This is a genomic window from Streptomyces kunmingensis (genome assembly GCF_039533535.1).
In the GTDB taxonomy this organism is placed as follows: Bacteria; Actinomycetota; Actinomycetes; order Streptomycetales; family Streptomycetaceae; genus Streptomyces; species Streptomyces kunmingensis.
Genome location: NZ_BAAATS010000018.1, coordinates 553,136 through 602,554, shown reverse-complemented (window position 1 = coordinate 602,554; position 49,419 = coordinate 553,136). Strand labels below are relative to the sequence as shown.

General features: G+C 69.2%; 47 protein-coding genes, 1 pseudogene and 1 riboswitch. Of the genes and pseudogenes, 26 read left to right on the top strand and 22 right to left on the bottom strand.

Annotated elements, in window-relative coordinates; translation table 11 throughout:
- Window positions 1-253 precede the first annotated feature (253 nt).
- Window positions 254-1,489 carry an ornithine--oxo-acid transaminase gene (rocD, locus tag ABD366_RS24355; protein ID WP_411293905.1) on the bottom strand — a complete coding sequence of 412 codons (1,236 nt, stop codon included), beginning with the start codon at window positions 1,487-1,489 and terminating at the stop codon, window positions 254-256.
- A gap of 139 nt (window positions 1,490-1,628) precedes the next feature.
- Window positions 1,629-1,715, top strand: a riboswitch (ZMP/ZTP riboswitch).
- A gap of 61 nt (window positions 1,716-1,776) precedes the next feature.
- Between rocD and ABD366_RS24350 the strand changes: the two genes are divergently transcribed.
- The 3 genes from ABD366_RS24350 (at window position 1,777) to ABD366_RS24340 (ending at window position 4,985) form a co-directional block, all read left to right on the top strand.
- A complete protein-coding gene (locus ABD366_RS24350; protein ID WP_324776772.1) occupies window positions 1,777-3,240 on the top strand; it encodes a glycine hydroxymethyltransferase in 1,464 nt (487 codons plus the stop codon).
- 89 nt (window positions 3,241-3,329) lie between these two features.
- Window positions 3,330-4,343, top strand: coding sequence for a tryptophan--tRNA ligase (gene trpS / locus ABD366_RS24345; RefSeq protein WP_324776774.1), 1,014 nt, complete (start codon window positions 3,330-3,332; stop codon window positions 4,341-4,343).
- Between the two features lie 57 nt (window positions 4,344-4,400).
- Complete coding sequence (locus tag ABD366_RS24340; RefSeq protein ID WP_324776776.1) at window positions 4,401-4,985, top strand: 2'-5' RNA ligase family protein; 585 nt, start codon at window positions 4,401-4,403, stop codon at window positions 4,983-4,985.
- Window positions 4,986-5,013: 28 nt separating this feature from the next.
- Here the strand turns inward: ABD366_RS24340 and dprE2 are convergent, their stop codons facing one another.
- Both dprE2 and dprE1 read right to left on the bottom strand, forming a co-directional pair.
- Window positions 5,014-5,769 carry a decaprenylphospho-beta-D-erythro-pentofuranosid-2-ulose 2-reductase gene (gene dprE2, locus ABD366_RS24335; protein ID WP_324776778.1) on the bottom strand — a complete coding sequence of 252 codons (756 nt, stop codon included), beginning with the start codon at window positions 5,767-5,769 and terminating at the stop codon, window positions 5,014-5,016.
- 92 nt (window positions 5,770-5,861) lie between these two features.
- On the bottom strand, window positions 5,862-7,253 hold the full coding sequence (gene dprE1, locus ABD366_RS24330; RefSeq protein ID WP_324776780.1) for a decaprenylphosphoryl-beta-D-ribose oxidase: 1,392 nt from the start codon (window positions 7,251-7,253) through the stop codon (window positions 5,862-5,864).
- Between the two features lie 132 nt (window positions 7,254-7,385).
- On the opposite strand from dprE1, the gene ABD366_RS24325 reads away from it, so the two are divergent.
- The 4 genes from ABD366_RS24325 to ABD366_RS24310 all read left to right on the top strand — a co-directional run bounded on the left by ABD366_RS24325 (window position 7,386) and on the right by ABD366_RS24310 (window position 10,394).
- Entirely contained in the window at window positions 7,386-7,904 is a 519-nt protein-coding gene (locus ABD366_RS24325; protein ID WP_324776782.1) for a phosphatase PAP2 family protein, read from the top strand.
- Window positions 7,905-8,014: 110 nt separating this feature from the next.
- Window positions 8,015-8,947 (top strand): decaprenyl-phosphate phosphoribosyltransferase, encoded by a 933-nt coding sequence (locus tag ABD366_RS24320; protein WP_411293906.1) that lies wholly within the window; start codon window positions 8,015-8,017, stop codon window positions 8,945-8,947.
- A 41-nt stretch (window positions 8,948-8,988) separates the two neighbouring features.
- Window positions 8,989-9,495, top strand: a complete 507-nt coding sequence (locus ABD366_RS24315; RefSeq protein ID WP_324776784.1) for a GtrA family protein — start codon at window positions 8,989-8,991, stop codon at window positions 9,493-9,495.
- A complete protein-coding gene (locus tag ABD366_RS24310; RefSeq protein WP_324776786.1) occupies window positions 9,483-10,394 on the top strand; it encodes a YihY/virulence factor BrkB family protein in 912 nt (303 codons plus the stop codon). Before ABD366_RS24315 ends, ABD366_RS24310 begins: the two co-directional genes overlap by 13 nt.
- 31 nt (window positions 10,395-10,425) lie before the next feature.
- Here ABD366_RS24310 and ABD366_RS24305 read toward each other — a convergent pair whose 3' ends face one another.
- Window positions 10,426-11,703, bottom strand: coding sequence for a D-alanyl-D-alanine carboxypeptidase family protein (locus ABD366_RS24305; protein ID WP_324776827.1), 1,278 nt, complete (start codon window positions 11,701-11,703; stop codon window positions 10,426-10,428).
- Window positions 11,704-11,854: 151 nt separating this feature from the next.
- Here ABD366_RS24305 and ABD366_RS24300 point away from each other — a divergent pair, with 151 nt between their 5' ends.
- The 3 genes from ABD366_RS24300 to ABD366_RS24290 all read left to right on the top strand — a co-directional run bounded on the left by ABD366_RS24300 (window position 11,855) and on the right by ABD366_RS24290 (window position 13,980).
- Window positions 11,855-12,097 (top strand): SCO4848 family membrane protein, encoded by a 243-nt coding sequence (locus tag ABD366_RS24300; RefSeq protein WP_324776788.1) that lies wholly within the window; start codon window positions 11,855-11,857, stop codon window positions 12,095-12,097.
- 40 nt (window positions 12,098-12,137) lie between these two features.
- Window positions 12,138-13,397, top strand: coding sequence for a metallophosphoesterase (locus tag ABD366_RS24295; RefSeq protein WP_324776790.1), 1,260 nt, complete (start codon window positions 12,138-12,140; stop codon window positions 13,395-13,397).
- Between the two features lie 184 nt (window positions 13,398-13,581).
- Window positions 13,582-13,980, top strand: a complete 399-nt coding sequence (locus ABD366_RS24290) for an ATP-binding protein (RefSeq protein ID WP_324776792.1) — start codon at window positions 13,582-13,584, stop codon at window positions 13,978-13,980.
- 102 nt (window positions 13,981-14,082) lie between these two features.
- On the opposite strand, the gene ABD366_RS24285 is transcribed toward ABD366_RS24290, so the two are convergent.
- The 6 genes from ABD366_RS24285 to ABD366_RS24260 form a co-directional block, all read right to left on the bottom strand.
- Complete coding sequence (locus ABD366_RS24285) at window positions 14,083-15,258, bottom strand: D-alanyl-D-alanine carboxypeptidase family protein (RefSeq protein ID WP_324776794.1); 1,176 nt, start codon at window positions 15,256-15,258, stop codon at window positions 14,083-14,085.
- An 82-nt stretch (window positions 15,259-15,340) separates the two neighbouring features.
- On the bottom strand, window positions 15,341-15,970 hold the full coding sequence (locus ABD366_RS24280; RefSeq protein ID WP_411293907.1) for a TetR family transcriptional regulator: 630 nt from the start codon (window positions 15,968-15,970) through the stop codon (window positions 15,341-15,343).
- 99 nt (window positions 15,971-16,069) lie between these two features.
- A complete protein-coding gene (locus tag ABD366_RS24275; RefSeq protein ID WP_324776798.1) occupies window positions 16,070-16,621 on the bottom strand; it encodes a thiol-disulfide oxidoreductase DCC family protein in 552 nt (183 codons plus the stop codon).
- Entirely contained in the window at window positions 16,618-17,025 is a 408-nt protein-coding gene (locus ABD366_RS24270; RefSeq protein ID WP_324776800.1) for a hypothetical protein, read from the bottom strand. The genes ABD366_RS24275 and ABD366_RS24270 overlap by 4 nt, the downstream gene beginning before the upstream one ends.
- Window positions 17,026-17,159: 134 nt before the next feature.
- Window positions 17,160-17,561, bottom strand: a complete 402-nt coding sequence (locus ABD366_RS24265; RefSeq protein WP_324776802.1) for a VOC family protein — start codon at window positions 17,559-17,561, stop codon at window positions 17,160-17,162.
- Window positions 17,562-17,605: 44 nt separating this feature from the next.
- Window positions 17,606-18,448: an SMP-30/gluconolactonase/LRE family protein gene (locus ABD366_RS24260; protein WP_324776829.1), complete on the bottom strand. Its 843-nt coding sequence runs from the start codon at window positions 18,446-18,448 to the stop codon at window positions 17,606-17,608.
- A gap of 197 nt (window positions 18,449-18,645) precedes the next feature.
- On the opposite strand from ABD366_RS24260, the gene ABD366_RS24255 reads away from it, so the two are divergent.
- Both ABD366_RS24255 and ABD366_RS24250 read left to right on the top strand, forming a co-directional pair.
- A complete protein-coding gene (locus tag ABD366_RS24255; RefSeq protein ID WP_324776803.1) occupies window positions 18,646-19,041 on the top strand; it encodes a hypothetical protein in 396 nt (131 codons plus the stop codon).
- Window positions 19,034-21,538 (top strand): DUF4132 domain-containing protein, encoded by a 2,505-nt coding sequence (locus tag ABD366_RS24250; protein ID WP_411293901.1) that lies wholly within the window; start codon window positions 19,034-19,036, stop codon window positions 21,536-21,538. The genes ABD366_RS24255 and ABD366_RS24250 overlap by 8 nt, the downstream gene beginning before the upstream one ends.
- A 62-nt stretch (window positions 21,539-21,600) precedes the next feature.
- Here the strand turns inward: ABD366_RS24250 and ABD366_RS24245 are convergent, their stop codons facing one another.
- The 6 genes from ABD366_RS24245 to ABD366_RS43500 all read right to left on the bottom strand — a co-directional run bounded on the left by ABD366_RS24245 (window position 21,601) and on the right by ABD366_RS43500 (window position 26,316).
- Window positions 21,601-22,377, bottom strand: a complete 777-nt coding sequence (locus ABD366_RS24245) for a succinate dehydrogenase iron-sulfur subunit (protein WP_324776807.1) — start codon at window positions 22,375-22,377, stop codon at window positions 21,601-21,603.
- Entirely contained in the window at window positions 22,377-24,131 is a 1,755-nt protein-coding gene (gene sdhA / locus ABD366_RS24240; protein ID WP_324776809.1) for a succinate dehydrogenase flavoprotein subunit, read from the bottom strand. The genes ABD366_RS24245 and sdhA overlap by 1 nt, the downstream gene beginning before the upstream one ends.
- Window positions 24,132-24,150: 19 nt before the next feature.
- On the bottom strand, window positions 24,151-24,636 hold the full coding sequence (locus ABD366_RS24235) for a succinate dehydrogenase hydrophobic membrane anchor subunit (RefSeq protein WP_324776811.1): 486 nt from the start codon (window positions 24,634-24,636) through the stop codon (window positions 24,151-24,153).
- An 8-nt stretch (window positions 24,637-24,644) separates the two neighbouring features.
- Window positions 24,645-25,025 carry a succinate dehydrogenase, cytochrome b556 subunit gene (sdhC, locus tag ABD366_RS24230; protein WP_100594758.1) on the bottom strand — a complete coding sequence of 127 codons (381 nt, stop codon included), beginning with the start codon at window positions 25,023-25,025 and terminating at the stop codon, window positions 24,645-24,647.
- Window positions 25,026-25,174: 149 nt separating this feature from the next.
- The gene (locus tag ABD366_RS24225; RefSeq protein WP_411293902.1) at window positions 25,175-25,948 is read right to left on the bottom strand and encodes a 2-oxo-4-hydroxy-4-carboxy-5-ureidoimidazoline decarboxylase; all 774 of its coding nucleotides are present in this window, start codon (window positions 25,946-25,948) and stop codon (window positions 25,175-25,177) included.
- A 14-nt stretch (window positions 25,949-25,962) separates the two neighbouring features.
- Entirely contained in the window at window positions 25,963-26,316 is a 354-nt protein-coding gene (locus ABD366_RS43500; RefSeq protein WP_411293903.1) for a hypothetical protein, read from the bottom strand.
- Window positions 26,317-26,326: 10 nt separating this feature from the next.
- On the opposite strand from ABD366_RS43500, the gene ABD366_RS24220 reads away from it, so the two are divergent.
- The 3 genes from ABD366_RS24220 to ABD366_RS24210 all read left to right on the top strand — a co-directional run bounded on the left by ABD366_RS24220 (window position 26,327) and on the right by ABD366_RS24210 (window position 29,400).
- Window positions 26,327-27,718, top strand: coding sequence for a beta-N-acetylhexosaminidase (locus ABD366_RS24220; protein WP_411293904.1), 1,392 nt, complete (start codon window positions 26,327-26,329; stop codon window positions 27,716-27,718).
- Window positions 27,719-27,826: 108 nt separating this feature from the next.
- Complete coding sequence (locus ABD366_RS24215; RefSeq protein ID WP_324776815.1) at window positions 27,827-28,804, top strand: DUF4328 domain-containing protein; 978 nt, start codon at window positions 27,827-27,829, stop codon at window positions 28,802-28,804.
- A gap of 83 nt (window positions 28,805-28,887) precedes the next feature.
- Entirely contained in the window at window positions 28,888-29,400 is a 513-nt protein-coding gene (locus tag ABD366_RS24210) for a hypothetical protein (RefSeq protein ID WP_324776817.1), read from the top strand.
- 89 nt (window positions 29,401-29,489) lie between these two features.
- On the opposite strand, the gene ABD366_RS24205 is transcribed toward ABD366_RS24210, so the two are convergent.
- Window positions 29,490-32,099, bottom strand: a complete 2,610-nt coding sequence (locus ABD366_RS24205; protein WP_324776819.1) for an N-acetylmuramoyl-L-alanine amidase — start codon at window positions 32,097-32,099, stop codon at window positions 29,490-29,492.
- Between the two features lie 260 nt (window positions 32,100-32,359).
- Between ABD366_RS24205 and ABD366_RS24200 the strand changes: the two genes are divergently transcribed.
- The 4 genes from ABD366_RS24200 to ABD366_RS24185 all read left to right on the top strand — a co-directional run bounded on the left by ABD366_RS24200 (window position 32,360) and on the right by ABD366_RS24185 (window position 35,414).
- Window positions 32,360-32,989, top strand: coding sequence for an RNA polymerase sigma factor (locus ABD366_RS24200; protein WP_324776835.1), 630 nt, complete (start codon window positions 32,360-32,362; stop codon window positions 32,987-32,989).
- Window positions 32,986-33,222, top strand: a complete 237-nt coding sequence (locus ABD366_RS24195) for a hypothetical protein (protein ID WP_324776821.1) — start codon at window positions 32,986-32,988, stop codon at window positions 33,220-33,222. Before ABD366_RS24200 ends, ABD366_RS24195 begins: the two co-directional genes overlap by 4 nt.
- Before the next feature lie 351 nt (window positions 33,223-33,573).
- Complete coding sequence (locus ABD366_RS24190) at window positions 33,574-34,236, top strand: RNA polymerase sigma factor (protein ID WP_324776823.1); 663 nt, start codon at window positions 33,574-33,576, stop codon at window positions 34,234-34,236.
- Complete coding sequence (locus tag ABD366_RS24185) at window positions 34,236-35,414, top strand: hypothetical protein (protein ID WP_344442421.1); 1,179 nt, start codon at window positions 34,236-34,238, stop codon at window positions 35,412-35,414. Before ABD366_RS24190 ends, ABD366_RS24185 begins: the two co-directional genes overlap by 1 nt.
- A 245-nt stretch (window positions 35,415-35,659) precedes the next feature.
- Here ABD366_RS24185 and ABD366_RS24180 read toward each other — a convergent pair whose 3' ends face one another.
- Window positions 35,660-36,550 (bottom strand): L,D-transpeptidase family protein, encoded by an 891-nt coding sequence (locus tag ABD366_RS24180; protein ID WP_324767210.1) that lies wholly within the window; start codon window positions 36,548-36,550, stop codon window positions 35,660-35,662.
- Window positions 36,551-36,797: 247 nt separating this feature from the next.
- Here ABD366_RS24180 and ABD366_RS24175 point away from each other — a divergent pair, with 247 nt between their 5' ends.
- The 5 genes from ABD366_RS24175 to ABD366_RS24155 all read left to right on the top strand — a co-directional run bounded on the left by ABD366_RS24175 (window position 36,798) and on the right by ABD366_RS24155 (window position 41,231).
- Window positions 36,798-38,378 (top strand): acyl-CoA mutase large subunit family protein, encoded by a 1,581-nt coding sequence (locus ABD366_RS24175; RefSeq protein WP_324767209.1) that lies wholly within the window; start codon window positions 36,798-36,800, stop codon window positions 38,376-38,378.
- A 310-nt stretch (window positions 38,379-38,688) separates the two neighbouring features.
- Window positions 38,689-39,342, top strand: coding sequence for a leucine efflux protein LeuE (gene leuE / locus ABD366_RS24170; protein WP_324767208.1), 654 nt, complete (start codon window positions 38,689-38,691; stop codon window positions 39,340-39,342).
- 342 nt (window positions 39,343-39,684) lie between these two features.
- Entirely contained in the window at window positions 39,685-39,891 is a 207-nt protein-coding gene (locus tag ABD366_RS24165; RefSeq protein WP_324767207.1) for a hypothetical protein, read from the top strand.
- Complete coding sequence (locus ABD366_RS24160) at window positions 39,875-40,399, top strand: DUF6879 family protein (RefSeq protein ID WP_324767206.1); 525 nt, start codon at window positions 39,875-39,877, stop codon at window positions 40,397-40,399. The genes ABD366_RS24165 and ABD366_RS24160 overlap by 17 nt, the downstream gene beginning before the upstream one ends.
- Window positions 40,389-41,231, top strand: a complete 843-nt coding sequence (locus ABD366_RS24155; protein ID WP_324767204.1) for a helix-turn-helix domain-containing protein — start codon at window positions 40,389-40,391, stop codon at window positions 41,229-41,231. The genes ABD366_RS24160 and ABD366_RS24155 overlap by 11 nt, the downstream gene beginning before the upstream one ends.
- 1,154 nt (window positions 41,232-42,385) lie before the next feature.
- Here ABD366_RS24155 and ABD366_RS24150 read toward each other — a convergent pair.
- Window positions 42,386-43,552: a phage major capsid protein gene (locus tag ABD366_RS24150; protein WP_324767203.1), complete on the bottom strand. Its 1,167-nt coding sequence runs from the start codon at window positions 43,550-43,552 to the stop codon at window positions 42,386-42,388.
- A gap of 720 nt (window positions 43,553-44,272) precedes the next feature.
- Here ABD366_RS24150 and ABD366_RS24145 point away from each other — a divergent pair.
- The gene (locus tag ABD366_RS24145; protein ID WP_324767202.1) at window positions 44,273-44,857 is read left to right on the top strand and encodes a hypothetical protein; all 585 of its coding nucleotides are present in this window, start codon (window positions 44,273-44,275) and stop codon (window positions 44,855-44,857) included.
- A gap of 256 nt (window positions 44,858-45,113) precedes the next feature.
- Here the strand turns inward: ABD366_RS24145 and ABD366_RS24140 are convergent, their stop codons facing one another.
- Together ABD366_RS24140 and ABD366_RS24135 are read right to left on the bottom strand one after the other, a co-directional pair.
- Window positions 45,114-45,551 (bottom strand): hypothetical protein, encoded by a 438-nt coding sequence (locus tag ABD366_RS24140; RefSeq protein WP_324767201.1) that lies wholly within the window; start codon window positions 45,549-45,551, stop codon window positions 45,114-45,116.
- Window positions 45,552-45,899: 348 nt separating this feature from the next.
- The gene (locus ABD366_RS24135) at window positions 45,900-47,477 is read right to left on the bottom strand and encodes a recombinase family protein (protein ID WP_324767199.1); all 1,578 of its coding nucleotides are present in this window, start codon (window positions 47,475-47,477) and stop codon (window positions 45,900-45,902) included.
- 26 nt (window positions 47,478-47,503) lie between these two features.
- On the opposite strand from ABD366_RS24135, the pseudogene ABD366_RS24130 reads away from it, so the two are divergent.
- Window positions 47,504-47,743, top strand: a pseudogene (locus ABD366_RS24130) (LysE family transporter); the annotation flags it as partial.
- A 44-nt stretch (window positions 47,744-47,787) separates the two neighbouring features.
- Here ABD366_RS24130 and ABD366_RS24125 read toward each other — a convergent pair.
- On the bottom strand, window positions 47,788-49,248 hold the full coding sequence (locus tag ABD366_RS24125; RefSeq protein WP_324767198.1) for an FAD-dependent monooxygenase: 1,461 nt from the start codon (window positions 49,246-49,248) through the stop codon (window positions 47,788-47,790).
- Between the last annotated feature and the right edge of the window lie 171 nt (window positions 49,249-49,419).

Genomic DNA, 49,419 nt, shown 5'->3' with positions numbered 1-49,419 from the left:
CGACACAGCCGGATTCGCCAGCGCTTGACCACCCAAGATCACCAACAGAGTCACGGCATTGCCTCTAGGGCCTGTCTTCAAACTCCCGTCGTCGCCCGGAGGGCGGCCCCGAGGCGTCTGGTGCGTGCTCTCGGTGCGCCGGGTGCAAGGCCTCGTACTGGATGTACTTGGCCTTACGCCCGGTGCGGCGAGAGTGCGTGCCAGGCGTCGCGGGGCAGACGGGAGTTTGAAGACAGGCCCTAGGGCCCTGGGGCTACGCGCCGAGTACCGCGCGGAGCTGGTCGAGCCCCCAGTCCAGGTCCTCCTTGCTGATCACCAGGGGCGGGGCGATCCGGATCGTCGAACCGTGGGTGTCCTTGACGAGCACACCCCGCGCCATCAGTTTCTCCGAGATCTCCCGGCCCGTCCCGTGGGCCGGGTCGATGTCGACGCCGGCCCAGAGCCCGCGGCCCCGCACCTGGGCCACCTTGCCCGTACCGGTCAGCAGGCCCAGCTCGGCGTGCAGATGCTCGCCCAGCTCCGTGGCACGCTGCTGGAACTCCCCGCCGCGCAGCATCGCGATCACCTCGAGCCCCACCGCGCACGCGAGGGGATTGCCGCCGAACGTCGACCCGTGCTCGCCGGGCCGGAACACTCCGAGCACCGCCTTGCTCGACACGACCGCCGACACCGGTACGACGCCGCCTCCGAGCGCCTTGCCCAGCACGTACATGTCGGGCACCACACCCTCGTGCTCGCAGGCGAACGTCCGCCCCGTCCGCCCGAGACCCGACTGGATCTCGTCCGCGATGAACAGCACATCGCGTTCGCGCGTCAGCTCCCGCACCGCCGCGAGGTACCCGGCCGGCGGCACCAGCACCCCCGCCTCGCCCTGGATCGGCTCCAGCAGGACCGCCACCGTGTCCTCGGTGACCGCCTCCCGGAGAGCCGCCAGGTCGCCGTACGGGACGATGTCGAACCCCGGCGTGTAGGGCCCGAAGTCCGCCCGGGCCTCCGGGTCCGTGGAGAAGCTGACGATCGTCGTCGTCCGGCCGTGGAAGTTGTCGCCCGCGACCACGATCCGGGCCCGCCCGTCCGGCACCCCCTTGACCCGGTACCCCCACTTCCGGGCGGTCTTCACGGCGGTCTCCACCGCCTCCGCCCCCGTGTTCATCGGCAGCACCGTCTCCATGCCGCACAGCTCGGCGAGGCGCGTACAGAACTCGGCGAACCGGTCGTGGTGGAACGCCCTGGAGGTCAGGGTGACCCGCTCCAGCTGGGCCTGTGCGGCCTCGATGAGGCGCCGGTTCCCGTGCCCGAAGTTGAGCGCGGAGTACCCGGCGAGCATGTCCAGATAGCGGCGCCCCTCGACGTCCGTCATCCAGGCACCCTCCGCCGTGGCGATGACGACGGGAAGCGGGTGGTAGTTGTGCGCGCTGTGCTCGTCGGAGGCGGCGATCAGGTCCTGCGTCGCGGCACCTGGGTCCTCGGCGGTGTGGGCGGGAGTCACAGAAGTCACGGGATCTCCGTTCTTACGGCTCTGAGAGCTTTGCGGCTCTTACGGCGTGAGACGGGTTTGCGGCCCTTTCCTATCGTCGCTCGCATCATGGACGCGGAAACCTCCGGCCCCGGCTTGGCCGGTACTGTGATGACAGGGCCGTGACTGGCGCGCTGGGATGGGACCGACCATCGGGGAGCGGCCCGCGAACTGTGTGCCGTGCGCCTGGGCCGAACCGTGTACCGCCCCGTACGCCCGACTCTGCTCGGGCCGGGGAGAACCCGTCCCGGAGGTCCGCCATGTCAGAGCCCACCCCTTCTTCTTCCTCCCTGTCCACCGAGTCCGTCGCTTTCCGTAGCGCCCTCGACGTGATCCGGAGCGTGGAGCCCCGGGTCGCCGACGCCATCGGCCAGGAGATCGCCGACCAGCGCGAGATGCTCAAGCTGATCGCCAGCGAGAACTACGCGTCCCCGGCCACGCTGCTGGCGATGGGCAACTGGTTCAGCGACAAATACGCCGAGGGCACCGTCGGCCGCCGCTTCTACGCGGGCTGCCGCAACGTCGACACCGTCGAGTCCCTTGCCGCCGAACACGCCCGCGAGCTCTTCGGCGCCCAGCACGCGTACGTCCAGCCGCACTCCGGCATCGACGCCAACCTGGTCGCCTTCTGGGCCGTCCTCGCGGACCGCGTCGAGGCCCCCGCCCTGCGGCGCGCCGGTGTGCGCAACGTCAACGACCTGTCCGAGGCCGACTGGGCCGAGCTGCGGCAGGCCTTCGGCAACCAGCGCATGCTCGGCATGTCCCTGGACGCCGGCGGCCACCTCACCCACGGGTTCCGGCCCAACATCTCCGGCAAGATGTTCGACCAGCGCAGCTACGGCACCGACCCGGCGACCGGCCTCCTGGACTACGAGGCGCTGCGTGCCACGGCCCGCGAGTTCAAGCCGATGATCATCGTCGCCGGATACTCGGCCTATCCGCGACTGGTGAACTTCCGCATCATGCGGGAGATCGCCGACGAGGTCGGGGCGACGCTGATGGTGGACATGGCGCACTTCGCCGGCCTCGTCGCCGGCAAGGTCCTCACCGGGGACTTCGACCCGGTGCCCCACGCCCAGATCGTCACCACGACCACCCACAAGTCGCTGCGCGGCCCGCGTGGCGGCATGGTCCTGTGCGACGACTCACTCGCCGACCAGGTCGACCGCGGCTGCCCGATGGTGCTCGGCGGGCCGCTGCCGCACGTCATGGCGGCCAAGGCCGTCGCTCTCGCCGAGGCCCGCCGCCCCGACTTCCGCGGCTACGCCCAGGCCGTCGTCGACAACGCCCGCGCCCTCGCCGAGGGCCTCACCCGGCGCGGCGCCACCCTGGTCACCGGCGGTACGGACAACCACCTCAACCTGATCGATGTCGCCACTTCCTACGGTCTGACCGGCCGCCAGGCCGAGTCCGCACTGCTCGACTCCGGCATCGTCACCAACCGCAACGCCATCCCCGCCGACCCGAACGGCGCCTGGTACACCTCCGGCATCCGTATCGGCACCCCGGCCCTCACCACCCGCGGTCTGGGCGCGGGCGAGATGGACGAGATCGCGGCGCTCATCGACCGCGTCCTCACGGCCACCACGCCCGGCACCACCAGCAAGGGCGCCACCTCCAAGGCCCAGCACGTCCTGGAGGCCAAGGTCTCCGACGAGGTCTCCCACCGGGCCGCCGACCTGCTCGCGGGCTTCCCGCTCTACCCGGCCGTCGACCTCACCTGAGCCGTGACCGCCGCCTCCGGAGGGGCTTGTCCCGGACGGAGGCGGCGCCTGGGGCCGAGCAAGGAGAGACACCTGAGAGAATGAGGGGTATGGCCTCTGACAGTCCCCGCGTGCTCTCCGGTATCCAGCCCACCGCAGGCTCGTTCCACCTCGGCAACTACCTCGGCGCCGTCCGCCAGTGGGTGGCGCTGCAGGAGTCTCACGACGCCTTCTACATGGTGGTCGACCTGCATGCGATCACGGTTCCGCAGGATCCGATGGAGCTGCGGGCGAACACCCGGCTCGCCGCCGCCCAGCTGCTGGCCGCCGGCCTCGATCCGGACCGCTGCACGCTGTTCGTCCAGAGCCATGTTCCCGAGCACGCCCAGCTCGGCTGGGTCATGAACTGCCTCGCCGGGTTCGGCGAGGCGAGCCGCATGACCCAGTTCAAGGACAAGTCCGCCAAGCAGGGTGCGGACCGTGCCACGGTCGGCCTCTTCACGTACCCGATCCTCCAGGTCGCGGACATCCTCCTCTACCAGGCCAACCAGGTTCCGGTCGGTGAGGACCAGCGCCAGCACATCGAGCTGACGCGCGACCTCGCCGAGCGCTTCAACGGCCGCTTCGGGGAGACCTTCACGATCCCGGCGCCGTACATCCTGAAGGAAACGGCCAAGATCTACGACCTTCAGGACCCGTCGATCAAGATGAGCAAGTCGGCATCGACCCCCAAGGGGCTCATCAACCTCCTCGACGAGCCGAAGGCCACCGCCAAGAAGGTGAAGAGCGCGGTCACCGACACCGACACCGTGATCCGCTACGACGCGGAGAAGAAGCCGGGCGTCAGCAACCTGCTCACCATCTACTCCACCCTCACCGGCGCCGGTATTCCGGAACTGGAGCAGAAGTACGAGGGCAAGATGTACGGTGCGCTCAAGACGGACCTGGCTGAGGTCATGGTGGATTTCGTGACGCCGTTCCGGACCCGTACCCAGGAGTACCTGGACGACCCGGAGACGCTCGACTCGCTCCTGGCCAAGGGCGCGGAGAAGGCTCGAGCCGTCGCCGCCGAGACCCTGTCCCAGGCGTACGAGAAGGTCGGCTTCCTGCCCGCCAAGCACTGAACCCGGACCGGCGCACGTCCCGCCCGCATGCCCATCACACGACGACAGGAGTACGACGTGGGGACCGTAACGATCGGTGTTTCGATCGCGGTCCCGGAGCCTCACGGCAGCTTGCTTCAGGAGCGGCGTGCGGGCTTCGGTGACCCCGCAGCACACGGTATTCCCACGCACATCACGCTGCTCCCGCCGACCGAGGTGGGAGCGGAGGACCTGTCGGCGATCGAGGAGCATCTGGCGGAGGTCGCGGGCTCCGGACGGCCCTTCCCGATGCGCCTCTCGGGGACGGGGACCTTCCGTCCGCTGTCACCCGTCGTGTTCGTGCAGGTCGTCGAGGGTGCCGAGGCGTGCACCTGGCTGCAGAAGCAGGTGCGCGACGCCTCGGGGCCCGTCGCGCGCGAGCTGCAGTTCCCGTACCACCCGCATGTCACCGTGGCGCACGGCATCGCCGAGGAGGCTATGGACCACGCCTTCGAAGCGCTCGCCGACTACGAAGCGGCGTGGCCGTGCAACGGCTTCGCCCTCTACGAGCAGGGCGCTGACGGCATCTGGCGCAAGCTGAGGGACTTCACCTTTCAAAAGCCCACGCTTCCCGCCCAGGGGCCCGACCGCGCGAAGCGCGGACGCCGGCAGCCGGCGCGCTGACCCGGGCCGCACGCCGCGCCACTGCGGGTCAGACGGGGAGCCTGCGGAACAGCGGCCGCGGTACGTGCCGCAGCGCCGACATGACCATCCGTAGCGTTCCGGGCACCCACACCGTCTCCGACCGGCGTCGCAGCCCTGTCTCGACGGCCAGTGCCACCGCCTCCGGCGTCGTCGCCATCGGGGCTTCGGCCAGGCCCGCCGTCATCTTCGACCGCACGAAGCCAGGGCGGACGATCATGACGTGCACTCCCGTGCCGTGCAGGGCGTCTCCCAGCCCCTGGGCGAAGGCGTCGAGTCCCGCCTTGCTCGACCCGTAGATGAAGTTGGCGCGGCGGGCCCGCTCGCCCGCGACCGACGAGAGCACGACCAGCGAGCCGTGCCCTTGGGCCTGCAGAGCCCGTGCGCAGATCAGACCTGCCGAGACGGCGCCGGTGTAGTTGGTCTGCGCGACGCGTACCGCCGCCATCGGCTCGCCTTCGTCGCGGGCCTGGTCGCCGAGGATGCCGAAAGCCAGCAGCACCATGTCGATGTCGCCTTCGGCGAAGACCTTGCCGAGTGCTTCCTCGTGGGACTCCGAGTCCAGGGCGTCGAACGAGACGGTACGAGCATCCGCCCCCAGGTCGCGCAGGTGGGCCGCGGCGCTTTCGAGGGCGGGGGACGGACGGCCCGCGAGCCACACGGTGCGGGTGCGCCGTGCGACGAGCCGGCGGGCCGTCGCGAGCGCGATCTCGGACGTGCCGCCGAGGATGAGCAGGGACTGGGGGGTGCCGAAGGCGTCCTTCATGAAAACCGAACTCCAATGAGCCAGGACCGGTTGGCGGTGTGCGGATACTTTCGCGGGTCACAGCGCGAAATGGCTGCTTTTGTGGCCGCGGCTCACAGACTCAGTCGCCGCGACAGATCGGAACGGAAAACGCCTCGCGGATCCATCCGTGCCCGCAAGGAGCGGAACTCCTCCAGCCGCGGATACATGGCGGAGAGGAGCTCGGGGCGCAGCCGGGAGTCCTTGGCGAGATAGATGCGCCCGTCCGCGGCGGCCACCTCCTCGTCGAGTTCATCGAGGAACGGGCCGAGTTCCGGAAGATTCGCGGGAATGTCGAGCGCGAGGGTCCAGCCCGGCATGGGAAAAGAGAGCCAGCCGGGGTCCCCGCCCCCGAAGCGCTTGAGCACCGCGAGGAAAGAAGGGCACCCGCGGTCCGAAATGCGCTGCACGATCCGGCGGAGGGATTCTTCTTTTCCGTATCCGACGACGAACTGATACTGCACGAAACCGCTGCGCCCATAAACGCGGTTCCAGTGCGGGACCCCGTCGAGGGGGTGAAAGAACGTCGAAAGCTTCTGGATCTCGCCGACGCGGGATTTCGGTGCCCTGCGATACCACAGCTCATTGAAGAGACCGACGGTCGTCCGGCCCAGCAGGCCTTCCGGGAGGAAGGAAGGGGCGGAGGGCAGCCGGCCCGGACGGAAGGCCAGCGGGGCACGGCGCGCGCGGGCGGGCAGGGCGTCCAGCGGAGCGTGGTCCCCGCGGGTCAGGACGGAGCGGCCCATCGCGGCTCCGCGGGCCAGCAGATCGATCCAGGCGACCGAGTACCGGTAGCGGTCATCGGTGGCGGTGAGGCGGGCCATCAGATCGTCCAGGTCCGTGGCGCGTTCGGTGTCGACGGACATCAACGAGCTCTCGACGCGCTGAAGTTGCACCGTCGCCGTGAGGATGACCCCGGTCAGTCCCATGCCGCCGGCCGTGGCGTCGAAGAGGTCGGTGCCGCGCTCGACGATCCGGATCTCGCCGTCGGCGGTGAGGAGTTCCAGCGCGAGGACGTGGCGCGAGAAGGACCCGGAGACGTGGTGGTTCTTGCCGTGGATGTCGGCGCCGATGGCGCCGCCGACCGTGACATAGCGCGTGCCCGGGGTCACCGGGACGAACCAGCCGAGAGGAAGGAGCACGTCCATCAGCCGGTGGAGCGAGATTCCCGCGTCGCACAGCACGGTGCCGCCGGCGGCGTCGATGGCGTGGATCTGGTTCAGGCCGGTCATGTCCAGGACGGCGCCGCCCGCGTTCTGTGCCGCGTCTCCGTAGGCGCGCCCCAGACCACGCGCGACGCAGCCACGACGGCCGGGAGCGGCGCTCTCCCGGAGGGTTGCCACGGCCTCCTCGTAGGAGCGGGGCCGCACGAGATACGCGGAGGTGGGGGCCGTACGACCCCAGCCGGTGATGGGCACGGTGTCGTACCCCGGGGCAGCGGGGGTGGTTACGGGATCGGCAGCCATGTGCGCGACGGTATCGCCCGAAGAAGGGAGATTAACCCTAAACCAACCTAATCCTCACCGAAATGGGTGATTAAGTGGGTGTCATCTTATTTTGACCCAGAGATAGGTGTTTTTGGATTCAAAGTGAGCCACATGGACGACATGGATCGCCGATTGCTGTCGGCACTTCGCGACTGTGGCACCGACCGGCGTGTGGCAGCGGCGGCGCGGGCGCTGTCCTGGGCCGGTGAACACGGGGCCCTCTGGCTGGCGGCCGGCCTGGTGGGAGCCGTGGCCGACCGTGAGCGCAGGGCGGCGTGGCTGCGCGGGACGGCTCTCACCGCAGGGGCGCATCTGGCCAGCATGGGCGTGAAGCGGGTGGTACGCAGGCCGAGACCGGTCGCGGAGACGGGCGCCGAGCCCCTGGTGCGGACAGCGGGGAGGCACTCGTTCCCCAGCTCGCACGCGACGTCGGCGGCTGCGGCGACGGTCGCCTACGGGGCGTTGGGGCCGGCGGGGGCGCGTCTGGTGCCGCCACTGGCTGCCGCGGTGTGCGTCTCGCGGATGGTCGTCGGTGTGCACTACCCCTCCGACGTCGCGGCGGGTGCGGCGCTGGGCGCGCTCACGGCCCGGCTCGGGGCGCGCTGGATGGCCGGGGGTGCGACGCGGTGACGGAACACACGGAGCCCGTGGAGCGGGCCGAGCAGCCGCACGCAGGAGCGGAAGACACAGGAGGGACGGACGAGCCGGACGTCCGTGAGGGCGGCGCAGTCGGCACAGCGGTGCTGGAGCGGCCCCAGCGACAGGCATCGGTGGTGAGGAGCGCGACACCGCTCGGGTTGCCGGCCGGGCTGGTCAGGACGGCGCGGCCCAGACAGTGGGTGAAGAACATCCTGGTGGTGGCCGCGCCCGCGGCGGCGGGGGAGTTGTTCGCGCGGCATGCCCTGGGGCAACTGGCAGTGGTTTTCGTGCTGTTCACGGCGGCGGCCTCGGCGGTGTACCTGATCAATGACGCGCGGGACGCCGAGGCGGACCGGGCGCACCCGGTGAAGCGGAACCGGCCCGTGGCGGCGGGGCTGGTCCCGGTGCCGGTCGCGTATGCCGTCGGCGGGTCGCTGGCCGTGCTCGCGCCGGTCGCCGCCGCGGTGCTGTGCAATCCGGTGACCGCGGCGTTGCTGACCGCCTATGTCGGGATGCAGTTGGCGTACTGCGTCAGCCTCAAGCATGTGCTGGTCGTCGACCTGATCGTGGTGACCACCGGGTTCCTGATGCGGGCGATGATCGGCGGGCTCGCGCTCGGGATCCCGCTGTCGCGCTGGTTCCTGATCACCACCGGATTCGGCGCGCTGTTCATGGTCTCGGCCAAGCGGTACTCCGAGGCGGTGCAGATGGGTGGCAGGGCAGGGGCGACGAGGGCGCTCCTGACCGAGTACACGACCGGCTACCTGCGGTTCGTCTGGCAGCTGGCCGCAGGGGTGGCCGTGCTCGCCTACTGCCTGTGGGCGATGGAGGAAGGGGGCGTCGCGCGCAGCAGCTTGTTGCCGTGGCGGCAGTTGTCGATGGTGGCGTTCATCGTCGCGGTCCTCAGATACGCGGTCTTCGCCGACCGGGGCACGGCGGGGGAGCCGGAGGACGTGGTGCTGCGGGATCGCGCGCTGGCCGTGATCGGGCTCGTGTGGCTCGCGATGTACGGGCTCGCGGTCGCGGACTGGTGACGGGCGCGGGCGCGGAGCGAGTGAGGAAGGGAGCCGGGGGCATGGGGGCGCGGGTGCGGGAGCTGGGTCCCGAGCTGGTGGGATTCGCGGCGGCGGGAGTGTGTGCGTACGCCGTCGACCTGGGGCTCTTTGTGTGGTTGCGCGGGCCGGTCGGCCTGGATCCGCTCTCCGCGAAGGCGCTGTCGTTTGTGGCCGGTTGCTCGGTGGCGTACGTGGGGAACGCGCTGGGAACGTACCGAAAAAGGACGAACGGGGTGTCGCGGCTGCGGCAGTACGGGGTCTTCTTCGCGGTGAACGCGGCCGGGGCGCTGGTGCAGTTGATGTGCCTCGCGGTGTCGCACTACGTCCTGGGGCTCACCTCGCCGCGGGCGGACACGGTGTCGGGGGCCGGGGTGGGGATGGTCCTGGCCACGGTGGTGCGGTTCTGGGGTACTCGGACCCTGGCCTTCGGTGCGAGACCGAGTGTGGGGCCGGCCGGCGAAAGGCCGGCCGCGGCGAGACCGGTCGAACCGGTCGATCAGGGCAGGCTGAGATCATGGACTGGCTGAAGAAACTCCCCGTTGTCGGGCCGCTGGTCGTCCGGTTGATGCGGACCCATGCCTGGGGTGCCTACGAGCGGCTCGACGAGGTGCACTGGACGCGGCTGGCGGCGGCGATGACCTTCATCAGCTTCCTGGCACTGTTTCCGCTGATCACGGTGGCCGCCGCGGTCGCGGCCGGCACGCTCGGGGCCGATCAGCAGCGGAAGCTCGAGTCGAGGATCAGCGACCAGGTACCGGGTATCGCGGATCAGCTGGATCTCGGGGCGCTGATCGACAACGCGGGGACGATCGGGGTCGTGGCCGGAGCGTTGCTGCTGTTCACCGGTGTCGGCTGGGTCGGATCGATGCGGGAGTGTCTTCGGACCGTGTGGGAGCTGCCGGACAGCGACGAGAACCCGGTCCTGCGCAAGCTCAGGGATGCGGGTGTGCTGGTGGGGCTCGGGGGTGCGGGGCTCGCTTCGCTGGTGGCGTCGACCGTGGCGTCCACGGCGGTGGAATGGACCGCGGATCAGTTGGGGCTCGACAGCGCGGGGTGGGGCGAGGCGCTGCTACAGGTTCTGGCGTTCGCGATCGCGGTGCTGGCGGACTTCCTGCTGCTGCTGTACGTGCTGACGTTGCTGCCCGGGGTGCAGCCGCCGCGGCGGGATCTGGTCACGGCGGCGTTGATCGGGGCGGCCGGGTTCGAGCTGCTGAAGATGCTGCTCGGCGGCTATATGAAGGGCGTGGCGGCGAAGAGCATGTACGGGGCGTTCGGTACACCGGTCGCGTTGCTGCTGTGGATCAACTTCACGGCGAAGCTGGTGCTCTTCTGCTCGGCGTGGACCGCGACGGGGCGCGCTGCCGCGCGGGGGCGGGAGGAGAGGGACACCGAGCGCGTCGGAGAGCTGACGGGTGGGCCCGGGTAGGGCGAGGGAGCCCGACCCGGCCCACGGAACATCAGGGCTTGGTGCGCAGGGGCCACTTCTTGCGGACCGCGAAGGCCGCGGCGGCCAGGACCGCGAGGACGCCCGCGGTGATGGCCAGGGCGATGCCGACGCCGCCGGAGCCGTGCGTGGAGACCGCGGCGTGGGCGGCGGGCTTGGCGGGGCCCGCGTCGCCCTGGGGGCTGGCCGTGCCGGTGGCGTCGGAGGTGGCGCCCTTCGGCGGGACGAGGGTGCCGACCGGGGTGACCTTGCCGTCGGCCTGGAAGCCCCAGTCGAGGAGGCGGGCGGTCTCCTTGTAGACCGCGTGGCTCTCCTTCGCGTCGGGGCTCATGACGGTGACGAGGAGGACCTTGTTGTCGCGTTCGGCGACGCCGGTGAAGGTGGCGCCGGCATTGGTGGTGTTGCCGTTCTTGACGCCCGCGATGCCCTGGTAGGCGTCGAGGCCCACGTCGCCGGTGAGGAGACGGTTGGTGTTCTGGATCTCGAAGCGGCTGGTCGTCTTCCCCTTCTTCTGCTCCTTGGGGAACTTGGCGTCGGCAGTGGACGCGTACTCGCGGAAGTCCGCCTTCTGCAGGCCGGAGCGGGCGAACAGGGTGAGGTCGTAGGCGGAGGAGTGCTGGCCGGGGGCGTCGTAGCCGTCGGGGCTGACGACGTGGGTGTCGTTGGCCTGCAGTTCCTCGGCGTGGGCCTGCATGTCCTTGACGGTCTGCGGGACGCCGTGGTTCATGGCGGACAGGACGTGGACGGCGTCGTTGCCGGAGCGCAGGAAGACGCCGAGCCACAGGTCGTGGACGGTGTAGGTGAAGTTCTCCTTGACGCCGACGAGGCTGGAGCCCGCGCCCATGCCGGCCAGGTCGGAGGGGATGACCTTGTGCGTCGTGGTCTTCGGGAACTTGGGGAGGAGCGTGTCCGCGAAGAGCATCTTGAGGGTGCTGGCGGGGGGAAGCTGCCAGTGCGCGTTGTGCGAGGCGAGCACTGCGCCGGACTCGGCGTCCGTGACGATCCAGGACTTCGCGGTCAGGTCCTTCGGCAGGACGGGGGCGCCGGTCCCCAGCTTGACCTGGGTGCCCGGCTTGCCGAGCAGTTCGCCGCCGATGGTCGACATGTTGGCCGGGGGACCGGCCTTGTTCGCGGAGCCCTTGGTCGGCTTGGCGTCCGGCTTGTCCGCGGCGGCCGCGGGCAGTGCGGCCGTCAGCGACAGGGCGGAGACCGTGAGCAGGACCGCGGAAGCCGTGAGCAGCGTGGAGCGCAGCGGGCCGTTCGCGCGCGCGGGCTGTGCGGACTTCTTCATGTATGACTTGTGCGACTTGTACGACGCATGGGAGGCAGGCACGGTCGAGAACGTACATGTACCCGGCCCGTAAGTCTCCGCCGAGGTGTTCTGTGTCCCTTCGGCCCCACCCCGGCGGCGGCGCGCGAAGGCGGCTGGCGATACTGAGGGTATGAAGCTCAGCCGTCCCGTCTCCTGGTTCCTGCTCGCCTTCGGGGTGTGGAGCTGGATCATCTGGATCACTTTCGTCAAGAACCTGTGGAAGGACGGCAGCGGCCTCGCCTTCGACGATGCCGGTGACCCGACGGCGTACTTCTTCGTGCATCTGACGCTCGCCGTCGTCTCCTTTGTCTTGGGGACGGTGGTAGGAGGCATCGGGTTCCGCGGAGTGCGTGCTCTGCGGCGGACTTCATAGCGGACTTCACACTTCACAGGCGAAACGGGCGGTCGGGGTCGTGGTCGTTGTCTTTGTGCTGGTCGCCGTCGCCGTGCTCGCGGTGTTCGCGGGACTGCACTATTACGCGTGGCGCCGCCTGGTGCGGGACACGACGGCGGGGCCCGGGTGGCCGAGGCGCCTGGGCACGGTGGTGTTCGTGGCGGGGCCGGTGCTGATGTTCGCGGCGGTGGCCGCGGAGCAGGCCGGCGCGCCCTTCCTGGTGCAGCAAGTCCTGGCGTGGCCGGGGTTCCTGTGGATGGCGTTCGCGCTCTATCTGCTGCTCGCGTTGCTGGTGGGGGAGGTGGTGCGGCCGCTGCTGCGGCGCGTGCTCGACCGCGAGGCGCCCCCGCCCGCGGGGACGGAGAACACAACCGCCACAGACACCCCGGCCGAAACCCCGCCCGCGGCAGCCGAGTCCACCGCCTCCACACCCGCGCCCACACCCGCGCCCGCCCCCACCCGTCGGCTGCTCCTCGCCCGTTCTGTGGGAGCGGTGGCGACCGTCGCTGCTGTGGGAGTCGTCGGCAACGGCGCGTACGGCGTGCTGCGGGGGCCGAAGGTGAAGCGGGTCACCGTGCCGCTGGCCAGACTTCCGCGCGCGGCGCACGGGTTCAGGATCGCGGTGGTCAGCGACATCCACCTCGGGCCTGTGCTCGGGCGGGGCTTCGCCGAGCGCGTGGTGGAGACGATCAACTCCACGCAGCCGGACCTGATCGCGGTGGTCGGTGATCTGGTCGACGGGAGCGTGGAGGACCTCGCTCCCGCGGTCGCGCCGCTGGCGCGGCTGCGCGCACGGCACGGCACGTTCTTCGTCACGGGCAACCACGAGTACTTCTCGGGCGCCGACCCGTGGGTGGCGCACGTACGCGAGCTCGGGCTGCGCCCGCTGGAGAACGCCCGCGTCGAGATGGGCGCCTTCGACCTCGCCGGCGTCAACGACATCAGTGGCGAGAACTACGACGAGGGGCCCGACTACGCGAAGGCGCTCGGTGACCGCGACCGGTCCCGCGCGGCCGTCCTTCTCGCCCACCAGCCGGTGATGATCGACGAGGCGGTGCGGCACGGCGTCGACCTCCAGCTGTCCGGGCACACGCACGGCGGCCAGCTGTGGCCCGGCAACTTCATCGCCGACGCGGCCAATCCGACCCTCGCGGGCCTGGAGCGCTACGGCGACACCCAGCTCTACGTCAGCCGCGGCGCGGGGGCCTGGGGACCGCCGGTCCGGGTGGGCGCACCCTCGGACATCACGGTCGTCGAACTCGCCTCCCGGCAGGCCTGAAGCGCGGCGGACATCACGGGCGGCGGTATCCGTCCGATGAGGCGGGCTTGTTCCGGCTGTGGCGGCTCGGTTGGATATGACCGAATAGTGGGGTGGGGAATGTGAGCACAGTGACACGCACAGTTGCCTCGGCGCTGCATTATGTGTCGGATCTGTGTTCACGAAGTGGAGGAGGTGGCTACGTGTGTTGCGGCGCAGTGCGTTCAGACTGCCCCGACACCCGGCCTCGGTCGGGGTGGCGCGGTTGCGCGTGCGCGATCATCTGGCGGTCTGGGGCCATACGGAACCGGCCGACGCGCTCGACACCGCCATACTGCTCGTCTCCGAACTGGCGACGAACGCGGTACGGCACGGGCCCGCGCGTGAACGGGAGTTCGAGATCGCGGTGACGGTGCTCGCGGACGGGTCGTGCTTCATAGAGGTGTCCGACGAGTCCACGGCCGATCCCGAGATGAGACCGCCGCGCGCGCCCGACGACGAGAGCGGACGGGGTCTGCACCTGGTCGACGCGCTCGCCGAGGCGTGGGGTGTGTGGCACCGGGGCCGCTACGGCAAGACGGTCTGGGCGCTGGTGCGTTCCTGACCCCGGTCATTCTGGTGGTGCTCCGCGGAGCCGGGCCTTGCCCCCGCCCTCTCGATCCCGTACCGCAGGCCCTCTCGATCCCCCGCGCCCCCGGCGTTCCGGCTAACTCTTCCGGCGACGTCCCGACGGCTTCCCCCGGCGCCGCAGCGCGAGCAGGCTGCCGCCCGCCAGCGCCGCGACCGCCGCCGATCCGCCCAGCGCCCAGCCCTGGTCGTGTTCGGCGGGCCGCGGCGCGGACGAGGCGCCGGGCGCACCGGGCGCCGGTGACGACGAGGACGACTTCGGCTGTTCGCTCAGCGGTGTGACCAGCTCGCCGACCGCGCTCACCTTGCCGCTCGCCGCGAAACCCCAGTCGAGGAGCGCGACCGTCTCCTGATAGACCGCCTCGTACCCGGACTTGGGGTGCATGACGGTGACCAGGAGCGTGCGGCCGTCGCGGGTCGCGGCGCCGGTGAAGGTGTTGCCCGCGTGTGAGGTGTAGCCGTTCTTGACGCCGATGAGGCCCTCGTACGCGGCGATGCCCTGCCCCGTGAGGAGACGGTCCGTGTTCTGGATCTGGAACGTCTTGCCGTCGCCCGCCGGGAACTCGGCGACCTTCGTGGCGCAGTAGCCGCGGAAGTCGTCGTTCTTCAGTCCGGCCCGGGCGAAGAGCGTGAGGTCGTACGCCGACGACACCTGCCCCTTGTGGTCGAAGCCGTCCGGGCTGGCCACATGGGTGTCACCGGCCTGGAGGTCCTTCGCGCGGGCCTGCATCGCGGCGACGGTCTTGTCGACGCCGCCGTACATCGAGGCGAGCACATGAACGGCGTCGTTCCCGGAGCGCAGGAAGACGCCCTGCCACAACTGATGGACGGTGTACGTGGTTCCGGCCTGGATTCCGACGAGGCTGGAGCCCGCCGGGATGTCGGCCAGGTCCTCGGCCGTCACCCGGTGCCGTAGATCATGCGCGAACTGCGGCAGGACCGTGTCCGCGAACAGCATCTTCAGCGTCGACGCGGGCGGCAGCGACCGGTGAGCGCCGTAAGAGGCGAGCACGTCGCCGCTGTCGTTGTCGGCGACCAGCCACGCCTTCGCGGCGAGTTTCGGCAGCTTCGGCGCCCCCGCGCCGCGCCGCACCTGCACACCGGCCGCGGCCAGCCGCTCACCACCTATGGCGGAGGACGCGGCAGACGCGTGCGGCGCGGACAGGGCGAGGGAGGCGGCCGTACCGAGGCCCATGCCGAGGGCGCTGCGGCGGCTCATCTGCGGGCAGTTCGAGGATGCGGTGGTGCCGGGCATGCGGCGACCGTACCGGCCCAAGCCCAGGCAAAGAAAAGAGGGTCCCGCCCGGCCTCTCCGGCGGGGCCGGACCCCGGGTGCCCTACGACTCCGGCCGCGTCATTCCCGGCAAGAAGTCGATGAACAGTTCGTGCACCTCGAGGACGAGCGGCCGCAGCACCCGGAAGCGGGCGAGCGCCACGCCCCGTGTCGTCAGCCGGGCCCCGCGCTCGGCGAGCCGCCGGCTGCGCTCCCGGCCCTCGGAGCTGTCGAAGACCCAGTAGAGGACGAGCCCCATCTGGGACAGCCACATCAGCTCCGGCAGGATCTCCGCCAGTTCGGCGGGCACCTTGGCCCTGGACCCGGCCAGCACCTCCCGGTGCAGCGCGATCGATGCCTCCCGGGCCCGCTCCGACTCGGCCGAGAACGGGCTGAGCGGCGAGTCCGGATCGGCCGCGTTCTTGAAGAACTGGGCCGCGAACTCGTGGTACGGCTCGGCGATCTCCAGCCACACCCGCAGCACTCCGGCGAGGCGCGCCTGCAGATCGGTCTCCGTGTCCAGGACGGACCGGACCGCCGCCTCGTGCTCGGCGGCGATCCGGTCGTAGAACCCCTGGATGAGGTGTTCCTTGCCCGCGAAGTAGTAGTACGCGTTGCCGACGGAGACCCCGGCCTCCTGCGCGATGGCCCGCATCGTCGTCTTGTCGTAGCCCCGCTCCCGGAACAGCCGCATCGCGGTCTCCAGGATCAGCGCCCGCGTCTGCTCGCTCTTGGCGCCCTTTGCCTGGACCTGGGCCTTGGCCTCCGCCTTGTCTGTAGCCACGCCACGAGCCTAATCGGCCACGCGGCAACCGCTGTCACAGGCGGCGTCCCCCACGCCGTAGCTGGAACCGACCATGCCGGGCCGCACGTAGTACCAGCCGTCCTTCGGGTCGTACGCCCACCCGTCCGCCCGCCGGTACGCGCCGCCCCCGGACTGCCGCTCCCGGTACAGCTCGCGGTACTTCGCGGCGCCGAGCACGACCTGCTTGGCGACCTTCATCCCGGCGGGCGTGGCCATCCGGTGGGCCGTGGCCCGGTGTTCGCGCAGCGCCCACATGCACACGACCCAGGCGGCGGGACCGCGGTAGATCTGCCCGCTGTCCCCGAGGACGGTGATGTCGCTGAGCGTGGCGCTGTGGTCGAGCCCCGGGTAGCGCCCGCGCGCCTCGTCGGATCCGGCGGGCACGAACTCCAGCGGCACCAGCTGCCGCTGCCGGGTCAGCCAGCCCCGCACGAACGTGCACAGCGGGCACTCGGCGTCGTACAGCACCGTGAGCCGGCGGACCGGGACGTCCCCCCGGACGCCCCGGTCCGCTTTCCCCGTGACTCCCACCGCTGTCACGCCCCGGCCGCCGGAGCGGCCCACCCCTGCGGCGGGACCGGCGGCTGCTGTTCGCGCTCCATGACGCCGCGCCGCCGGATCTTGTTGAGGACGTAGACGTTGCCCAGGTGCATCACGCCGAGCACGAGCAGCACCACGCCGAGCTTGGTCGACAGGGCCTCGAAGACCCCGCGGGCGCTGTCGATGGTCCCGTCGCCGCTCAGATAGAGGGCGACGAACCCGAGGTTCACCAGATAGAAGCCGACCACCAGGAGGTGGTTGACGGCGTCGGCCAGCTTCTCGTTCCCGTGCAGCACGTCGGAGAGGAAGAGCCTTCCGTTACGGCTCAGGGTGCGCGCCACCCAGACGGTCAGCCCGATGCTGACGACGAGGTAGATGACGTAGGCGACAACTGTGAGGTCCATGCCCCACCCTCCTTGAACGCGTTCAAAAACGCTGACAGGAGTGACAGTAGACCTGTTTTTGAACACGTTCAAGCGAGGGTTGTCGTACGTGACGGGAGTCTCAGGAGGGAGGTGCCGGAGGCGGTCCGGAACACCTAATTCCGCGCCAGCTCCGGGCGCTTGAGGTAGTCGGTGAACCCGATGACGTTGCCCCAGGGGTCCGCGATCTCCACGACGTACCCGGTGGAGGTGGAGAAGGGTGGGTCGAGCGGCGTGATGCCCGCCTCGCCCAGGGAGCGGGCCACGGCGCGCGCGTCGGGCACCTCCAGCCAGAGCCGCGCCGCGGGCCACGGCGGCGGCCGGTGGCCGTAACCGTCCTCGGCGCGCAGCAGCAGGCCGGGTGTCTCCTTGCCGATCGCGAGCAGCGCGATGCCGGCCTCGTCGAGGCGGAACTTCACGGGGAGCCCGACGCGCTCGTAGAAGGCGACGGCTTCCGCCAGGTCGCCGACGGGGAGCAGGGCGTTGTCGAAGCCGAGGGTCTCCAGCTCTAGTGACATAACGTCAGATTAGCCATGTGTCAGGGTGAATACCCCATAAGCGGTCAGCGGTGAATCCGTGGCGCTCCGGTCACCGCCGTCATCAGGCAGTACAGCGAGGTGGTCGCGGCGAGGAACATGAGGTTGTTCTTGGCGCCGCCGAACGCGATGTTGGCGACGGGCTCGGGGGTCAGGAGCCGGCCGATCAGGGTCCCGTCCGGGTCGTAGCAGTGCACGCCGCCGTCCATGGCGGCCGCCCACAGGCGTCCCTGGTCGTCGAAGCGGATGTTGTCGAAGCGCCCGAGACCCTCCTTCATCGCGGCGAACACCTTGCCGTCGGAGAGGGTGCCGTCCTCGCGTACGTCGTAGACGCGCAGCACGCCCGAGCGGGTGTCGGAGACGTACAACCGGCGTTCGTCGAGCGAGAAGACGAGCCCGTTCGGGGCCCCAAGGCCCTCGGCGACGAGCCGTACCTCGCCGCTGGCGGGGTCGACGCGGTAGACGTTGTTGGCGCCGATCTCGGACTCGGCGCGGAACCCTTCGTAGTCGCTCGTGATCCCGAAGTCCGGGTCGGAGAACCACACCGAGCCGTCCGAACGCACCACGGCGTCGTTCGGGCTGTTGAGCCGTCTGCCCTCCCAGCGGTCGGCGAGCACGGTGATCCGCCCGTCGTGTTCGGTCCGCGTCACCCGCCGGTTGCCCTGCTCGCAGCTGACGAGCCGGCCCTCGCGGTCCAGGGTGTTGCCGTTGACGTGCCCGGCGGGGGAGCGGAAGACGCTGACGGCGCCACTGGTCTCGTCCCAGCGCAGCAGCCGGTCGTTGGGGATGTCGCTCCAGATGAGCTGGCGCCAGGCGGGCAGATAGAGGGGCCCCTCGGTCCAGCGGCCCTCGGAGTGCAGGACCTGCATACGGTCGTCGCCGTTGGCGCAGAGGCCGGTGCGGAAACGCTCGTCCAGGATCTCGTACGAAACGGGGACTGTCTGCGTGGGCACGGTCATCCTCCGAAAGCTGTCGTGGAACGGAAACGTGAAACCGAAGGTCATCCTCCACCGGGGCGGTGACGGACGCGGGCCGATTGTCAGTGGTGCCCCGTAGCGTCCTCGGCATGGGAACGGTGACGTTCGTCGACGAGACGACATCAGGGGACAGGGGCGCGGCCTTCGGGCTGGAGATCGCCGAAGAGCGGCTCACCGCGCGTGAGTTGATCAGGCGTCGGGTCTTCCAGGAGGTCGCGGAGTTCAACGCGCGCACGGAGCCGCAGCTCTTCCAGGGGCTGGTGCAGCCGCAGGACACGGAGCGCGTGCTGAACGGGTACGCGCTGCGCAGCCCGCGCCGCATCGACCCCGAGGCGCAGACGGAGCGCGCGCTGGCCGCGTTCGGGGGGAACGGGTTCCTGGTGCTGGTCGGCGACCGGCAGATCACGGACCCCGACGAGGAGATAGAGCTGCCGCTCGGCGTCGAGGTCACGTTCCTCAAGCTTGTGCCGCTGGTGGGTGGCTGAGGTGTTCCTGCAGAGCCACATCGACAAGCTGCGCAACCACGCGACGGCGGGCGCCGCCGACAAACTGGCGCGCGAGGCACTCAAGGCGGCCCTGAGCGCCGACGGGTACCGAGGGGCGGGCTGGGACCGGGTCGTCGGGCTGCTCGGCGATCTGGACGGGACCCTGCGCCAGGGTGTCTCGGACGCGCTGGTGAAGCAGTACCGGCAACTCGACGAGGACTCGCCCGCACGGCCGAACGTGCTGGTGGTGCTCGACGCCCTCGGCGCGGGCCTGCCCGGCGACCCCCTCGGAGCCGAGCGCACCGCCGCACTGGAGCGGCTGGGCAGCGCGGTGTGGTTCAGCGGTCCTGCCGACCGTCTGGCCGAGGCCGAGCTGGCGGCGGGCCGCACCCTCCCGGCCCCGGTCGTCGCGTTCTTCCGGCGCGCGGCCGCCGAACCTTACTGCGTACCGGAGTTGGCGGCCGTGGCCAGGAAGCTGCACGAACCGGTTCTGAACGTCGGGGAGACCTGGGCCGAGCGCGCCCTCGACGCAGTCACCGGTGACCCCGGTGATCCGTGGCGTGACCTGCTCGCCCATGCCGCGACCGCGACATCGGCGAAGCCCACCGCCAAGTGGGACAAGGCCGCTCGCGCCCTGATCGCGGCCGCCGGCGCGGACCGGGTGCGCGAGACGGCGCTGCCCTGTCTCGCCCTGGTCGGCCGCCCGCGCACGATCCGCCTGGACACCCCGCCCTACGGGCACGACGTGAACCTCGCCTACGACCCGTTCAACGCCAACGCGCTGCGCGGCCTCGCCTGGATCCTCGCCCTGCTGCCCGCCCACCCGGACGCGGCCCGCGCCCTCGGCTCGCTCGTCGAGACGTCCCTGAAGAAGGTCGCGGGACTCGGTCCGGTCAACCCGAAGGTCGCCAACGCCGGGGTCAACGCGCTGGCCCGTATCGACAGCGAGGCAGCCCTCGCCGAGCTGGCGCGGCTGACCACCCGGGTCACCTACAAGGCCACGGCCAAGCTGCTCGACGCGGCCCTGGACGCCCGGGCCACGGCCCTCGGCCTGACCCGCGAGGAGATCGAGGAGCTGGCCGTACCCGCGTACGGGCTGACCGGGGTCGGCCGCAGGGAGGCGTACCTCGGAGAGTCCACGGCCGTGCTGGAGATCCGGGGCGTCAAGGCGGCCCTCACCTGGCGCAACGCGAGCGGCAAGACGGTCAAGTCCGTCCCCGCCGCCGTCCGCCGCGACCACCCCGAGGAGCTCATGGCGCTCAAGACGGCCGTCAAGGACATCGACAAGATGCTCGGCGCCCAGAGCGAGCGCCTGGACCGGCAGTTCCTCGCCCGCCGCACCTGGTCCTACGCCGCCTGGCGCGAGCGCTACCTCGACCACCCCCTCGTCGGCAGCCTCGCCCGCCGCCTGCTGTGGACGGTCGACGGCACCCCGGCCGGCTTCGCCGACGGCGCCCTGCGCACGCTCACCGACGATCCGGTCGACCCGGTCGAAGACGGCGCCGAGGTCACCCTCTGGCACCCCGTCGGCCGCGAACCCGCCGAGGTGGTCGCCTGGCGGGACTGGCTGGAGCGGCACGCGATCACCCAGCCGTTCAAGCAGGCCCACCGCGAGGTGTACCTGCTGACCGACGCCGAGCGGGCGACGGGCACGTACTCGAACCGGTTCGCGGCGCACATCGTCCGCCAGCACCAGTTCCACTCCCTCGCCGCGGTCCGCGGCTGGCGCAACAAGCTGCGGCTCTGCGTCGACGACGAGGCGCCGCCCGCCACCCGTGAACTCCCTCAGTGGGGCCTGCGCGCCGAGTACTGGATCGAGGGCGAGGGCGAGGAGTACGGCGTCGACACCACCGACTCGGGCAGCTACCTGCGGCTCCGCACCGACCAGGTCCGCTTCTACCCGATCGACGCTCCGGAGAACTCGGCGCACTGCTACGGCGGCGAGTACCGCATGTGGCTGCGCGACAGGGTAGAGCCGGTCGAGCCGCTCCCGCTCGCCGAGATCCCGCCGGTCGTGCTCTCCGAAGTGCTGCGCGACGTCGACCTGTTCGTGGGCGTCGCCAGCGTCGGCAACGACCCGACGTGGCAGGACGGCGGCCCAGGCGGCCGGTTCCGCGAGTACTGGACGTCGTACGGCTTCGGCGAGCTGAACCAGAGCGCCGAGACCCGCCGCGTCCTGCTCGAACGCCTCGTACCGCGGCTCGCGATCGCCGGGCAGTGCACGATCGAGGGCCGGTTCCTGCACGTCAGGGGCGAACTGCGCACGTACAAGATCCACCTCGGCTCGGGCAACATCCTGATGACCCCGAACGACCAGTACCTGTGCATCGTCCCGAAGTCGTCGTCGTCGGCGGCGGCGGCCGGCACCACCGCGAGCACCGGCTATCTGCCCTTCGAGGGCGACCGGACCCTGGCCGTCGTGCTCAGCAAGGCGCTGATGCTCGCCAAGGACACCGAGATCACCGACCCGACGATCCTCAGCCAGATACGCCGCTGAAAAGGCCGTGGGCCCCGCTCCTCGAAAAGAGCGGGGTCCACGGACCGGGCACGACCGGAAGATCAGTAGCGACGCGTGATCAGCGCGCGCTTCACTTCCTGGATCGCCTTGGTGACCTCGATGCCACGCGGGCAGGCGTCCGTGCAGTTGAAGGTGGTGCGGCAGCGCCACACACCGTCACGGTCGTTGAGGATCTCCAGCCGCTGCTCCCCGGCCTCGTCACGCGAGTCGAAGATGAAGCGGTGGGCGTTGACGATGGCGGCAGGACCGAAGTACTGGCCGTCGTTCCAGAACACCGGGCACGACGACGTGCACGCCGCGCACAGGATGCACTTGGTCGTGTCGTCGAAGCGCTCGCGGTCCTCGGCGGACTGCAGACGCTCACGCGTCGGCTCGTTCCCCTTCGTCACCAGGAACGGCATGACGTCGCGGTACGCCTGGAAGAACGGGTCCATGTCCACGACCAGGTCCTTCAGGACCGTCAGGCCCTTGATGGCCTCGACCGTGATCGGCTTCTGCGGGTTGATGTCCTTGATGAGCGTCTTGCAGGCAAGGCGGTTCTTGCCGTTGATGCGCATCGCGTCGGACCCGCAGATGCCGTGCGCGCAGGAGCGACGGAACGTCAGCGAACCGTCCTGCTCCCACTTGATCTTGTGAAGCGCGTCGAGCACGCGCTCCTTCGGATCGATCTCCAGCTGGAAGTCGACCCAGCTCGCCTCCGCCGAGACCTCCGGGTTGAACCGGCGGATCCGGAAGGTGACGGTGATGTACGGGGAGTCGGCGAACCCGGGCTCGGCCTTGCCGGCCGCCTCCGCCTTGTCCATGATCGGGGTTGCCATCAGTACTTACGCTCCATCGGCTGGTAGCGGGTCTGGACGACCGGCTTGTAGTCCAGACGGATGGACTCGGAGCCGTCGTCGCCGACCTCGCGGTACGCCATGGTGTGGCGCATGAAGTTGACGTCGTCGCGGTTCGGGAAGTCCTCGCGGTAGTGGCCGCCGCGGGACTCCTTGCGGGCCAGCGCGGAGGTCGCCATGACCTCGGCCAGGTCGAGCAGGTTGCCCAGCTCGATGGCTTCCAGGAGGTCGGTGTTGAACCGCTTGCCCTTGTCCTGGATCGAGACGTTGAGGTAACGCTCGCGCAGCTCGGCGATCTTCTCGACGGCCGTCTTGATCGTCTGCTCGGTGCGGAACACCATCACGTTGGCGTCCATGCACTCCTGCAGCTCGTTGCGCAGGACCGCGACGCGCTCGCTGCCCGTCGCGTTGCGCAGGCGCTCGACCTGCGCCTCGACCAGCGACGCCGGGTCCTCGGGGAGGTCCAGGAACTTCGCCGTGTGCGAGTACTCGGCGGCGGCGATGCCCGCGCGCTTGCCGAAGACGTTGATGTCGAGCAGCGAGTTCGTGCCGAGGCGGTTGGCGCCGTGCACGGAGACACAGGCGACCTCGCCGGCGGCGTACAGGCCCGGGACGACGGTGGAGTTGTCCGCGAGGACCTCACCCTCGACGTTGGTCGGGATGCCGCCCATGGCGTAGTGCGCGGTCGGCTGGATCGGGATCGGGTCCGTGTAGGGCTCGATACCGAGGTACGTCCGCGCGAACTCGGTGATGTCCGGGAGCTTGGCGTCGAGCTGCTCCGGCGGGAGGTGCGTGAGGTCGAGGTAGACGTGGTCGCCCTCGGGACCGCAGCCGCGGCCCTCACGGATCTCCGTGTAGATGGAGCGGGACACGACGTCACGGGACGCGAGGTCCTTCATGACCGGCGCGTACTTCTCCATGAAGCGCTCGCCGTCCTTGTTGCGGAGGATGCCGCCCTCACCGCGGGCGCCCTCCGTCAGCAGGATGCCCATGCGCCAGATGCCGGTCGGGTGGAACTGGAAGAACTCCATGTCCTCCAGCGGGATCCCGCGCCGGTAGCAGGCGGCCTGGCCGTCGCCGGTCAGCGTGTGCGCGTTCGACGTCACCTTGAAGAACTTGCCGGTGCCGCCCGAGGCGTAGATGACCGCCTTGGCCTGGAAGACGTGGATCTCACCGGTCGCGAGCTCGTAGGCCACGACACCGGCGGACTTCTTGACGCCGTCTTCCTCGACGATCAGCTGGTCCAGGACGTAGAACTCGTTGAAGAACTCCACGCCCTCCTTCACGCAGTTCTGGTACAGCGTCTGAAGGATCATGTGGCCCGTGCGGTCCGCGGCGTAGCAGGACCGGCGGACCGGCGCCTCGCCGTGGTTACGGGAGTGACCGCCGAAGCGGCGCTGGTCGATGGTGCCGTCCGGGGTGCGGTTGAACGGCAGGCCCATCTTCTCCAGGTCGAGGACGGAGTCGATGGCCTCCTTCGCCAGGATCTCGGCGGCGTCCTGGTCGACCAGGTAGTCGCCGCCCTTGATCGTGTCGAAGGTGTGCCACTCCCAGTTGTCCTCCTCCACGTTGGCCAGCGCGGCGGCCATGCCGCCCTGCGCGGCGCCCGTGTGGGAGCGGGTGGGGTAGAGCTTGGTCAGCACGGCGGTGCGGCTGCGCTTGGTCGACTCGATGGCCGCGCGCATGCCCGCGCCACCGGCGCCGACGATGACGGTGTCGTACTTGTGAATCTTCACGGGTTCGCTCGCCTCGGCTTTAACGGATGTTCGGGTCGAAGGTGAAGATCACCAGCGTGCCCAGCAGGACGGTGAAGACCGTCGCGGCGTACAGCAGGCCCTTCAACCACAGACGGGTGTTGGGGCGCTCTGCGTAGTCGTTGATGACCGTGCGCAGGCCGTTGGCGCCGTGCAGCATCGCGAGCCACAGCATCAGCAGGTCCCAGCCCTGCCAGAACGGGGACGCCCAGCGGCCCGCGACGAACGCGAAGCCGATCTTGGAGACGCCGCCGTCGAGGACGAGCTGGATCAGCAGGTGGCCGAGGACGAGAACGACCAGGACGACGCCGGACAGACGCATGAAGAGCCACGCGACCATCTCGAAGTTGCCGCGGCTGCCCTTGCCGGTCTTCGAGGTGCGCTTGCGCGGCGCCTCGATGAACGGGGCCGGGTTGTCGGCGTCGTAGAGCGAGATGCCCTCGACGGGGCCGACTCCGGACGGAGCGGGGGTGGTGTCAGCAGACATGTCTGGCCTCAGCTCCCGAAGAGTTCACGGACGGCGTGGCCGAGGACGGGGTACAGCGCCCCGACCATCAGGACGACCCAGATGCCCACGACGGTCCAGAGCATCTGCTTCTGGTAGCGCGGGCCCTTCGACCAGAAGTCGACGGCGATGACACGCAGGCCGTTGAGCGCGTGGAAGAGGATGGCAGCGACGAGGCCGTACTCAAGGAGCGCGACGATCGGCGTCTTGTAAGTGGAAACGACGTCGTCGTACGACTCGGGAGAGACGCGGACGAGAGCGGTGTCCAGCACGTGTACGAACAGGAAGAAGAAAATGAGGACACCGGTGACTCGATGAGCCACCCACGACCACATGCCTTCCCGGCCGCGGTACAGCGTTCCAGCCGGCACGGAAGAACCCTCCGGGAGCGGGGACTAGGGGCCGGCCGGCTTCGGTGTCGGACGGGCCCGGCCGGGTACGGTCCACCGGCCGCTCGTCATCGTATCGACGAGTTGTCGGCTCGTTCGCGCGGGGGCCACCGGTGTGATCAAACAGGCAATCAAACAGGCACGTACGGGCTATCGCCCACGCTCTCCCGGCGTGCGGTGCCCGGGTTCTCCACCGGCGTGAGAGGGAGATCGCGGACAAGACGGGTGATACGGCCCCGGGCGAGTCGGCGCAGCTCCTCCGCGGCGACCACGCGCTCCTCCTCCCGGTCGTTGCCGAGGCGGTCGCGCAATCCGCTGAGCAGGTGATCGAGGGCCTCGCCGGGGGCGATGTCGTCCAGGCAGATCACGAAGGCGCGCCCGAAGCGGCTCTCGTACGCGCTGTGGGCCGCGGCGAGTGCGGTGCCCGCGGCCGAGTAGGCGGCCGCGCCCGGCAGGAGGGGCAGCTCTTCGCAGGCCAGGGCCTCGGTGACGGAGTCGAGGGGGAGGTCGTACGCCGCCTCGTCGGCCGCGGCGAGCAACGCGTCCAGGTCCGGGTAGGGGCGGTGCGCGGCGAGCCGGCGCGCCCAGGCGAGGCTGCCGCAGCAGGTACGCAGCGCGTCCTCGGCGCTCGCCTGAGGCAGCGCGTTGAAGTGGGCGAGTCCCTCGGGCGATCCGGTCCGGGCCGGTATGGGCAGGCGGCCGGGGACGTGAAGGGCGCGGTGCGCGGACAGCGGGTGCCTCCGGCGGGACGGGTGGGGGGCTGGTGTGGTGCGTGTGCGGTGCGTGTGGGTGATGCGCGTACCTGCCAGTGAGATGCGCGTGTGGTGCGCGTGGTTGTGCGCGTTGTTGTGCCGTAACGCTAGCGATGGCTGATTGCGGGTGTCCGACGGATGCGCGAATTTCACCCGGACGGGAGAGTTTAGGCGGCCTGGGTGGACTTCGCGCCCGCGCGCCGTCGCCGGTGCTGTCCGATGGGCGGGTGCCGACTCGTCGGGGCCGGTCGCGCAGTTCCCCGCGCCCCCGCGGGGCGCCGGTTACGGTCGGCGGACACATGATCGTCAGCGGAGGTGCGTGTGGAGCGGGAGCGGAAGGCGCTGTTAGTGGGGGCCGGAGTCGTCGTGGCCGGAGCCGTGGTGGTCACGGCCGTGGTCTGGCCGGGCGGGGGCGACGGCTCTTCCGGGCGGGCCCCCTCCGACGGGAAGACCGGCTCGTCGAGCGCGTCGGCGTCGCCGTCGCCCAGCCGGTCGTACCCGCTGTCCTCGCCCCCGCGCACGATCCCCTCCGTGCGTGATTTCACTCCGGCGCACGGCCCCGGCTGGAAGGCGGGCGACGGCAAGGTCGTCGTCCGTGACAAGGGCCTCGCCGACGAGGGGCGGCTGATCGCCGACGAGTTGGGGCTCGGATACGGGGGCGAGGGCGCCGAGGCAGGGCCCGGGGACGTCGAGCTGGCGCTCGGCGGGGCGCGCCGCGCGGACCAGGAGTCGTACCGGATGACCGTGCGGGACGGACGGGTGCGCATCGTCGGGCCGAGCGGGGCCGGCGTCTTCTACGGCACCCGCACCCTGAAGCAGGAGGCGCACGGCGGGGGCACCGTGCCCGAGGGCGTCGTCGCCGACGAGCCGGCGAAGCCGCAGCGCGGGTTCATGATCGATATCGCGCGCAAGCACTTCTCGGCAGACTGGATCAAGGACCGCATCAGGGAGATCGGGGACCTGAAGTTCAACCAGCTGGGGCTGCACTTCTCCGACGACCAGTCGTTCCGGATCGAGTCCGACACCCATCCGGAGGTCGTCTCCGAGGACCATCTGACCAAGGCGCAGGTCGGGGAGATCCTGGACCTCGCCGCCGAGCGGCATGTGACGGTCGTGCCGGAGATCGACTCGCCGGGGCATCTGGGCGCCGTCATCAAGGCCCACCCCGATCTGCAGCTGCGCAACGCGAACGGTGTGGCGCAGCGCGGCGCCGTGGACATCTCGAAGCCGGACTCCGCGAAGATCGTGGACGAGCTGCTGAAGGAGTACGCGGGGCTCTTCAAGGGCGCGTACTGGCATCTGGGCGCCGATGAATACCGGGCGCTGACCGTCCGGAACCCGGAGGCCTCGTACCCGCAGCTCGCCACCGCGGCGCGGCGGGCGCACGGCTCGGGCGCGCGCGTGCAGGACCTCGCGCAGAGCTGGCTGAACGACCGGGCGAAGACCATGGCCCCCTTCGACCGGCACCTGAAGGCCTGGAACGACGGGTTCTACGCGGGCGGCAGTGTCGAGGCCGACAAGAACCTCGAGGTCGCGTACTGGACCGGCAAGGAGATCGGGGCCCGCGAGCCGGTCTCGTACCTGAGCGCCGGGCGGAAGCTGACCAACTACAACGACGAGTTCCTCTACTACGTCCTCGGCCAGCCCAACACCTTCACCTACCCGACGGGCAAGCGCATCTACGAGAGCTGGACGCCGCTCGTCGTGCGCGGGACGACGCCCGTGCCCGCCAAGTACGACGACCAGATCCTCGGCGGCACCTTCGCCGTGTGGTGCGACCTCGCGCAGTCGCAGACCCAGGCACAGGTCGCGCAGGGCGTACGGATGCCGCTGCGGGCCACCACGCAGAAGCTGTGGGACCCCGACAAACCCGAGCTGGCGTGGCCGCAGTTCGTCGAACTGGCGGGCCGACTGTCCGGCTGACCTGCGAAGACGGGTAGACAGCGGGGTCGCGTGGGCCGTATGGTCCGCTGGCCGCGCGGCCGGGGGGCCGGAACATCCGCGGCAATTCCCCGGGGAGGGGGCGCAGCCGTGCTGTGCAAGAGATGCGGGAAGAACAACGCGCTGGTCGAGGACGGGCTGTGCGCGCGCTGCGCGGACGAGGCGTTCGGAAGCCTGACGCCTGCGCCGGGCGACGAGGAGACCGGGAAGGCCGGGAAGTCCGGGGAGACCGGGGAGGGCGGGGAGGGCGGGGACGCCGGGGAGGCTGGGGAGGGCGCAAGGACCGCGGAAGATGGGGAGGCCGGGAACGCCGGCCAGGTCAGGAAGGGTGACGCGGGGCGGGTCCCGCTGCCGCCGCCGTTGCCGTCCGCGCCGTACGACCCGGCGGCCCGGTGGGCCCTGCTGCGGTCGCCGAACCGGCTGGCCGCCCTCGCCGTGGCGCTGCTCGGCCTCGTCATCGTGGTCGATCTGTGCGCCGTGGCGGCCGGGTTCGCCGAGTACCGGCTGGTGGCCGACCTCGCGGGCGGCGACTGGTCCGGGTACGACGACGGCGAGGCGGAGCGCCTCGACGACCTGTACGCCCTGTCCGGCCAGGCCCAGGTGGGTGCGCTGGTGGTCACCGCGATCGGATTCATCGCCTGGTTCCTGCGCGTCCGCGACAACGCCCACGTCATCGCCCCGTTCGGGCAGAGCAAGGCGCGCCCGTGGGCGATCTTCGGCTTCTTCGTGCCGATCGTCGCCTTCTGGTTCCCGCGCCGGATCGCGCTCGACACCTGGCACGCCAGCGCCGACGGCCTCGAGCTGTCCCGTAAGCAGGCGTGGTCCGGTGTGATCGAGCTCTGGTGGTTCCTCTGGCTGGCGAACCAGCTCCTGGGGCGGATCGTGAGCAGGGGCTACGAGGAGGCCGAGGCCCTCCCCGCGGTCAGGTCGGCGATCGCGTGGGTGATCGCCGGTGACGTCCTCGACATCGTGAGCGCCGCCGCCGCGATCCTCTTCGTCCGCTCCCTGACCCGGTTGCAGAACCGTAAGGTCGCCGCAGGTCCCCACCCGGTCACAAGCGCCCAGTAGTTGGCGTTTTCGGTGGCGAAGGCCCGTACGGCTGTGGTCTATTCGGCCACAGCCGCGAAGAACATCGGGACGGGGGCACGGATATGGGCTACTGGGGCTATTACGTGGTGGCCAGGAGCGAGCGTCCGCTGAAGGAGCTCGACGCGCTGGACGGGGTCCGCGACGAGCTCACGCTGCTCGAGGAGCGGGCCGGGGGCTGGCAGGTGTGGGAGTGCCCCGGCGGGAGCGGCGAGCAGACGCGGGACGTCGGCAGCATGAACTCCCTTGCGGCACAGACGGGTTCGCCCGCGCTGTTCGCGTACGTCATGGACAGCAGGTGCGCCGTCGTGGAGGCGGCGGCGCCGCAGAGCGGGGCCTGGACGACGTGTCTGGGGCGAACCTCGATGGCCACGTTCATCGGCGGTGACGAGCGCGCTCTGGAGGATTACTTCCTGCCGCCGCAGGACGCGGCGGAGCGGGCTGTCGCGTGGGCCTCGGAGTACGGGCGGACGGTGGTGGCGAAGCCGCTGGCCGATGTGCTGGCGGCGCCGGCCGAGCCGTCGGCGGAGGAGCTGTTCTTCCGTCTCCTGGACCGGCTGGGTGTGGTGGCGCGCTGACGCGCTGATGCGGGGACGGTGACGCCGTGACGTGGTGAGGGCCGTGGGGACTGGATGTCCCCACGGCCCTCACTGGTTCGACCGGGTTGCTACGGCGCCAGGTTGGTGCCCAGACGGGCCCCCGCCGGAGTGCCGAGCGTGGTGTTGTTGAAGGTCTTGGTCGAGGTCAGACCCGGACCGGAGGAGTTGCTCGGCACGTACATCAGGGTGCCGTTGCCCGCGTCCTCGCCCGCCGTGCCGATGACCAGGTCGGCGCGGCCGAAGCCGGAGAAGTCGCCGAGGGCCACCGCCGTGCCGAGGTTGTCGTTGGTCTCGGTCGCACCCGGGACGCCGTCGGTGTCCTGCGTGATGGCGAGCGAGCCGGTGCCGGTCGGACCGCTCGACGTGCCCTTCAGGAGCAGGGACGTGCCCGCGTTGGCCTGGTTCGTGGTGCGGGTGATGTCCTCGTTCGGGGCGCCGGTCAGGATGTCCGCGTAGCCGTCGAGGTCGTAGTCGCCGACCGTGACCGACCAGCCCATCGCGTCGCCGGACTCGCCGGCGCCGGGTACCCCGGACGTGTCCTGGCTGATGGACTTGGCGCCCGTCGCGGTGAGGCCGGTGCCGGCCACGCCCTTGACGAAGGTGACCTGGCCGCCGGCGGCGGCGCCGGACTCGGCGACGTAGGGCTGACCGATGGCGATGTCGTCCACGCCGTCGCCGTTGATGTCGCCCGCGGCGATGGAGCGGCCGCCCTTCGTGCTCAGCGTGGCCGCCTTGCGCAGGCCGCCGGAGCCGCCCTTGTACCAGGTGACGCGGCCGACTCCGGTGTCATCGCGGTAGTTGAGGGCGACGTCCGCGTAGCCGTCCAGGTTGAAGTCGCCGGCCGCGGCGTCCGCGTTGGACAGGTTCCCCTCGGTGCCCGTGATGGTCGAGTCGGTGTCCCAGCCGTCGCCGTAGCGGGCCATCCAGGTGCCGCCGAGGCCGGTGGAGGCGGCGAACACGTCGGCCGTGCCGTCCGCGTTGAAGTCGCCGACGGCCACGGCCGAGCCGAACCGGGCGCCCGTCAGGTCGTAGCTCGCGTCCATGTTGATGCCGAGGCCGCCGGTGAAGTCCGGCCCGTAGACGACGGTGGCCGCGCCGCGGTCGGTGTGGCCCGAGGTGTCGTCCTCGCCGGGCTGGCCGACGACGAGGTCGGTGTACCCGTCGCCGTTGATGTCGCCGGTCGCGGTGGAGGCGCCGAACTCGTCACCGGACTCGGCCGCGCCGGGCACGTCACCGGCCTGCGAGACGACCTTCTTGCCGGTGGCGGACGGGCCGGCCGCGGCGCCGGGGACGACGACGACCTGGCCGCCGCCCGTGCCCTTGGGCACGCCGGTCACGATGTCCGGGGTGGCGTCACCCGCCACGTTCTGGGAGACCAGGGCGTGCGAGATGCCGGGGGTCGCGGCGAGGGTGCGGATACGGGACAGCTTCGGGTACAGGTTCGCGCCCGGGCACAGCGTGGCGTTGGTGTCCTTGTGGCCGAAGACGCGGGGCAGGGTGATGGTCGTGCCCTTGGCGACCTTGTTGCCGTCGACGTCCAGGTCACCGTTGGAGGTCAGGGTGACGTTGCCGGTCGCCACGATGCCGTACTGGCCGAACTTCCAGGCCGCGACGCGGGCGATCGCGTCGAGCGCGGCCTTGGTGGGCTTGGCCGACTCGAAGTTGCCGATGTAGGAGATGCCGACGGTGTCCGTGTTGAACCCGTAGTCGTGCGCGCCGTGCACCGGCAGGTCCATGCCGCCGGTGCGGCCCTCGAAGATCTGGCCGCAGCGGTCGACGACGAAGTTGTAGCCGAGGTCGTAGTAGCCCTTGGACACGTGGTCCTGCTGGATCTGGCGCAGCCGCTCGGCGGACTTGGCGCAGGGGACCTGGTTGTCCGCGTCGACACCGGTGTGGTGGACGACGGCGGCCTTGATGTCCGTGTCGTAGGTCGGGGTCCCGTCGTGCGAGAGGCCCGGTCCCCAGACCGACTGCGGGATGATGTCCGGCTTGACGACCGTCGAGGGGGGAGCCGTCGGGACGGTCTCGGTCGGCGACGGGAACGTCGGGACGGTCGGGTCGGGCGGACTCGGGGTGCCGCTGTCCGTAGCGGTGACCGTCGGCGTCGGGGCCGGCGTGTCCTCGCTGTACGCCACCGGCTGGGCGAGGTCCGCGGCGGACGGTCCGGTACCGGGGTCGATCAGCTTGACGTCCATGCCGGCGGGCAGGCCGGAGGCGGTGCCGTCCGCGGCGACCACCCGGACCTCGACGCCGTCCGAGACGTCCTCGGTCGGCACCGACGCGGTGCCGCCCCGGATCGCGGAGCGCTCGCGCTCGGCGCCGTCGGCGTCGTTGGTCTCCGCGGGCAGGGCGGTCCAGGCGCCCCAGGAGCCGCTGGCGGCGTCACGGGCCCGGAACTGGGCCTTGCCGTCGATCTCGGCGTCGGGGTTCTGCCACGTCACCGACACGGCGCTGAACGTCGCGGTCGACTTCCGCGGCACGACCTTGCGGTCGCCCTTCGTCTGCATCTTCAGCGTGTGCACGGCCGCGGCCCGGCGCTCGGCGCCCTGGGCGGGACCGGTCTGTTCGGCCGCCATGGCGTACGTCGCCGCACCGGCGCCGCCGAGCACGACCGCGCCGATCGTGATCCACGCTCTCCGCTTGAGACTGAGCGGCTTGTACGCGTGCGAAGCGCGCACGTCCTGCGCCTTGCCGCGCGAATGTCGCGGGCTCAAATGCCCCACCCCTTGGAGAAGTCAACAAGAACCCCGCGTGAACCGCGGGGAGATGTTCTGTTCAGCGAAAGACCATCGAGGAACGTCACACGTTGCACAGACGTGTCGCACGTCACAACCCACCCGGCGCTGCTGTGACGTTTCCGCGGGCGGGGGCGCTGATCGGCATGGGAAGCGTCCGCGGGTACGTGGACGCGGGGGAAGTCGTACGAAGAGGGAAGCGGTTGGGCCAGGGAGCGGAGCCCCGTCGTCCGCATGCGCGCGACGAGGAGCTGGGCGCGGCCGTGGCACGGGCCCAGGAGGGCGACGAGGCCGCCTTCGCCGTGGCCTACCGCATGGTGCAGCCCGGACTGCTCGGCTATCTGCGCGGGCTCGTCGGCGACGAGGCCGAGGACGTCGCCGCCGACGCCTGGCTGGAGATCGCCCGGGACCTGGGGCGGTTCCGGGGCGACGACGCGGGCTTCCGCGGCTGGACCGCGACCATCGCGCGGCACCGCGCCCTGGACCTGCTGCGCCGTCAGAAGGCCCGGCCACGCCCGTCCGTCCTGGAGCAGGACGTGTTCGAGCTGCCCGCCGCCCACAACACGGCCGAGCAGGCCCTGGAGTCCCTCTCCACCGAACGCGCCCTCGCCCTCATCGGCGAACTCCCCCGCGACCAGCGCGAAGCCGTGCTGCTCCGGGTCGTCGTCGGCCTCGACGGGCCCGGCGCCGCGCGCGTCCTCGGAAAGCGGCCCGGCACCGTGCGCACCGCGGCCCACCGGGGGCTGAAACGGCTCGCGCGCCGGCTCGGCACCGACCTCCCCGACGACGGTGTGACGGATGACCGGCCCGACACGCTGGGGGAGACGAGATGACTGAGAACCCGGCACCGCCGGCCGGACCGGTCCTCGTCGACCCGGCCGATCTCGGCGCGCTGCTCGCCGCCGCCGTCCGCCCCGGGCCCGACGCGGCGGGGGAACGGCAGGCGCTGGCCGCGTTCCGTGCGGTGCGGGACGCCGGTGCGCTCGACGGGCCGGTCCGGCGTGACGGGCGGGTCCGGCGCCGCGACGACTGGCGGCCGGGCCGGGGCCCGGCGGCGAACGCCTGATACGCGGCCGTTCGCAAGGGGCCTGACCTAAGGGTTCGAAGGGGCCTGACCTACGGGTTCGCGAGGGGCCTGACGTACAGGTTCGAAGGGGCCCGACATACGGGACGGCCGAGGTCGCCACCCCCCACAGGAGAGACCCCGGCCGCCGCGCGGTACGGGTCGCGAGCGGCCCGCACTCTCTTCAGCGCCGCGGGTGCGTTTTCTGTCACACCCGCCGTGTGGCGCGCTAGTTGCCTGTTGTACAAACATGGACGTGGGGTGTTTCAGGCCGTAGCGTGCTGATTCGCGCCGGGAGCGCACACCGTCATACGGGGTACAGGGCTTCACCACCGGGGCAGGCAGGGACTGGGAGTGCTGGGGGACGACGCGGAGCTGACCGCCGCGGTGCTTGCGGCGCAGGACGGGGACGAGACCGCGTTCCGGACTGTGTACCGCGCCGTGCATCCACGGCTGCTCGGATACATACGCACGCTCGTCGGCGACCCGGACGCCGAGGACGTCGCCTCCGAGGCGTGGCTCCAGATAGCCAGGGACCTCACCCGCTTCGAGGGCGACGCCGACCGGTTCCGTGGCTGGGCCGCCCGGATAGCCCGCAACCGCGCGCTCGACCACATACGCATGCGGGGGCGCCGGCCCGCCATCGGCGGCGACGAGAGCGAACTCACCGGCAAACCAGCACTCTCCGACACCGCCGACGAGGCGCTTGAGTCCCTCGCCACCGGCACCGCCATGCATCTGATCTCCCAACTCCCGCAGGACCAGGCCGAGGCCGTCGTGCTCCGCGTCGTCGTCGGCCTCGACGCGAAGAGCGCCGCGCAGACCCTCGGCAAGCGGCCGGGAGCCGTCCGCACGGCCGCGCACCGCGGACTGAAACGGCTGGCGGAACTGCTCGGCCCGGACCCGAAATCCTCCGGTCCCCTCGAAGCCGTACCGCATCCGAGGCTGCCGGACACCCGCGCGGTGACGTCCGCCACTGTGACGCATTCGCGTACGCGGACGCAGAAGGACATGTGATGGCCGACGAGCACGACAAGTGGCTGGACCGCGACGCGGCGGAGCGCCTGCTGCGCGGGGAGCCTTTGGAGGCCGTCACCGACGAGGACATCCGGCAGGCCGGGCGGCTGCTCGCCGCCTTCGACGCGCTGACCGCGCTTCCCGTCGGGCCGCAGGGCGAACTCCCCGGCGAGGACGCCGCGTTGAAGGCGTTCCGGGAGGTCCGCGCCGTCAGTGCCATGGACGACGCCGTCGAGCGCGCCGTGATCGCCGGTGACCGGACCCGGCACACCGAGGGCGCCGGGCGGCACCGCGCGGGCGAGCCCGGGGAGCCCGCACCGGTCGAGCTCGGGCGCGGCGGCGCCGGGGACGGTCCGCGCTGGGGCCGGCCCGTGCGGTTCGGCCTTGCCGCCGCGCTCGCCGCGTGCATGGTCGGCGGGGTCGCCGTCGCCGCCGGGACCGGGGTGCTGCCCAGCCCTTTCGGGGACCGCGGTGACCCGACGCCGGCCGCCTCCGTGTCGGGCGTGGCCAGCCCCGACCGGCCGCTCGTCTCACCCTCGCCCGACGGCACGGTCCACGACGAGGTGCTGCCCGACGGCTCGGCATCCCCGGACGACGCCGGTTCGCCGAGCGCGGGCAACGGTGACGCGAGACCGGAGAGCAAGGGCTCGACCCGTACACCCGCTCCCCGGGCCACCGAGAGCGGCAAGGCGTCCGAAGGAATGCACCGCCGGCTGATCGAGGCGTGCCTCCGGTACCGCGGCGGAGAGCTCGGCGCCGACGAACGGCAGCGGCTGCGCGGCTCCGCGAGGAAGTACGGCCGCAGCACCGCGGACCTCAACCGGTTCTGCGACCGCGTGCTCGGCCGCTCCGACGGCTCCTCCGAATACGGCGGATCCGACGACTCCGACGGTCCCAACGGCTCGAACGGGTCGAACGGGTCGAACGGACTGAGTGGCCAGGACGGCCGCGACGGCGACGAGGACGACGACTCCGACAGCGGCGGCCACCACGACGGACCGGGCAGTGGCAGTCATGGCGGCAGCGGCTCCGGCACCGATCAGAACGCCGGCTATCAGCCGATCGCCCCCGCGCCGCCCCGCTCTCCTTCCCACACCCCCTCCCGCGCCCCTGACCTGCCCGGCAGAGCGTCGCCCGCACTGCCGACGGCGACCGCGACACCCTCGCCGAGCGCCTAGCAACCGGTCTGACCTGCGCAGACGCGGTTCGCCAAAAGAGTTGCCCGCAAGGTGTGACGTTTTTCGAGCGGCGGACGCAGTACTCAGTGAGCCGACTGGTCATCGGCTGTGCACGAGCCGGGGTTCCCCCCGTACCTTCGGCTCAGTGCCACCGGCGTGGGTGGGACACGTTCCCCCGGTCCCACCCACGCCTCCAAACTGCTCGGGGACACCGCGCCCGCCGCACCGCCCGGGCGGTCCCGGCCTCACCAGTAGATGACGACCTTGTCCCCGTTACGGACCTGGGCGAACAGCGTTGCGATCTTCGCCTCGTCCCGTACGTTCACGCAGCCGTGCGAGGCGCCGCTGTAGCCGCGGGCCGCGAAGTCCGACGAGTAGTGCACCGCCTGGCCCCCGCTGAAGAACATCGCGTACGGCATGGGCGAGTCGTAGATCGTCGAGACGTGGTGCCGCGACTTCCAGTACACGTGGAAGACGCCCTCGCGGGTGGGTGTGTACTGCGAGCCGAACCGGACGTCCGTCGTCAGCAGCCGCTTGCCGTCCACCATCCACGACACCGTCCGGCTCGTCTTGCTGATGCAGAGCGCGCGCCCCGTCATACAGCGCGGGTCCGGGTTCGCCGCCGGCTGACCACCGGACGCGTACAGCTCGTCGCGGGTCGGCTCGTGCGTCATCTTCAGCAGTCGCTGCCAGGTGACCGTGTCGGTGGTGCCGGTACGCGGCAGACCCCGCTTGCCCTGGAATCCGCTGACCGCCTTGGTCGTCGACGCGCCGTACGTCCCCGTCGGCCCGTCGAAGAGCCACGCGACCTGGCGCAGCCGCGCCTGCAACTCGCGCACCTCCTTGCCCCGCTCCCCGGGGGCGAACAGGGTCCTGGCGGCCGGAGCAGGAGTCGCCGATGCCCCGGACGAACCGGACGGCCGGGCGTCATCAGGTACCGAAGCCGGGGTTGAGGCCGAGGCCGAGGCCGAGGCCGACGGCGTCGGCTTGGCCGGATCGGGCGGCTTGACCGGATAGGAGGCCGCCGCCCCCGGCGACTGTGTCCCGCCCGCGTCGACCGCCACCGCTTTGCAACCGCCGAGCAGGGCCAGCGCCCCGGCGACGGCCAGTGTTCTCCGTATGACAGCTGTCCTCATGACGTCCCCCGCCTGCCGCACCACTCTCTCCTGTCACCACAGATGCTGCCCGCGCCGCAATGGTTGCGAACGGGCTCCGGTCAGCGGGTACCTCTCCGAAGCAAACCTGTGAGCAAGGTCCCAGCGTGGGCCTCTCCACCGTCCGCACGACCGCCGCTACAGTCCGTCGCGAGAGGCGGCGACTACTGTCGGGTAACACGCGGGTGTCGCCCACACGAGCAAGCGGCAGACCGCTGGAGGCACCACCATGACGCGCGAATCCGAGTCGGGACTGCCCATCGAGCCGGTGTACGGCCCGTCGGCCCTGGAAGGCTGGGAGCCGGAGCGGCAGTTGGGGGAGCCGGGCGCGTATCCGTTCACGCGGGGCGTGTATCCGTCGATGTACACGGGCCGGCCGTGGACGATGCGCCAGTACGCGGGTTTCGGTACCGCCACCGAGTCCAACGCCCGCTACAAGCAGCTCATCGCCAACGGCACGATGGGCCTGTCCGTCGCCTTCGACCTGCCGACCCAGATGGGGCACGACTCGGACGCGGCGATCGCGTCGGGAGAGGTCGGCAAGGTGGGTGTCGCCATCGACTCGATCGATGACATGCGGGTGCTGTTCGGCGGGATCCCGCTGGACAAGGTGTCCACGTCGATGACGATCAACGCGCCTGCCGCGCTGCTGCTGCTCATGTACCAACTGGTCGGCGAGGAACAGGGCGTCCCGGCCGACAAGCTGACCGGCACCATCCAGAACGACGTGCTCAAGGAGTACATCGCCCGGGGCACCTACATCTTCCCGCCCAAGCCGTCGCTGCGGCTGATCGCAGACATCTTCAAGTACTGCAGGGCCGAGATCCCGAAGTGGAACACCATCTCGATCTCCGGCTACCACATGGCCGAGGCGGGTGCCTCGCCCGCGCAGGAGATCGCCTTCACCCTCGCCGACGGCATCGAGTACGTGCGCACCGCGGTGGCGGCCGGGATGGACGTGGACGACTTCGCGCCCCGGCTCTCCTTCTTCTTCGTGGCCCGCACCACGCTCCTGGAGGAGGTCGCCAAGTTCCGCGCGGCCCGCCGCATCTGGGCGCGGGTGATGCGCGAGGAGTTCGGCGCGAAGAACCCCAAGTCGCTGATGCTGCGCTTCCACACCCAGACCGCCGGGGTCCAGCTGACCGCACAGCAGCCCGAGGTGAACCTGGTCCGCGTCGCCGTCCAGGGCCTGGCCGCGGTACTCGGCGGAACCCAGTCGCTGCACACCAACTCCTTCGACGAAGCGATCGCGCTGCCCACCGACAAGAGCGCGCGTCTGGCCCTGCGCACCCAGCAGGTCCTGGCCTACGAGACCGATGTGACCGCCACCGTCGACCCGTTCGCCGGGTCGTACGTGGTGGAGAAGATGACCGACGACGTGGAGACGGCGATCCTCGACCTGATGGGCCGGGTCGAGGACCTGGGCGGCGCCGTCGCCGCGATCGAGCACGGCTTCCAGAAGAGCGAGATCGAACGCTCCGCCTACCGCATCGCCCAGGAGACCGACGCCGGCGACCGCGTCGTGGTCGGCGTCAACCGCTACCAGCTCGACGCCGAAGAACCCTACGAGCCGCTGCGCGTCGACCCGGCCATCGAGGCCCAGCAGGCCCAGCGCCTGGCCACCCTGCGCGCGCAGCGCGACCAGAGCGCGGTCGACACGGCGCTCGACGCCCTGAAGAAGGCCGCCCAGGGCGAGGACAACGTCCTCTACCCGATGAAGGACGCCCTGCGCGCCCGCGCCACCGTCGGCGAGGTCAGCAACGCCCTGCGCGAGGTATGGGGCACCTACACCCCGACCGACGCCTTCTGACCGCCGTCGCCTTCTGACCGGCCGAGGCCTTGTGACCGGCCGATGTCCTGTGACCGATCGATGCCTTCTGTCCGATCGATGCCTTCTGTCCGATCGACGCCCTGTGACCGATCGACGCCCTGTGACCGACCGACGCCCTGTGACCGATCGACGTCTTCCGAGCGGCCGATGCCTTGTGAGCGGCCGACGCCCTCCGACCAGCCAACCCGTCGATCGCCCCGGTGACCAGCGATCTTCCGGCAGAGACCGGCAGAGACCGGCAGATGAAACCCCTGAGCGGAGTGTCGGACGGCTGTGCGACACTCCGCTCATGCTGGGTGTCATCGATCTTCCGACCTATCTCGCGGGTACCGTCCTCATCGTCCTCCTCCCGGGGCCGAACTCGTTGTACGTGCTCTCCGTGGCCGCCCGTCGCGGCGTACGCACCGGCTATAAAGCCGCTGCCGGTGTGTGGTGCGGTGACACCGTCCTGATGACCCTGTCCGCCGCGGGTGTCGCCTCCCTTCTCCAGGCCAACGCCGTGCTGTTCGGGATCGTGAAGTACGCGGGCGCCGGCTATCTGACGTGGCTCGCGGTCGGCATGCTGCGCGCCGCGTGGTCGATGTGGCGGACCCGGCGCGAGCGGATCGCCGCCGCCGAGGCCGGTCTCGCCCAGGCGCCCTCGCCGCAGGAGCGGCCCTTCCGCCGGGCGCTGGTGATCAGCCTCCTCAACCCGAAGGCGATCCTGTTCTTCATCGCCTTCTTCGTGCAGTTCGTGTCAGAGTCCAACCCGGTCATCGGGTTCGTGACGCTCGGCGTACTCGCCCAGCTGGCAAGCGTGTTGTACCTGTCGGCGCTCATCTTCGGCGGGTCTCGTCTAGCGGCTGCGTTCCGTCGCCGGAGGACGCTCAGCGCAGGGGCCACCTCGGCCGCCGGGGTGCTGTTCCTCGGGTTCGCCGTCAAGCTGTCGCTGGCCAGCGTCTAGGGGGTTGGCATGTCTCACCTTGACGATGCTGCGGCTGCGTTCGCGCGCATGAGCCTCCAGGAGCAGGAGGAGGCACTAGGAGCTCTCGGCGTGTCCAAGAGGCTCCCGAAGGAGTCTCAGGAGCCCCCCAAGGCCACTCCGTTCTCCGCCCTTGTCAGCGCGCCCAGCAGGCGAAAGCGGCAGCCCCTCACCGTGAGGGCTGTGCGTAGCCCCGAGGCGTCCTGACCCTCGGTTTACCCGACCACGCGAATATTCGTGATGCCGCATAGACGGGCCTGTCGGCCCCTCGTACCGTCGTAGCCACCAGGCCCCAACAGGGGCCAGCCACAAGGGGGTTTCGGCATGGCGCGCGAGGAACTGACCCGACTGACCGGCAACGGAAACGGCACCTGCGGAAAGGATGACTGCCCGAACGTCTACCGCACCGCTAACGGCTCTTTCGTCGTACAGGGTGACCTTTCTCAGGCGTTCACCCCGTCCGAGGGCGAAGGGCTTGTGGAGATCCCCGAGAGCGTACTTAGGGAGGCCGTTCGTGCGCTTGGCTGGTGAGGAATGGGCGGCGCGCTTCGAAGGCTTCCAGCGGGAAGCCTGGAGGCTTGAGACCCTGCCCCAATACCTCATGCCGCAGGAAGAGGAAGAGTTCCAGGCATTCAAGACGGGGGCCCGAATCGACCCCCGGGCGGTATCGAATGAGTACACCGACCGGCTACGCCGACAAGCCGCAGAGGGAAGAACCCAGGGGCGCGTGCACATCGTCACGCGGCCTCTAACGGACTACCTGCGATTCGAGTTCGCCCAGTACTACGCACCCCACGCCTTGGCCGGTGAACAGATCCGCATTCTCGACGTGACCGACCGAGATAACCCCCTGGCGGGCGTTCAAGACTTCTGGATTTTCGATCGTGCCGAAGTGGTGCTCATGAATTACCACCCGGACGGACGCCAGATCAGCCGTGAAGTCTATGAAGGGGACGTGGCTCCGTTCATCGAATACCAGCGGATCGCGGTGGCGGAGTCGGTGCCTCTTGAGGAGTACGTGAGGGGCATTGACGTTTGAGCCCGAGAGGCTAGGTCAATCAAGGTCTGACCTAGCGGAAGCCCTGAGAGGCCAGCGCAAGCGAGCCGGGAAAACGCAAACCTGGCTCGCTCGCCGCTGCAACATGTCTCAAACCAAGGTAAGCAACATCGAGGGCGGCAAGCTCACGCCCTCTATTGTCGACGTTGAATTGATTCTGGAAGCCCTCGGGGCCGATAGTCCAATTGCGGCCGAGATACTTTCGTTGGCCAGGTCGGCTAACACGGAATGGCAAGATCACTGGTCGTCTCGCCGTCGAGGCTTAGACAAGAAGCAGAACGAGCTAGCGAGACTCGAAGCAGTCTCGACAGAGTTCCGATTCTTCCTGCTCTCTATGATCACTGGACTTCTGGCCACGCCCGAATATGTGCGCGCAAGCATCGCCGACGTTCCCGGCGACCAGTCGAAGACCATTGCGAAGAAGCTAGAGCGGCAGCAGGTTCTTTACGACGACTCGAAGTCGTTCACCTTCGTTCTAACCGAACAGGCGGTCAGGTGGCCACTGCTGCCCCCAATGGCCATGGCCATGCAACTCGACCGGCTCGCGTCGGTCTCCCGCCTCCCGAACGTACGCCTAGGCGTGATCCCTTTGAGTGGGCACATTCCAGAGCGGCCGCTGAACACGTTCACGCTATACGACCGACGCCTAGCCACAGTGGAGACCGGAACCGGTGCTCTGATACTGCGCGACCACAGGGACGTGACGGCCTACCGCACGGACTTCGAAAGCTATGAGCAATACGCGCTATTCGGCGAAGATTGCCTAGCTCTCTTGGCTGAGTGGTCCATGATCTTTACCCGACCACGGCAATAGTTTCCGTGTAGTCCACCGTCCCTCGGCACCATGTTGGAGCAGACATGGAGCTGAGGGGCGATCGATGCAGGAACACAAGCCGAACGCTCAACCCGATTCCGGACTTGAACCGGTAGGGGTTGAGGGATGCGCCACCTGTGAAGCCGTCGCCTACTCACGGGAGTTGGCGCGTGAGGCCGACGACCGGGGGGCCGTCGCCTCTTGCAATGCGGAGATTGAGAATCACCCACACACGTCCGTGGGCGAAGGCCGGAAGCTTCCCATCGCGACGGTTTGGGGTGTACGCGCATGACTCGACGACCGACCAGCCAAGAGCTACCGGTGTCTCTAGACGGGCTAGATGAGTGGCTGTACGTCACGAACCCCGTTCGGGGGTGCGCCACCTGCGAGGAGACGCACGAAGACCTTAGGGACGCCATAGAGCGGCATGACGCTTCGGCCCGCTTCGAGGCAGCCCGCATCATTCACCTGCACCCGCACGACAGCACCGGGCCCCCGGGGTGACCAGCGCCCCGCAACGGCCGAGACGGTGCCCGAACCTGAGCGAGTGGCTTGCCGCCCTATCTGCGATCTGCGGTTCCTGCCACGGCCGGAAGAGGGTTTGGTGCCCCGATTGCGGGGGCTTCGACGGCTGCTCGACGTGCGCCGGTACGGCGGAGGTTCGTTGCCCGCAATGCTCGGGCGGGCGGCTCGACGGATGGATTCCATGAAGCGATTTCTGGGGCGCGCGGCCTGGCCCGCGTTCGCCTTTGGCGCGGCTGCGCTCGGCGCGGCCGTGATCACCCTTGCCGCTATCGGCAGGTTATGAGACTCGCGCCCCCAACGGGCGTGGATAGAAGCCCACTTCGGCCGCTCTTCCTTGGGCGGGTGAACGGTCGGAGTGGGTGCAACGCCCCTTCTCGCTGCGCATCGAGTGAGGCTTGAAGGGAGGAAGAGCCCCTTCCCGCCCGAGCCAAAAATCCCCCGGGCCGGGTACGGAAGGGCACAAGGGGAAGGGTCGGCAGGGCAGTTGCGCTGATGGTGCGCCGCCCCTTCCCGGTAACGGGGAAGCCCCCCGCTTCGGCGGGGGGCTTCCCCTGCACTCCCGCGCTAGTAGCGGGAATGCAAAAAGGCCCCCGCATCCCATTCGGGTGCGGGGGTATAAGCGTGGCCGGCTAGCTGTTAGCGGCCTTAATGATCTGGACCGAGGAAGCCTCGGCGACAGAGACGCCAGCCATACGCATGGTCAGCTTGAAGCCGACCTGATCCCTATCGAATCGAGCGTCTTCACTGATTCGCACCGTGGCGTTACGGCGGACGCCGACAACGATTCGGGAAGCGTCTGCAACGATCACGGTTTTAGAGGGCAGGAAGGCGCTCGGGAGGATCGGGAGGCCCCAAGCGGTAGACGCCGGGGAGTCTGTCGGGGAACCACCCTGGTACACGCCAGAGCCAGCAGCCTTCTCCTTGCGGAGACTTGCAGCCATATCGACGGACGCCCACACCACGGACGGGGTGCCGTTGGTCGCCTCGATGCGTGCTACGGCGTCGGCCAGGTCGTCATAGGTGACGGCGGTCTTCCCGGCGCCGAGAGTCGTAGAGACGCCCTGCGACAGAACGCCCTTCATTGGGTTGGTAGTAGCTCCGGTGAAAGCGTCGGAATCGAACTTCAGCGAAGCGTCACGAAGAAGATTGTCAGCGATCACGCGGCGCTGATCGACTGCACTGTCTTCGAGTACTTCGGACGAAGCCCACTGAATTTCACCGATCTTCTTAGCGTCGAACTTGACCTCACCCCAGACCATTTGACCCTCAGCAATGGTCTGCCCCTCGGCCGCATAGTCGGCTCCAGTAGAAGAGATAAGCTGCGGAACCGAGAACGTGGCAGAGGTGAACGGAATAATGCTCCCCTCGGGCAGACCACGAAGGAAGGTCGACTTCGCCTTCAGGGCGTCGATGTACTTCCCGGAAACCTCAGTCGGCACCGTGTAGCCACCCTCAGAGGCCACGCCCCCAGAGATGGCCCGATACTCGCTGAGGGACGGGACGAGAGTCAGCCACTGCCGACTCTCATCGTGGTCAGGAGTGCGGCCAGGCGTTAGAAATCCAACGCTGTCCCCCTGCGTGAGCGAGCGAACCTCGGCCTCACGCTCTCCGCGTTCCACAGCCTCTCGGGCCTCTGCCTCAAGGCCGCGAATCTCGCGATCGAGACGCTTAACGCGGTCGCGCTTCTCAGCGTCAGCAACCGAAGGATCGGACTCAAGAGTCCGCAGCTCACCGATAAGCCTCGAACGGTCTTCCAGTGCGGCCTGTGCTTGCCGCTCAAAGATAGTGGTATTCATGCGTTCCTTCGTTTCCGGGCCGCGAGAGGCCATAAAAAACCGTCCACGCCCGAAGGGCAGGACGGTGACGGGGTCAAAGCGCTGATAGGTGCCTAGGCGGCGTTGATTCGCTGCCTCTCTAGATTGGCTACATAACGGAGCCTGCGCGCGGCCATGCGGGCCACAGACTTACAACGCGAGCCGCAGTAGCGCCGGGGGCGCCCCGGGCCGTACGTAAACTCAAATTCTCTGCAACAGGCCCAGCAGCGAAGCGTGATCGCTTCATCCATGGTCTGAGTTTCCTTCCTGGACGGAAGGTGGCATTGCCCCGAAGGAGACGGCAGGCCGCACGGCCTTCGGAGCCAAGCCATGCGACTTCCCGTCTCGACAACACCACCTGTCGCCGCTCTGCGACTCCTCCACCCAGGGAGTCGCAGCTTCCTTATCTCACTCCCCAAAGACCTGTTATTTGCGCGATTCTCGTACCGTAAATGAAGTGATCGCCATCACATGAAAGCTCCGCAGGGTGCCGAAATATCGGGCCCACGTCTTCGGGCTAACCCCCGCGCGCTCACGCGAAGGGAAGGCGGCGGGTGCCGGGAAGGGCGCCCGGATCGTTTGAACCCTCCCCTCCCCGGCTTCCACCTGGCCTTCGCAGTTATGGGAGTCTCGACGATCTACACGACGCTTCCCCATCAGCCGGCCCGAAATCCGCTGGACGCTGTGAGTACTGTGGATCGTATGGGTTGGTCGCTGAACTACCTGAAGCCGCGTGAGCCACGCCTGTTGGACGCGCTTTTCCTGTCGGCTGGTCGCGCGTTGCATCTGTCCAATGCCTTCGAATCAAAGTGTCAGTACGTGTTGCGGATGGCTAACTTTGCCGAGGCTGCACAAGCCGACCCGGTGTTGGGGCTGCAAGAGTTGATCGATGGCCTGCCCCCGGACAAGATGCTTGGGGGCACTTTGCGAGACCTAGCGAACACCTCCCTCGGATCACAAACCGCCAACTTCGAAGCACTCGACGGCGCGAGGAAAGCCCGCAATTTTATTGCACATGAGGGAGCCTCTGTAGGTTCAATGTCTAGCGTGACCCGAGACCACATCTTGGAGAACGCAGTACGGCTACGAACTGCCGTGGCCCAGCTGGCCATAGGTGACAATGTTGTCTCGCAATGGTGCTTCCACCTTGAAGAGCCGAACGAACCTCTTCCGAGGATTCTGATGGATGCCTACTCAACCATGGTCGATGGTTGGGTGTTTGGTCACTTCGATGCCCTACTTGCGGCCGAGGATGATTCGGCCTCGGCCGTAGTTGAAGCCGAGTAATTCTGTCTCGTAGATAGAGGCACCCTCAATCAGGTGCCTCTAGGCTGTTATGTATTCTGGCCTCCGTTACTCGGCCAAGGCGAGAAGCGAACGGAAGTGAGCTTCTATAGAGCAGCGCTTTTTGAGGGGCGCTGCTTCTGTCTAAGGCCATAACTGCTCCTGGCCTCAATCGGCCAGGGCAAAGCGACGGAGCGGAGCGGAGTAGCTAGGGGCCCCTGAGGGGGCCTTACTTAGGCCATAAGTCGTCGAGGGTCATTCAGGCCGCCTCGGCCTGCCTGACGCGATCCTCGACCCGCCCAGGCGCCCCGTGCGGGCGCACGCCCGGCAGGAGTCGGAACGTCGTCTTCGCTCCGCGCTTACTGCCCACGGTCACAACCTCCAGCCATCCGCCGTCGGTTAGCGCCGTCACGCCGCGCTCGGTATAGCGGCGCAGATTCCCGGCTCGGTCGCGTACGCCGACTGCATCGGCAAGCGACCGCCAGGGGATGGTCACCTCGGCCCCATCGCCGCAGAGGCGCGCTAGCTGCCTCGCTACGGCCTGACCGCTACGCGGCAGCCACAGGGCCGACTCGGCGTACCAGAGGGCCGCCTGACCGCCAGGGGGAGCCGTCTCGGCGGCGAGGGCACCCCCGCGTATACGGAGCTTCGCTCTGCGCGCCTTTATGGCGTCGCTGTACTGCTCCAGAAAGTCCATTGGCCTGTTCTCCGTCCGGCTTGCGTAGCGAGTTCCTGCAATCCGGTTTAATGCGGCCAGGGTGGCGGAATCAAGGAAGGGTGTTTAAACGGTGCGCCTTGCCGTGCGTTTAAACGGTTCCCTTTGACTTCGCCAGGGGGTGGCGCTGCAAGGTTCCTCTGTCACTAGCGATCGGCGCACGGGCCCGGCGCTGACAGGGGGGCGTATGCGTGTTGTAACCGTTATCGAAGAGCAGGACGGTAATCGGAGAGTCGTCGCCGATGTCGTGTATCCATCCGAGGGCTGAAAACAGTAATGCCCCCTCTTTGTGGAGGGGGCATTACTTCGCTCGGAGTGCTGTGGTGTGGGCTAGCTCCAGGTGCTGTCCATTCTGATCAGCCGCTTCTTAATGTCATGCGGAATGATCAACTTCCCCAACAGTTCCCCATCGTCCTGCTTTCCGAGCTCGAAGGTTATTCCGGAACTCAGCAGGTCCTTTTCCATGGCCTCTACGCCACCGGCCTCCCAATGCTGCCTGTACGTCATGCCGGTGCTTTCGTAGATCCACCTATCCTTTGTGGAATCCGGGTCGATTTTCGTCAAGTCGTTCATGAGGGCATCCAGTGTGCTCTCTGCTTTATCGCGAATGAACCCGGCCTTATCGAACTTTCCGCCGGGCTCCAAGCCGGACATGTAGTAAGCGATGGACTCTTCCAGCCTCTTCCGCTCACGCCTGTTCTCGTCGCCTCTGGCGTACTCGCGGCGGATCACCTCGAAATCCCCCAGCGCTTCGAAGACGGCTTGCGCCAGAGCCGAGTACACATGCTCAGGGTCTGGTGTCACGAATCCCGGCTTCCGGCATTCGGGGCACCGCAAGTATCGGTACTCCTTCACTTCGCCGGTGGAAAGCGTCTTGTAGCTGTTCGTCTCGTTAACGTTTCTTCCGCACTGATGTTTCATGACGCCGAGGAACCTGGTCGGACGACGGTTCTTCTCATGGTGACGCTTGTTCTTCGCGCGGGTGGCGAGTGCCGCTTGCGCGCCTTCGAATTCTTCGGCAGTCAGGATCGGCTCATCCGTGACTCTGATTTCCTGGCCCTGTTTGTCCAGTACAGGTGTGGATTTGTAGGTCGTCGCCTTTACCCCGCCCTCGGTGCGAATCCCTTTGACGGCGGGGTTCCTGAGAATCCTGAGAACCTGCTGATTGTTCCATTTCCGGTTGCTGTAGGTCGCTACCTTGGCTCTGTCCAGGACCTTGGAGATTCGGTTTGCCGGAACCCCTCGCATTGCAGCGCGATACATGTAGCGCACCGCTTGCGCTTGCTTAGGCTCCTGTACTAGGCGGAGTTTCCCGTCGACCCTGGCAGTCTTGTAGCCATACGATGGCTTACCGATCCGCCATTGGTCCTGTTGCTTGGTGTATTCCCAGTGTGACGAAACGCGAGTCTTGGTGTTCGCGGTTTCAATCTCTGCGACTGCCGCAATGAACGTCACCATTGCCTGAGCCATGGGCGATGACAGGTCCAGGGTGTCATTGAGGGAAATCAGATTCTTCCCGAATTTCTTGCACCACTTGATGACCTCATGCAGGTCGGAAATGCGCCTGATGAATCGGTCCAACTTCCAGAACAGAATCAGGTCAAACTCGGGGATGCGGTTGTTGAGCCAGTCGCCAAGTTCCTTCCGCTCCCAGGGCGCCTTCTTGGTTGCAGACACTCCAAGGTCCCTGGCCACGCCAACAACCCTCACGCCCTCGCGGATGGCATGGCGACGGAGGTCAAGTTCCTGCCTGGCGGGGGAAGTTGTGTCCTCCGTGAGGATCGACAGGCGTACCGACAGGAGGCCACGCGGCGCGTCGTCCGGCAGGACATCGTTCCTGGCCTGGAGGTCGGCCAGCTCTGCCAGTTCTTCGGCGGTCCACTCGGGAGCGGTCTTGGTAGCGGTCATGGGCGGGAGCGTACAGGTAGTTTGATTTTGGAACATTCTTCGTGCAGTTCGTCGACCGCACCTACGCCTATCCCGCCCTCTCCTTCGTCGTGCTCGGCGCCTTCGCGCAGATCGCGAGCGTGCTGTACCTGACGGCCCTGATCTTCAGCGGCACCCGGCTGTCCGCCGCCTTCCGCCGCCGCAAGCGTCTGTCGGCCGGCGCGACCTCGGCGGCCGGGGTGCTCTTCCTCGGGTTCGCGGTGAAGCTGTCGATGGCCAGCGTGTAGGCGCTGCTCTCACTCCGCCCCCTGCACCCTTCACCCTTCGTTCCTCACCGCCCGGCGGCGCCGATCCCGAGCTCCGTCAGGTACGTCTCCAGGCCCTGGGCCGTCTCACCGGCCCAGGCCACATAGCCGTCCGGCCGCACCAGGAACACGCCCGTGCCGTACGCCTCGTACGCCGGAATGCGAGCCGTGCGTATGGATTTACCCGGCAGCGACGGGAGTTCGGGGTCCGTGCCCACGGACAGCAGCGTCCAGTGCGGCCCCTGGAACGTGTCGAACAGCCGGATCCCGCCGCGCCGCCCGTCCGGCGCCCGGTCACCGGCCCGCAGCGCCCCCTCCGCAAGATCCGTGCGGGTCTCCCGGGTCAGCGCCGACTCGCGGTAGCCGATGCCCAGTTGCTGCACCTCCTCGCCTCGCCGCGCACCCTTGTCGAGCACGCCGGCGCGGTGGATGCGAGTGCTGATGCCGAGGATGTCCGCCGCGACCGGCAGCCTCTCCTCCTCGTACGTGTCGAGGAGCCGCTCCGGTGCGCCGGCCAGGACCGCGGTCAGCTTCCACGACAGGTTGTACGCGTCCTGCACGCTCGTGTTCAGACCCTGTCCGCCCGCGGGGGAGTGGATGTGCGCCGCGTCGCCCGCCAGAAAGACCCGGCCCTCGCGGAAGCGGTCCGCCAGCGCCGCGCGCGCCCGGAAGTCCGAGGTCCAGAGCACCTCGGCGACGTGCTCCTCCCTGAGCGGCGTACGGGTCGCGAGGAGCTTAGCCACTCCGGCCGGTGACGTGTCGGGGACCGCCGTCTCGTCCGTGTACTGCGCCGCCAGCTGGAACAGGCGGCCCGCGTCCGACGGCAGCGGGCAGAACGCCACACCGCCCTCGGGCGCCTTCGGCCACACGTGCCAGTGCGTGTCCGGGACCGGCGCGTCCGGCGTGATCCGCACGTCCGCCACCAGCATCGGCTTCGCGTCGACGGCCTCGCCCGTCATACCGATGCCGAGGGCCTTGCGCACCGTGGAACGGCCGCCGTCCGCCGCCACCAGATACGCGGCGCGCACCACCGAACCGTCCTCGAACCTCGCCGTCACCCCCTCGGCGTCCTGCTCCAGGCCCGCGAGTCCCGTACCGAAACGGACCTCGCCGCCCAGCTCCCGCAGCCGGGCGTACAGCACCTCCTGCGTGCGGGCCTGCGGCACCAGCCAGCCGTCCGCGAACGGCACCTCCTCCGTCGGCTCGGTGCGCTCGAGCATGTCCCACTCCTGGCCCGGCTCGTCGCCCTCCCAGAGCAGCATCGTCGGGTACGCGGTGCCCGCCGCGTAGATCGCGTCCAGCACCCCGAGGTCGTACAGCACCTCCTGCGTGCGCGGCTGGAGGCCCTTGCCGCGCGAGCCCGGGAACAGGGCGTCCGCCCGCTCCACCAGCATCGCCCGCGTCCCGCGCCGCGCCAGGTCCGCGGCCAGGACCAGGCCGGTCGGGCCCGCGCCCACGATCAGGACGTCCGTCGTCGACGTCACCATCACCCTCACCCCTTAACGTCGTTAAGTTCTCCGTTCCCCGAGCATGGCCTTAACGGCGATAAGGTGTCAAGCGTGGCTGAGCAGAGAAACCCGAAAGAGCGGAAGAGCCCGCAGGAGCAGGAGAACCCGGGAGGGCAGAAGAACCCGGGAGAGCAGGGGCGCCCCGAAGAG

What these genes read in the sequence shown, in the direction of transcription:
- ABD366_RS24350 (WP_324776772.1), top strand. Translation starts at nt 1,777, where the DNA reads ATGTCAGAGCCCACCCCTTCTTCTTCCTCCCTGTCCACCGAGTCCGTC.
- trpS (WP_324776774.1), top strand. Translation starts at nt 3,330, where the DNA reads ATGGCCTCTGACAGTCCCCGCGTGCTCTCCGGTATCCAGCCCACCGCA.
- dprE2 (WP_324776778.1), bottom strand. Translation starts at nt 5,769, where the DNA reads ATGAAGGACGCCTTCGGCACCCCCCAGTCCCTGCTCATCCTCGGCGGC.
- dprE1 (WP_324776780.1), bottom strand. Translation starts at nt 7,253, where the DNA reads ATGGCTGCCGATCCCGTAACCACCCCCGCTGCCCCGGGGTACGACACC.
- ABD366_RS24325 (WP_324776782.1), top strand. Translation starts at nt 7,386, where the DNA reads ATGGACGACATGGATCGCCGATTGCTGTCGGCACTTCGCGACTGTGGC.
- ABD366_RS24315 (WP_324776784.1), top strand. Translation starts at nt 8,989, where the DNA reads ATGGGGGCGCGGGTGCGGGAGCTGGGTCCCGAGCTGGTGGGATTCGCG.
- ABD366_RS24310 (WP_324776786.1), top strand. Translation starts at nt 9,483, where the DNA reads ATGGACTGGCTGAAGAAACTCCCCGTTGTCGGGCCGCTGGTCGTCCGG.
- ABD366_RS24305 (WP_324776827.1), bottom strand. Translation starts at nt 11,703, where the DNA reads ATGAAGAAGTCCGCACAGCCCGCGCGCGCGAACGGCCCGCTGCGCTCC.
- ABD366_RS24300 (WP_324776788.1), top strand. Translation starts at nt 11,855, where the DNA reads ATGAAGCTCAGCCGTCCCGTCTCCTGGTTCCTGCTCGCCTTCGGGGTG.
- ABD366_RS24285 (WP_324776794.1), bottom strand. Translation starts at nt 15,258, where the DNA reads ATGCCCGGCACCACCGCATCCTCGAACTGCCCGCAGATGAGCCGCCGC.
- ABD366_RS24280 (WP_411293907.1), bottom strand. Translation starts at nt 15,970, where the DNA reads ATGCGGCTGTTCCGGGAGCGGGGCTACGACAAGACGACGATGCGGGCC.
- ABD366_RS24270 (WP_324776800.1), bottom strand. Translation starts at nt 17,025, where the DNA reads ATGGACCTCACAGTTGTCGCCTACGTCATCTACCTCGTCGTCAGCATC.
- ABD366_RS24265 (WP_324776802.1), bottom strand. Translation starts at nt 17,561, where the DNA reads ATGTCACTAGAGCTGGAGACCCTCGGCTTCGACAACGCCCTGCTCCCC.
- ABD366_RS24260 (WP_324776829.1), bottom strand. Translation starts at nt 18,448, where the DNA reads ATGCAGGTCCTGCACTCCGAGGGCCGCTGGACCGAGGGGCCCCTCTAT.
- ABD366_RS24255 (WP_324776803.1), top strand. Translation starts at nt 18,646, where the DNA reads ATGGGAACGGTGACGTTCGTCGACGAGACGACATCAGGGGACAGGGGC.
- ABD366_RS24245 (WP_324776807.1), bottom strand. Translation starts at nt 22,377, where the DNA reads ATGGCAACCCCGATCATGGACAAGGCGGAGGCGGCCGGCAAGGCCGAG.
- ABD366_RS24235 (WP_324776811.1), bottom strand. Translation starts at nt 24,636, where the DNA reads ATGTCTGCTGACACCACCCCCGCTCCGTCCGGAGTCGGCCCCGTCGAG.
- ABD366_RS24210 (WP_324776817.1), top strand. Translation starts at nt 28,888, where the DNA reads ATGGGCTACTGGGGCTATTACGTGGTGGCCAGGAGCGAGCGTCCGCTG.
- ABD366_RS24195 (WP_324776821.1), top strand. Translation starts at nt 32,986, where the DNA reads ATGACTGAGAACCCGGCACCGCCGGCCGGACCGGTCCTCGTCGACCCG.
- ABD366_RS24185 (WP_344442421.1), top strand. Translation starts at nt 34,236, where the DNA reads ATGGCCGACGAGCACGACAAGTGGCTGGACCGCGACGCGGCGGAGCGC.
- ABD366_RS24180 (WP_324767210.1), bottom strand. Translation starts at nt 36,550, where the DNA reads ATGAGGACAGCTGTCATACGGAGAACACTGGCCGTCGCCGGGGCGCTG.
- ABD366_RS24175 (WP_324767209.1), top strand. Translation starts at nt 36,798, where the DNA reads ATGACGCGCGAATCCGAGTCGGGACTGCCCATCGAGCCGGTGTACGGC.
- leuE (WP_324767208.1), top strand. Translation starts at nt 38,689, where the DNA reads ATGCTGGGTGTCATCGATCTTCCGACCTATCTCGCGGGTACCGTCCTC.
- ABD366_RS24165 (WP_324767207.1), top strand. Translation starts at nt 39,685, where the DNA reads ATGGCGCGCGAGGAACTGACCCGACTGACCGGCAACGGAAACGGCACC.
- ABD366_RS24150 (WP_324767203.1), bottom strand. Translation starts at nt 43,552, where the DNA reads ATGAATACCACTATCTTTGAGCGGCAAGCACAGGCCGCACTGGAAGAC.
- ABD366_RS24145 (WP_324767202.1), top strand. Translation starts at nt 44,273, where the DNA reads ATGGGTTGGTCGCTGAACTACCTGAAGCCGCGTGAGCCACGCCTGTTG.
- ABD366_RS24140 (WP_324767201.1), bottom strand. Translation starts at nt 45,551, where the DNA reads ATGGACTTTCTGGAGCAGTACAGCGACGCCATAAAGGCGCGCAGAGCG.
- ABD366_RS24135 (WP_324767199.1), bottom strand. Translation starts at nt 47,477, where the DNA reads ATGACCGCTACCAAGACCGCTCCCGAGTGGACCGCCGAAGAACTGGCA.
- ABD366_RS24125 (WP_324767198.1), bottom strand. Translation starts at nt 49,248, where the DNA reads ATGGTGACGTCGACGACGGACGTCCTGATCGTGGGCGCGGGCCCGACC.